Source organism: Erwinia sp. PPS120 (genome assembly GCF_047918655.1).
In the GTDB taxonomy this organism is placed as follows: Bacteria; Pseudomonadota; Gammaproteobacteria; order Enterobacterales; family Enterobacteriaceae; genus Erwinia; species Erwinia tasmaniensis_A.
This window is the reverse complement of the sequence record NZ_JBLREF010000038.1, coordinates 1-45,739: the sequence shown is the minus strand read 5'-3', so window position 1 is coordinate 45,739 and position 45,739 is coordinate 1. Positions and strand designations below refer to the sequence as shown.

General features: G+C 54.2%; 32 protein-coding genes, 1 tRNA gene and 5 pseudogenes. 16 read left to right on the top strand and 22 right to left on the bottom strand.

Annotated elements, in window-relative coordinates; genetic code table 11:
- Positions 1–24: 24 nt before the first annotated feature.
- From ACLRGG_RS18285 to tam, 7 genes are all read right to left on the bottom strand, one after another.
- Positions 25–117: transfer RNA gene (locus ACLRGG_RS18285), tRNA-Ser, on the bottom strand.
- A 336-nt stretch (positions 118–453) separates the two neighbouring features.
- Positions 454–639, bottom strand: a complete 186-nt coding sequence (gene csrA / locus ACLRGG_RS18280) for a carbon storage regulator CsrA (protein WP_026112062.1) — start codon at positions 637–639, stop codon at positions 454–456.
- Positions 640–887: 248 nt separating this feature from the next.
- The gene (gene alaS, locus ACLRGG_RS18275) at positions 888–3,515 is read right to left on the bottom strand and encodes an alanine--tRNA ligase (RefSeq protein ID WP_416251100.1); all 2,628 of its coding nucleotides are present in this window, start codon (positions 3,513–3,515) and stop codon (positions 888–890) included.
- Between the two features lie 142 nt (positions 3,516–3,657).
- The gene (locus ACLRGG_RS18270) at positions 3,658–4,170 is read right to left on the bottom strand and encodes a regulatory protein RecX (RefSeq protein ID WP_416251099.1); all 513 of its coding nucleotides are present in this window, start codon (positions 4,168–4,170) and stop codon (positions 3,658–3,660) included.
- A gap of 226 nt (positions 4,171–4,396) precedes the next feature.
- Positions 4,397–5,455, bottom strand: a complete 1,059-nt coding sequence (recA, locus tag ACLRGG_RS18265) for a recombinase RecA (protein WP_416251098.1) — start codon at positions 5,453–5,455, stop codon at positions 4,397–4,399.
- A gap of 97 nt (positions 5,456–5,552) precedes the next feature.
- The gene (pncC, locus tag ACLRGG_RS18260; protein WP_416251097.1) at positions 5,553–6,047 is read right to left on the bottom strand and encodes a nicotinamide-nucleotide amidase; all 495 of its coding nucleotides are present in this window, start codon (positions 6,045–6,047) and stop codon (positions 5,553–5,555) included.
- Between the two features lie 139 nt (positions 6,048–6,186).
- Positions 6,187–6,960: a trans-aconitate 2-methyltransferase gene (gene tam / locus ACLRGG_RS18255; protein WP_416251096.1), complete on the bottom strand. Its 774-nt coding sequence runs from the start codon at positions 6,958–6,960 to the stop codon at positions 6,187–6,189.
- Positions 6,961–7,240: 280 nt separating this feature from the next.
- Between tam and ACLRGG_RS18250 the strand changes: the two genes are divergently transcribed.
- Genes ACLRGG_RS18250 through ACLRGG_RS18230 form a run of 5 tightly spaced genes read left to right on the top strand, consistent with a single transcriptional unit; the run spans position 7,241 to position 11,548 of the window.
- Complete coding sequence (locus ACLRGG_RS18250) at positions 7,241–8,431, top strand: M20 metallopeptidase family protein (protein WP_416251095.1); 1,191 nt, start codon at positions 7,241–7,243, stop codon at positions 8,429–8,431.
- Positions 8,432–8,456: 25 nt separating this feature from the next.
- Positions 8,457–9,308: a transporter substrate-binding domain-containing protein gene (locus tag ACLRGG_RS18245; protein WP_416251094.1), complete on the top strand. Its 852-nt coding sequence runs from the start codon at positions 8,457–8,459 to the stop codon at positions 9,306–9,308.
- Between the two features lie 50 nt (positions 9,309–9,358).
- Positions 9,359–10,078 (top strand): ABC transporter permease, encoded by a 720-nt coding sequence (locus tag ACLRGG_RS18240; protein ID WP_416251093.1) that lies wholly within the window; start codon positions 9,359–9,361, stop codon positions 10,076–10,078.
- A gap of 10 nt (positions 10,079–10,088) precedes the next feature.
- Positions 10,089–10,775, top strand: a complete 687-nt coding sequence (locus ACLRGG_RS18235; RefSeq protein ID WP_416251092.1) for an ABC transporter permease — start codon at positions 10,089–10,091, stop codon at positions 10,773–10,775.
- Positions 10,772–11,548: an ABC transporter ATP-binding protein gene (locus ACLRGG_RS18230; protein ID WP_416251091.1), complete on the top strand. Its 777-nt coding sequence runs from the start codon at positions 10,772–10,774 to the stop codon at positions 11,546–11,548. The genes ACLRGG_RS18235 and ACLRGG_RS18230 overlap by 4 nt, the downstream gene beginning before the upstream one ends.
- 3 nt (positions 11,549–11,551) lie before the next feature.
- Here the strand turns inward: ACLRGG_RS18230 and mltB are convergent, their stop codons facing one another.
- The 6 genes and pseudogenes from mltB to ACLRGG_RS18200 form a co-directional block, all read right to left on the bottom strand.
- Entirely contained in the window at positions 11,552–12,619 is a 1,068-nt protein-coding gene (gene mltB / locus ACLRGG_RS18225) for a lytic murein transglycosylase B (protein WP_416251090.1), read from the bottom strand.
- 243 nt (positions 12,620–12,862) lie between these two features.
- A complete protein-coding gene (gene narI / locus ACLRGG_RS18220; protein ID WP_416251089.1) occupies positions 12,863–13,540 on the bottom strand; it encodes a respiratory nitrate reductase subunit gamma in 678 nt (225 codons plus the stop codon).
- Positions 13,528–14,265, bottom strand: a complete 738-nt coding sequence (gene narJ, locus ACLRGG_RS18215) for a nitrate reductase molybdenum cofactor assembly chaperone (RefSeq protein ID WP_416251088.1) — start codon at positions 14,263–14,265, stop codon at positions 13,528–13,530. Before narJ ends, narI begins: the two co-directional genes overlap by 13 nt.
- 98 nt (positions 14,266–14,363) lie before the next feature.
- Positions 14,364–15,884 (bottom strand): annotated as a pseudogene (gene narH / locus ACLRGG_RS18210) (nitrate reductase subunit beta); the annotation flags it as partial.
- A complete protein-coding gene (locus tag ACLRGG_RS18205; RefSeq protein ID WP_416251087.1) occupies positions 15,881–19,639 on the bottom strand; it encodes a nitrate reductase subunit alpha in 3,759 nt (1,252 codons plus the stop codon). The gene ACLRGG_RS18205 and the pseudogene narH, both read right to left, overlap by 4 nt.
- 88 nt (positions 19,640–19,727) lie before the next feature.
- The gene (locus ACLRGG_RS18200; RefSeq protein ID WP_416251102.1) at positions 19,728–21,113 is read right to left on the bottom strand and encodes a NarK family nitrate/nitrite MFS transporter; all 1,386 of its coding nucleotides are present in this window, start codon (positions 21,111–21,113) and stop codon (positions 19,728–19,730) included.
- 327 nt (positions 21,114–21,440) lie between these two features.
- Between ACLRGG_RS18200 and narL the strand changes: the two genes are divergently transcribed.
- Genes narL through dcuR form a run of 3 tightly spaced genes read left to right on the top strand, consistent with a single transcriptional unit; the run spans position 21,441 to position 24,408 of the window.
- The gene (narL, locus tag ACLRGG_RS18195) at positions 21,441–22,085 is read left to right on the top strand and encodes a two-component system response regulator NarL (RefSeq protein WP_416251086.1); all 645 of its coding nucleotides are present in this window, start codon (positions 21,441–21,443) and stop codon (positions 22,083–22,085) included.
- Between the two features lie 2 nt (positions 22,086–22,087).
- On the top strand, positions 22,088–23,695 hold the full coding sequence (locus tag ACLRGG_RS18190) for a sensor histidine kinase (RefSeq protein ID WP_416251085.1): 1,608 nt from the start codon (positions 22,088–22,090) through the stop codon (positions 23,693–23,695).
- On the top strand, positions 23,689–24,408 hold the full coding sequence (dcuR, locus tag ACLRGG_RS18185) for a two-component system response regulator DcuR (protein ID WP_416251084.1): 720 nt from the start codon (positions 23,689–23,691) through the stop codon (positions 24,406–24,408). The genes ACLRGG_RS18190 and dcuR overlap by 7 nt, the downstream gene beginning before the upstream one ends.
- A gap of 18 nt (positions 24,409–24,426) precedes the next feature.
- Here the strand turns inward: dcuR and ACLRGG_RS18180 are convergent, their stop codons facing one another.
- The 5 genes and pseudogenes from ACLRGG_RS18180 to ACLRGG_RS18160 form a co-directional block, all read right to left on the bottom strand.
- Positions 24,427–25,392, bottom strand: coding sequence for an FAD:protein FMN transferase (locus tag ACLRGG_RS18180; RefSeq protein ID WP_416251083.1), 966 nt, complete (start codon positions 25,390–25,392; stop codon positions 24,427–24,429).
- Between the two features lie 83 nt (positions 25,393–25,475).
- Positions 25,476–26,549, bottom strand: a pseudogene (locus tag ACLRGG_RS18175) (IS3 family transposase).
- Positions 26,550–26,620: 71 nt separating this feature from the next.
- The gene (locus ACLRGG_RS18170; protein ID WP_416251082.1) at positions 26,621–27,100 is read right to left on the bottom strand and encodes an Hcp family type VI secretion system effector; all 480 of its coding nucleotides are present in this window, start codon (positions 27,098–27,100) and stop codon (positions 26,621–26,623) included.
- A 233-nt stretch (positions 27,101–27,333) separates the two neighbouring features.
- Positions 27,334–28,026 carry a hypothetical protein gene (locus tag ACLRGG_RS18165; protein ID WP_416251081.1) on the bottom strand — a complete coding sequence of 231 codons (693 nt, stop codon included), beginning with the start codon at positions 28,024–28,026 and terminating at the stop codon, positions 27,334–27,336.
- A gap of 36 nt (positions 28,027–28,062) precedes the next feature.
- A complete protein-coding gene (locus tag ACLRGG_RS18160) occupies positions 28,063–28,638 on the bottom strand; it encodes a recombinase family protein (protein WP_416251080.1) in 576 nt (191 codons plus the stop codon).
- A 150-nt stretch (positions 28,639–28,788) separates the two neighbouring features.
- On the opposite strand from ACLRGG_RS18160, the pseudogene ACLRGG_RS18155 reads away from it, so the two are divergent.
- Positions 28,789–31,668, top strand: a pseudogene (locus ACLRGG_RS18155) (Tn3 family transposase).
- A gap of 135 nt (positions 31,669–31,803) precedes the next feature.
- Here ACLRGG_RS18155 and ACLRGG_RS18150 read toward each other — a convergent pair.
- Positions 31,804–34,581: a flavocytochrome c gene (locus ACLRGG_RS18150; RefSeq protein WP_416251079.1), complete on the bottom strand. Its 2,778-nt coding sequence runs from the start codon at positions 34,579–34,581 to the stop codon at positions 31,804–31,806.
- A 597-nt stretch (positions 34,582–35,178) separates the two neighbouring features.
- Between ACLRGG_RS18150 and ACLRGG_RS18145 the strand changes: the two genes are divergently transcribed.
- Together ACLRGG_RS18145 and fumA are read left to right on the top strand one after the other, a co-directional pair.
- Positions 35,179–36,690 carry a DASS family sodium-coupled anion symporter gene (locus ACLRGG_RS18145; RefSeq protein ID WP_416251078.1) on the top strand — a complete coding sequence of 504 codons (1,512 nt, stop codon included), beginning with the start codon at positions 35,179–35,181 and terminating at the stop codon, positions 36,688–36,690.
- A gap of 174 nt (positions 36,691–36,864) precedes the next feature.
- A complete protein-coding gene (fumA, locus tag ACLRGG_RS18140; RefSeq protein WP_416251077.1) occupies positions 36,865–38,511 on the top strand; it encodes a class I fumarate hydratase FumA in 1,647 nt (548 codons plus the stop codon).
- 172 nt (positions 38,512–38,683) lie between these two features.
- Here the strand turns inward: fumA and ACLRGG_RS18135 are convergent, their stop codons facing one another.
- Positions 38,684–40,102 carry a sugar porter family MFS transporter gene (locus tag ACLRGG_RS18135; RefSeq protein WP_416251076.1) on the bottom strand — a complete coding sequence of 473 codons (1,419 nt, stop codon included), beginning with the start codon at positions 40,100–40,102 and terminating at the stop codon, positions 38,684–38,686.
- A gap of 569 nt (positions 40,103–40,671) precedes the next feature.
- Between ACLRGG_RS18135 and ACLRGG_RS18130 the strand changes: the two genes are divergently transcribed.
- Complete coding sequence (locus ACLRGG_RS18130) at positions 40,672–40,827, top strand: hypothetical protein (RefSeq protein ID WP_416251075.1); 156 nt, start codon at positions 40,672–40,674, stop codon at positions 40,825–40,827.
- A 639-nt stretch (positions 40,828–41,466) separates the two neighbouring features.
- A complete protein-coding gene (locus tag ACLRGG_RS18125) occupies positions 41,467–42,084 on the top strand; it encodes a Fic/DOC family protein (protein WP_416251101.1) in 618 nt (205 codons plus the stop codon).
- Here ACLRGG_RS18125 and ACLRGG_RS18120 read toward each other — a convergent pair.
- Together ACLRGG_RS18120 and ACLRGG_RS18115 are read right to left on the bottom strand one after the other, a co-directional pair.
- Positions 42,081–42,251 (bottom strand): hypothetical protein, encoded by a 171-nt coding sequence (locus ACLRGG_RS18120; protein WP_416251074.1) that lies wholly within the window; start codon positions 42,249–42,251, stop codon positions 42,081–42,083. The genes ACLRGG_RS18125 and ACLRGG_RS18120 overlap by 4 nt on opposite strands.
- 285 nt (positions 42,252–42,536) lie before the next feature.
- A pseudogene (locus ACLRGG_RS18115) lies at positions 42,537–42,680 on the bottom strand (transposase); the annotation flags it as partial.
- Between the two features lie 475 nt (positions 42,681–43,155).
- Here ACLRGG_RS18115 and ACLRGG_RS18110 point away from each other — a divergent pair.
- From ACLRGG_RS18110 to ACLRGG_RS18100, 3 genes and pseudogenes are all read left to right on the top strand, one after another.
- The gene (locus tag ACLRGG_RS18110) at positions 43,156–44,835 is read left to right on the top strand and encodes an S-type pyocin domain-containing protein (RefSeq protein WP_416251073.1); all 1,680 of its coding nucleotides are present in this window, start codon (positions 43,156–43,158) and stop codon (positions 44,833–44,835) included.
- Entirely contained in the window at positions 44,835–45,302 is a 468-nt protein-coding gene (locus ACLRGG_RS18105; RefSeq protein ID WP_416251072.1) for a DUF6392 family protein, read from the top strand. Before ACLRGG_RS18110 ends, ACLRGG_RS18105 begins: the two co-directional genes overlap by 1 nt.
- 326 nt (positions 45,303–45,628) lie before the next feature.
- Positions 45,629–45,739: pseudogene (locus ACLRGG_RS18100) on the top strand (IS3 family transposase); the annotation flags it as partial.

Below are 45,739 nucleotides of genomic sequence, written 5' to 3'. Positions count from 1 at the left end.
ATCCAGCTGAGCTACGGATGCAAATGGCGGTGAGGCGGGGATTCGAACCCCGGATGCAGCTTTTGACCGCATACTCCCTTAGCAGGGGAGCGCCTTCAGCCTCTCGGCCACCTCACCATACGCACTCTTGCGAGTTGTGCTTCAGAACGTTGTTTCTGCTCATCGGCACTGCGTGGCGCACATATTACTTTGGCGGACTTATAAGTCAAACAATTTTTCCCCTTACGTGTTTAATTGCACATTTCGCAGGCGATTGGGGTGTTTTGACGACAAAAAGAGTGATTTATCAACAATGAAACCAGGGCTGGTCAACAACGATTAGTGGTGTAGGCCAACAAAAAAAGCAGGCTGCAAAGGCGATAACAATGGGGGTAACAGAGGAATGGCGGAGAATGGGAGGGAAAAACAGCAAACCGGTAGCGCCTCGCTATTGGCAGCGAGACGCTGGATCCGTTAGTAACTCGTTGGCTGAGTTTTTTCGGCCTGAATACGCTGATAAATTTCTTCGCGATGAACCGATACTTCTTTAGGGGCGTTCACACCGATGCGAACCTGGTTCCCTTTGACACCCAGCACCGTTACAGTCACCTCATCACCGATCATGAGGGTTTCACCAACTCGACGAGTTAGAATAAGCATTCTTTGCTCCTTGAAAGATTAAAAGAGTCGGGTCAAGTGTCGCCCGGCATTATCCATCGTATAACGCTAAATGTAGACTATGACAAATACATTACAACTGCACCATCATACCAATACATTATGCTGATACTTAGTTTAGCCGAAATAGGCACCGTCAACCTGACTTTATGTGTTTTGGCCCGCACCCAATCAGAAAAACGCTGAGGGAATCCCCCTGCAGCGCCTTCTGAGATGCATTTTTATTAGACTTACAGTTTTGTTGCAATCCATGACTCGACGCCAGCCAGCGCGGCTGGTAGCGCCTGAGCATCCGTCCCGCCCGCCTGAGCCATGTCCGGACGCCCGCCGCCTTTTCCGCCGACCTGCCGGGCCAGTTCACCCACCAGTTCGCCAGCTTTAACGCGGTCAGTAAGATCTTTGGTCACCCCGGCGATCAGAGAGACTTTACCATCTGCAACCGTCGCCAGCACGATGATGGCAGACTTCAGCTGGTTTTTCAGTTCATCGACCATCGTACGCAACATTTTCGGATCAACGTTTTTCAACTCGCTGACCAGCAGCCGGGTGCCTTTTACTTCAATCGCCTGACTGCTCAGTGAAGCGCTTTCCTGTGCTGCCTGCTGATCCTTCAACTGCTGAAGCTCTCTTTCCAGTCCACGCACGTTTTCGATCATGGCGCGAACTTTTTCATTCAGGTTACTGCTGTTCGCTTTAATAAGCTGAGCGATATCCTGTAGCTGCTCGCTTTGTGCGTACATCTGCGTCAGGGCGCTCTCACCCGTCACGGCTTCGATACGGCGTATGCCCGCTGCCGTGCCGGATTCCGCAAGAATACGGAACAGACCAATGTCGCCCGTACGGCTGGCATGCGTACCGCCACAGAGTTCAGTAGAGAAATCTCCCATGGTGAGAACGCGCACGTGATCATCATATTTTTCGCCGAACAGCGCCATGGCACCGTGCGCCTTCGCGGCTTCCAGCTCCATGATGTTGGTTTCAACCGCCAGATTCCGACGGATTTGCGCATTAACGATCTCTTCGACCTGACGGATCTCCTGCGGCTTCATAGCTTCGGTATGAGAGAAGTCGAAGCGCAGGTACTTATCGTTCACCAGCGAGCCTTTCTGCGCCACGTGGTGGCCTAATACCTCGCGCAGCGCGGCATGCAGCAGATGCGTCGCAGAGTGGTTCAGACGGATGCGGGCGCGACGCGTCGGATTGACGTCTGCTTCCAGCCGCTCGCCGGTGCGCAGATGGCCAGATTCAAGCCTGCCGATATGACCAATCGCCTGGCCGTACTTCTGCGTATCCGTCACGGCAAAGCGCGCCGCACTGCTCTTCAGCTCGCCCGTGTCGCCAACCTGACCGCCCGATTCGCCATAAAAAGGCGTCTCGTCCAGGACAATCACCCCTACCTGACCGGCTAAAATCTCGCTGGCGGGCTTGCCGTCTACGAAGATAGCGGTAACGGTCGCGTTCAGCTCAAGCTGGTCGTAGCCCTTGAAAGAAGAGGCTTCATCAATACGGATCACATTGTTGTAATCGGTGCCGAAACCGCTGGCATCACGCGCGCGCTGGCGCTGCTGCTCCATCGCCTGCTCGAAGCCGGCTTCATCAATTTTCAGGTTACGCTCACGGCACACGTCCGCCGTGAGATCCATCGGAAAGCCAAAGGTGTCGTACAGGCGGAAGACGGTTTCACCATCAAGCGTATCGCCAGTAAGCTTATCCAGCTCTTCATCCAGCAGCGCCAGACCACGCTCGAGGGTTTTTGCAAACTGATCTTCCTCAGTACGCAGAATCTGCTCAACATGCGCCTGCTGCTCGACCAGATCATGAGCCGCCGGGCCCATTACTTCAATCAGCGGTGCCACCAGCTTCCAGAAGAAACTACCCTGTGCGCCCAGCATATTGCCGTGGCGGATGGCACGACGAATAATGCGGCGAAGAACGTAGCCACGGTTTTCGTTTGATGGGACAACGCCATCGGTCACCAGGAACGCGCAGGAGCGAATATGATCGGCAATCACGCGCAGTGATTTATTGCTAAGGTCGGTGGCGCCGGTCACGTCAGCCACGGCCTTAATCAGCTTCTGGAACAGATCAATCTCGTAGTTAGAGTTGACGTGCTGCAATACGGCGGTGATACGTTCCAGCCCCATACCGGTATCGACAGAGGGTTTTGGCAGCGGCAGCATGGTTCCGTCCGACTGACGGTTAAACTGCATAAAGACGATGTTCCAGATCTCAATATAGCGATCGCCATCCTCTTCCGGGCTACCCGGAGGGCCGCCCCAGATATGGTCGCCGTGATCAAAGAAAATTTCGGTACAGGGACCGCACGGGCCGGTATCGCCCATCTGCCAGAAGTTATCCGAGGCGTAGGCGCTGCCTTTGTTGTCGCCAATGCGGATAATACGCTCACGCGGTACGCCCACATCGTTGGCCCAGATGTCAAAAGCCTCGTCATCGGTTTCGTAAATGGTCACCCAGAGCTTATCTTTTGGCAGATTGAACCACTCCGCGCCGGTTAATAACTCCCAGGCATAGCTGATAGCATCATGCTTGAAGTAGTCGCCAAAGCTGAAGTTGCCCAGCATTTCAAAGAAGGTGTGATGACGTGCGGTATAACCGACGTTTTCCAGATCGTTATGCTTGCCGCCTGCGCGAACGCAGCGCTGCGAGGTGGTGGCGCGCGAATAGCTGCGTTTGTCCCCACCAAGGAAGACATCTTTAAACTGGTTCATACCGGCATTGGTAAACAGTAATGTCGGGTCATTCGTCGGCACAAGGGAGCTACTGGCTACAACCTGGTGTCCCTTGCCATGAAAGAAATCGAGAAACGCCTGGCGAATCTCTGCAGTGCTTTTGCTCATAATTATCCTGAAATCACGCTAACAAACGTTTCGTGGATTTTACTCTGCCGACAGGAAAACCCTGATACCGACAATGCACGATCATAAAGTGGTGAATAAGATAAAATTTCTGCGCTGGGAAGTAAAATCCCAATGACGGTCATTAGCCGAAATTTGAGAAAATCGCGCGAATATCGTCAGAAAGGAAGCCTTTTGTCATCAGATAGCGCTGGACCTTCGCTTTTTCCTTCCATTCAGTTGGCAGCGGCAGGCCAAACTTACGTTCGGCCGCCGCAAGGGCCTGGGCTTCCCAGTCAATATCCGCCTCTGCCAGCGCCTGGTCAGTCAGGGATTTTTCAACGCCCTTCTGCCCCAGCTCCATGCGGATACGCTGTGGACCGTAGCCTTTGCGACTGCGGCTGGCAACGAAGCGTTCGGCAAAGTGGGCATCGTCCAGATAGCGGTTTTCAAAACACCAGGCGACCACCTTATCTGTCAGTTCCGGAGAGAGCGTTTCGGGCTCCTGTGACGTTGTTTTAGCAAACAGGGCGGCACGCTCCGCGGAAAGCGTGAGCTTACGGCGAAACTCGGACTCACTATGGTCACGCATTGCCAGAATGCGCATCGCCCGGTCTAAAAGACGAGAAAACTGGGTACGTTCGCTGGCGTCAGACATCATTCTCCATAAAAGGATTGGGTTAATAACAGGTTCAGGTTAAGGGTAGCGAGGAACGGGCAAAGAAACAAAGATGTGCGGGGATTTTTGCAGATACGGTAAAACCAGGTGCGGGCAGGCGTGGCGGACATAAAAAAGAGCGGCTTTGACACCGCTCTTTTTTGCTTACTGGCCCGCATCTGAGCAAAACAGTCGCGCATTTCGCTCAGGCAGACCATCAGCCCATTTAGTTGGCTTCGCTGGCTTCGTCAGTTTCAGCTTCGGTCGGGATGAAATCCGGCTTGCTATCCGGGTTATTCAGCAGCATCGCGCGCAGCCTGGTGTCGATCTCGTTAGCGGTCGCCGGGTTCTCTTTCAGGAAGTTGCCCGCATTGGCTTTACCCTGGCCGATTTTATCGCCGTTGTAGCTATACCATGCACCGGCTTTTTCGATCAGCTTGTGCTTCACGCCCAGATCCACCAGTTCACCGAAGGTATTGATGCCTTCACCATACATAATCTGGAACTCGGCCTGCTTAAAAGGTGCGGCGATTTTATTCTTCACCACCTTCACTCGCGTTTCACTGCCCACCACCTCATCGCCTTCCTTGATGGCACCAATGCGGCGAATATCCAGGCGAACAGAGGCGTAGAACTTCAGTGCGTTACCACCGGTAGTGGTTTCCGGGTTACCAAACATAACGCCGATTTTCATACGGATCTGGTTGATAAAGATCAGCAGCGTACTGGAGTTTTTCAGGTTACCCGCCAGCTTACGCATCGCCTGGCTCATCATACGTGCCGCAAGGCCCATATGAGAATCGCCAATTTCACCTTCGATCTCCGCTTTCGGCGTCAGCGCCGCCACGGAGTCAACGATTATCACATCTACCGCACCTGAGCGCGCCAGGGCGTCACAGATTTCCAGCGCCTGCTCACCGGTATCGGGCTGAGAGCACAGCAGGTTGTCGATGTCCACGCCCAGCTTTTTCGCATAGACCGGATCCAGAGCATGCTCGGCGTCGATAAATGCGCAGGTTTTGCCTTTACGCTGCGCTGAGGCGATGACCTGTAGGGTCAGCGTCGTTTTACCTGAGGATTCCGGGCCATAGATTTCTACGATACGGCCCATCGGCAGACCACCCGCACCCAGTGCGATGTCCAGCGACAGGGAGCCGGTGGAGATGGTTTCCACATCCATAGTGCGGTCTTCACCCAGGCGCATGATCGAGCCTTTGCCAAATTGCTTTTCAATCTGGCCCAGCGCTGCTGCCAGTGCTTTTTGCTTGTTTTCATCAATAGCCATTTCAACTCCTAATCACGCGGGGTAAAGCACACTTATGTGGCTTTGCATCATCTTCAATATGGAAGCAATTATACTGTATAGTCATACAGTATCAAGTTTATTTTTCCAGAAACTGTTTACGTAGTCTGAGCAGCGCCCAGGCCGTGGCCTGGCGGCGAACGGCCTCGCGGTTACCAACAAAAACCTGCCGTTGCGCCTCAGTGGTTTTACCGGCAGCGGCGAAACCGAACCATACGGTGCCAACGGGTTTTTCCTCGGTGCCACCGTCCGGCCCGGCAATGCCGCTGACGGAAATAGCATACTGAGCATGGGCTTTATCACGCGCTCCCTCGGCCATCTCCCTTACCACCTCTTCACTCACGGCACCAAAGCGCGACAGTGAGGCCGCCGTTACCCCTACCAGTTCCTGCTTGGCGTCGTTACTGTAGGTGACGAAACCGCGCTCAAACCACTGGGAACTGCCGGCAATATCGGTCAGGACCTTTGCGATCCAGCCGCCGGTGCAGGACTCAGCCGTGGTGAGCGTCGCCCGCTGGCTAAGCAATCGCTGACCAATATCCGCGCTCAGCTGGTGTAATTCATTATCGTTCATTTTTACTCCCTGTGCGTTCACCCGTGAAGAGAGACACATTATCACTTTTTATCGCCCCGGCGCGCAGCGCATTCCCGGGTTGCGAGATGCTTTCCATTGCTGGCACCATGGTATGCTCAACAATCAGTAAAGCATCCCCCTACCCTTTCTGCGCCACGATAAACAGGCGCGGGAAAGGCATCAGTAGATTTCCATCTTCACGGATCCGATAGGCCCCTTCCAGCTCACGGTGATACTGCGTGAGAAACACCCGCTGATCATCTTCCGTCAGGGGCGCAAGGAAAGGCCGCAGGCCGGTGGCTTTTAGCCAGTCAATTATCGCCGCGTGCGAAGGCATGATGTGATAATAGGTCGTATGCCAGATATCCACATAACAACCGGCGGCGCTAAGCAGATCGTAACAGGCATCGACGGACAGTATTCGCTTGCGCCGGGACGCCTCCTCACCGATTTTCTCCCGCCAGGCGGGCGACTCCGCTACTTTGCGCATCAGGCTGTGGGTCGGCTGGTCGAGATTATCCGGCATCTGTACCGCCAGCACGCCGCGCTCCGCCAGCTGTGAAATCAGATGCGGCAGCAGCCGTTGATGGTCGCTCAGCCACTGTAAGGATGCATTCGCATAGATCACATCCTGAGGTTGACTGGCCCGCCAGTGCTGAATATCAGCCTGAATAAACTGACAGTTCGGCAGTCGTTCACGGGCCTGCTCAAGCATAGCCTGCGAACTGTCCAGCCCGGTGATGCTGGCCGCGGGCCATGCATGATAAAGCAGTTCGGTACTGTTGCCAGGGCCGCAGCCAGGATCGGTCACCTGCTGCACGTGATTGTGGACAATGCGTGCAAGTAGCTCCCTGGCCGGACGGGTTCGCTCAGCTTCGAACTGACGATAGAGATCGGGGTTCCAGTCGTTCATATCATCCTCATCAACCGTATTTCGGTCTGATAACTTTAGAATGCCTGCGGACAACGGCAAAGTATTCATCTGCCTCGGGCTGACGTTTTGGGGGAAATCTCTGCCCAGCGTCATGTCTACCCACAGGTGGGTCTGTTTTACGCCGCATCGCTTGTTTCCTGCCGATCATTTGGACATTATCGAATTCTTATAACAATTAGCCGTTGATAAAAGAGCGGCTGTTTTCTGATTATTGTTGTCCGCAAGCAGCAGGCAAAGCGTATTTAACACAGGGGAAGTAATGAACGCGTCTGAACCAGAGGATATTGACCAGCGAATTACCGCCGTGGTCAACGAGCTGGAGCCACATCTGGTGACCCTCCGCCGGGACATCCACGCCCATCCTGAGCTGGGTTTTGATACCCATCGTACCGCCGGAGTCGTCATTAAGGAGCTGGAAAGGCTGGGCTATAAGCCCATACGCGGTATCGGTAAAACGGGCGTGATGCTCGATATCAAGGGTGAAAAAGCAGGCCCTAACCTGCTGTTGCGCGCCGATATGGACGCGCTGCCGATAGAAGAGAAAACCGGCCTGCCCTTCGCCAGCGTCTGGCCAGGAAAGATGCATGCCTGCGGTCATGATTTGCATACCACCACCCTGCTGGGCGTAGCCGCTGCGGTGAAAGCGCTGCAGCCTGAGCTGAAAGGCTCCCTCCGGCTGATCTTCCAGCCTGCCGAAGAGACGACCGAAAGCGGTGCGGCGGCGATGATTGCCGATGGCGCAGCGGAGGGGCAGGAGCTGGCGATTACCTTTCATAACCGCCCCGAACTGCCGGCGGGAAATATCCTGCTCACGCGGGGAGCCAGTACCGCCTCCTGCGACGAATTTGACGTGCGTGTTATCGGGGTATCCGGCCACGCGGCACGACCGCACACTACCGTTGATCCGATTGTGGCGACGGCATGGCTGATCACCCAGCTACAGACCATTATTTCCCGCGAGATGGATCCGGCCCACTCCGCCGTGCTGACCGTGGGTCATATTGAGGGCGGCGCCATCCATAATATTATCCCGGACGCCTGCCTGTTCAGAGGAACCGTCCGGGCGCGCTCTGCCGCCTCGCGCGATCGCATTGAAGCATCGTTTCGTCGCATTTGCGAAGGTGCCGCGATCGCATTCAATGTGCAGGTGGAAATTGATTATCAGCGCGGCGTCCCGCCGTTGATTAACGACGACCGCCTGGTCGATCGGGCGATAGAGAGTCTTACCCGCCAGTTCAACAAAAAACCTGAGGTTCAGCAGGGCAGCAGCTTTGGCGCCGAGGATTTCTCTTACTTCTCTGAGCTTATACCTGCCTGTCAGATCCATATTGGATCGGCTCAACCCGGTCGCCATGACCATCTGCACAATTCCGATTACCAGCCGGACGAAAGCTGCATCAGCTTAGGGACAATCGCCCTGACCCGTCTGGCACTGGATATTCTCTCTTAATCATTATTTTTAACCGGGGTAGTTAATGAATCTGACACGCAAACGTTTCCTGAGCGGGGTCATCGCCGCACTGGGCCTGCTGATCCTGCCGCCGTTACAGGCGAGAGATCTTTCCTCCGTAACCTTCGCCACCGAAGGCGGCTTCCCGCCCTATAACCAGACCACCCCCAGCGGTGAGATCGTTGGTTTTGAGCCAGATATGATCAAAGAGATCGCCAGGCGCGCGGGCTTCGACTACAAAATTGTGCCGCAGAACTGGAGCGGCATGATTGCCGGCCTGCTGGACAAGAAATATGACGCGATTTTTGATGCCATCTCCATCACCCCGAAGCGTCAGGAAACCATTAGCTTTACCCATCCTTACATCAATGGCGGTTCCGGCTTTGTCACCACCAAAGATGGCAGCGTTACCAGCCTGCCGGGCAGCGGCGTCAAAGTGTCCCTCAGTGACGCCAACGCCACGCAGCCTGCTATCGACAGCCTGGCCAAAGTACTGAAGGGCAAGACCGTCGGCGTTCAGGTTGCCACTATCCAGGCCGACTTCCTGAAGAAATACTTTGGCGATATCGCCACTATCCGCACCTATCCCAACGGCAAGGATACCTTCTTCGATCTGGATGCGGGTCGCGTAGATATGGTGATGGCCGCGGTGCCAAACCTTACCGCCTATGTTAAACGCAGCGGCGGTAACGGGCTGCTGACGGGCTATACCTTCCAGAACGGCATACTGGGTGAAGGATCTGCAATTGGCCTGCGCAAAGAGGATACCGCGCTACAGACGAAGATGAACGCAGCCATTGATTCCATGGTAAAGGACGGCACGATGAAGGCGCTGATTATTAAATGGTTCGGTATCGACCTTGCGCCAAAAGCCTGAGCCAATGGATTGGTATCAACCTGATGCCCCTGTTTTGACCGGAGTCTCTGATGGGGATTGACTGGCAGCTTCTGGGTTTTGGCCCTGAGGGTTGGGGGCCCGTGCTGCTGAAAGCCGCAGGCGTAACGGTATCCGTTTCGCTCTGCGCCTTTCTGCTCGGCTCGGCGATTGGCAGTCTGGTGGCCTGGGCCAAAATTGCCGGCAACCGCTGGCTGCAACGCCTGGCCGGGGGCTATACCGTGGTGCTACGCGGCATACCCGATTTGATTGTTATCTATATCTTCTACTTTGGCGGGCGTCAGGCGCTGGCGTTTTTCGGCCAGGCGCTGGGCATGCAGGGCCCTTTCGATATCAGTGGCTTTATCGCCGGTGCGCTGGCTATCGGACTGATTTCAGGTGCGGGACAGGCAGAGGTTTTCCGCGGCGCATACTCCACCATTCCAGGAGGGACGCTGGAAGCAGCGACGGTGGTGGGTATGGGCAAGGGGGTAATGTTCCGCAGGATTATTGTCCCGCAGGCGTTAAGCAGCGCCATTCCGGGGTTAGGAAATCAGTGGCAGTCGGTAATTAAAGAGTCGGCGCTGGTGTCGGTCACCGGCCTGGTAGAAACCATGAACCAGGTGCAGGTCGCCTCAGGCTCCACCCAGATGCCCTTCTTCTTCTTAGCCGTTGGCGCCGTTATCTATCTGCTGATCACTACCGTTTCTGAGGTGGTCATTCGCCAGGCGGAAAAAAGGTCGCAGCGCGGTCAGAACACTCACCAGCATTAAGGGCGCAGCCATGGATTTTACTTTTATACAAGAGACCTTTGTAAAGCTGTTAGCCGGCCTGCCGCTCACGATCAACCTGACGGTGCTGTCGCTTTTGGGCGGCGGCGTGCTGGCGCTGTTACTTAATCTGCTGCGCACCAGCCGCACAGGGAGCTACGTGGCGAAAAGCTACATTTTTCTGTTTCGCGGCACGCCGCTGCTGATCCAGATTTTTATGATCTACTACGGCCTGGGCAATATCAGCGCAATCCGTCACAGCATGCTCTGGCCTTTTCTGCGCGATCCCTGGTGGTGTGGCCTGCTGGCGCTGATCCTGAACGATGCCGCCTACACCGCTGAGATCCTGCGCGGCGGCATTCGCGCCGTTCCGTCGGGCGCGATTGAGGCCGCTCGCGTTTGCGGCATGTCCTCCGTTACGATCCTCAGACGCATCACACTGCCGATCGCCGTGCGTCAGGCCCTGCCCGCCTACAGCAACGAGGTTATCTCTATGGCGAAATCAACCTCGCTGGTCAGCACCATCAGCCTGATGGACGTGACCGGCATCGCCAATGCGGAAGTCTCTTCGACCTACCGCGCACTGGAGGTTTTTATCAGTGCGGCGGTGATTTACCTGGCAATATCGTTAATCGTTACCCAGGCGATGACGCTTTGTGAGAAATGTCTTTCACCCGATAAGTTCGGAGCACAAGCATGACGCCCCCCACCCTGACGCTGCGTAATATAAAGAAGAGTTTTGGTCAGCATGAGGTGCTGCATGATGTCAGCCTGACCGCCAATGATGGTGATGTGATTTCCCTGATCGGTGCCAGCGGTTCGGGCAAGAGCACGCTACTGCGCTGCATTCCCTTTCTTGAGGTCCCCCAGGGGGGTGAGATCCAGCTGGCGGATGAAAAAATCAGCCTGACGGGAACGGGCGCTGCGCTGACGCGCGCGCAGCAGGCTACGGTGAAGAGAATTCGCCAGCAGCTGGGCTTTGTCTTTCAGAGTTTTAATCTCTGGCCGCATCGCACCGTGTTGCAGAACATCATCGAAGCGCCGGTGCATGTGCAAAAGCGCAACCGCCGGGAGTGTATTGAAGAGGCGGAAGCGCTGCTGGAAAAAGTCGGACTGTATGCTAAAAAAGATGCCTGGCCCGCCCATCTTTCCGGCGGTCAGCAACAGCGTATCGCCATTGCCCGTGCGCTGGCCCAGCACCCTAAGGCCATTCTGTTTGATGAGCCAACCTCGGCGCTGGATCCTGAACGGGTCGGAGACGTGCTGAAGGTGATCCGCAGCCTGGCCGACGAGGGACGCACCATGATTATCGTCACCCATGAGATGGGCTTTGCCAGAGAGGTATCGAACAAGGCGATCTTTCTGCATCAGGGCGTCATTGAAGAAGAAGGCCCGCCGGAACAGGTTTTCAGCGATCCTCTGTCGGATCGCTGTCGCGCCTTTGTCAGCAGCCATTTTCAGCGCAATTATTAACCGTTAGCGGGCATCACGTACCGCCAGCCCCAGCTGCCACACCGCCATGCCGTAGTGGTTGCTGTGGTTATAGCGGGTGATGGCATAAAAGTTAGGCAGCCCAAACCAGTACTGATAGCTGTTACCCATATCAAACCGCAGCAGGCTGACCTGCTGATTGCCGTCCAGTCTGATCTGCGGCTGGAAGCCGCCAGCGGCAAGCGATGCCACCGAGTAGCGGGTTTTGAAGCCGGTTTCCCAGGTGGTGGAAGGGCCGGTTGCCGGTACGGCTACCGTGCCATTTTTCTGCCAGCCGTGCTCGCTGAAATAGTGCGCCACGCTGCCAATCGCATCGACCGGATCCCACAGGTTAATATGCCCATCGCCATTAAAATCTACCGCGTAGCTTTTAAAGGATGAGGGCATAAACTGACCGTATCCCATTGCACCCGCGTAGGAGCCGCGAAGATCCAGCGGATCGTCATGCTCTTCCCTCGCCATCAGCAGAAAGGTCTCCAGCTCGGCGCTAAAAAAGTCGGCACGGCGGGGATAGTTAAAGGCCAGCGTGGAGAGCGCATCAATAATACGGGTTTTGCCCATTACGCGGCCCCAGCGCGTTTCCACGCCGATAATGCCAACGATGATCTCCGGTGGCACGCCATAAACCTTATAAGCGCGCTGTAGCGCGTCCTGATACTGATCCCAGAATGCCACGCCGTTTTGCACGTTTGACGGCGTAATAAATTTGGCACGATAGCGGATCCATGCACCATTCGGCCCGGTTGGTCCCTGAGAGATCGGCGCCTGACGATCCATCAGCCGTACCACCCAGTTAAGGTTCTTCGCCTGCGCCAGCACGTCATGCAGCTGCTGACGCTGAAAGCCATGCTCACGCACCATTTTATCTACAAAGCGTTCGGCGGCGGGGTTATTCGCAAAATCGCCTCTCAGGGGATGGTAATCGTGGCTGGCGTCCAGCCGGAATCCCCCGCCGAAGGGATTCCCCTGCGGCTCGACGGCCTGAGGCGGTTTATGGCTGCTGCAGGCGGAGAGTAAAACCAGTGCAGGCAGCAGTGAAAGCAGATAACGCATGAAATATCCCTGTCCAGAGTCGATGCGAAAAAGAGTTGTGAACAGGGTAGTTCATTGGCCCTGATGATGAAATGGGACGCGAAAATAATAGTCATGTGTTTCACCCTGCGCGACGGCATGGTCATCCTGTTTCCAGGACTGTAAAAAAGCAGGCTGCCCTGGGGCAGCCTGCTTATGGAGATAATGCGAATGCTGCGTCTTAACGACGCCAGCCTCCGGCATTACACGACGGGGCGATGACGCTTAACGACGATGACGGACCAGCTGATAGCGACGGGTGAGATACTCCACCGGCGCGCTCCAGATGTGAACCAGGCGACAGAAGGGAAACAGCAGGAACAGCGTCATTCCCAGCACCATATGCAGCCGAAAGATCGGTGCCACGCCCTGTAAATGCTGCGACGCGCCGCCGTGAAAGCTGACCACCGCCTGCGCCCATGCCGCCAGCTTCATCATTTCGCTACCGTCCATATGCTGGGCAGAGAAGGGAATGGTCAGCAGCCCCAGAGCCGCCTGCACCACCAGCAGCGTCAGGATCAAAATATCGCCAACGCTGCTGGTGGCCCGTATGCGAGGATTAAACAGGCGGCGTTTGAGCAGCAGCGCGCCGCCCGCCAGCGTCAACAAACCGCAGACGCCGCCGGCCACCATCGCCAGTTTCTGCTTAGCGTCTACCGGCAGAAATGCCTGATAGACCCAGTGCGGCGTAAGCAGGCCAACAAAATGCCCCAGCAGGATGCCGATAATCCCAATATGGAACAGGTTTGAGGCCAGCCGCATGCCCTTTTTATCGAGCATCTGGCTGGAGCCTGCCCGCCAGCTGTACTGCCCATAGTCATAGCGCAGCCAGCTGCCCAGCAGAAATACCGTTCCTGCCAGCCAGGGATAAATATCAAAGAAGAAATGCGTTAAGAATTGCACGATGGGCCTCCCGTTGATCGCGCCGTGGCCTGTGCCACCTCCAGATACTTTGGTACAACCGCCCCAGCGAAGCGCTGCTGATGACGGGCCTGCTGGGCCGATGCGCAGCCCTGTTCTCCGAGGAATTTCACCTGCTCCTCCTCCCAGACGGCGTCCAGCGCGGCGGGAGTATCGTCGCGGGCCTCTTTTATCACCTCCGGCAGCAGCGATCGGGCATCGAGATCGCTCCCGGCTAGCGTCAGAAGGGCTTCGAACAGCCGCGCATAGCCGCTTTCGCGCTGCTGCAACCGCGCCGCCAGCAGCGCCAGAATCGGGGCAATATCCTGTAGCCCGCTTCGCGCCCGACGCGCATCACCGTTACTCAGATACTCGAGGTAAAGCGGCAGGAAGTCCGGCAGCTCTTTAGCATCAGGCTCCAGCCCGTCCGCACGGTACTGGGCCAGCAGATCGACCATCGCCTGCCCGCGATCGCGCGATTCACCATGGACATGCTCAAACAGCAGCAGAGACGTCGCACGGCCGCGATCGAACAGTGCGCAGTAGTCAGCCTGCACCTCCAGCAGCGGGCGCGCGCAGAGCTGGTGGATAAACGCCACCAGCCCGGCGGCGTCGGGAAGCGTCAGGTCGCCAGCCGTATCCAGCGCCTCAGCCAGGCTGTGCTGGTGGTCAACTAATGCCTGATCGGGATAATCCAGCAGGCGTGAGATGATGCGTAGCAGTATCACAGGCTATCCTCCCCGGGGGCGTGTCTGGCGGCAGCGTGGATGCCATTCTCACTTACGGCGTTAACAGAATTGGCGCGGGAGGCTGCCCCCTGCGGCGCGCTCCTGCGGGTGACGTCGATGGCGTCGATGCGGCGGGTGTTAAACAGGTTGAATTTCCCTTCGCTGCCGTGGCAGCCGTCGCCAAAGCTGAAGCCGCAGCCTTTGCTTTCTGCGAACGCATCGCGCGCCAGTTCCCGGTGGCTTGAGGGCACCACAAAGCGATCTTCATAATTTGCAATCGCCAGGTAGCGATACATCTCTTCCGCCTGCGCCCGGGTCAGCTCCACCTGCTCCAGCGCGCGGGTATCCAGCGTGCCCTCTACCGTTTCCGCACGTTTATAGTGCCGCATTGCCAGCAGCCGCTTCAGCGCCAGCAGCACCGGCGCGGTATCGCCCGCAGTCAGCAGATTAGCCAGATACTGCACGGGAATGCGCAGGCTTTCGACGTCCGGCAGCATGCCCGTATGCGCCAGCTCACCGGCATCTGCGGCCGACTGAATTGGCGACAGCGGCGGTACGTACCACACCATCGGCAGCGTACGGTATTCAGGGTGCAGCGGCAGCGCCAGCTTCCACTCCATCGCCATTTTATACACTGGCGAACGCTGGGCGGCGTCAATCACGCTCTGCGGGATGCCCTCTTCTAACGCGGCGGCGATAACCTCCGGATCGCTGGGATCGAGGAAGATATCCAGCTGACGCTGGTAGAGATCCTTGTCGTTCTCCACCGACGCCGCCTGTTCTATCCGATCGGCGTCATACAGCAGGACGCCGAGATAGCGAATACGCCCCACGCAGGTTTCGGAGCAGACCGTCGGCTGTCCTGCTTCGATGCGGGGATAGCAGAAAATGCACTTTTCCGACTTGCCGCTCTTCCAGTTAAAATAGATCTTTTTATAAGGACAGCCGGTCAGGCACATACGCCAGCCGCGGCATTTGTCCTGATCGATAAGCACGATGCCATCCTCTGCGCGCTTGTAAATCGCCCCGCTCGGGCAGGTTGCCACGCACGCGGGATTGAGGCAGTGCTCGCACAGGCGCGGCAGATACATCATAAAGGTGTGTTCAAACTGGCCGTAAATCGCTTTCTCCATATTGTCGAAGTTTTTATCAGCCGAGCGTTTGGAAAATTCCCCCCCGAGGATCTCCTCCCAGTTTGGCCCGTTTTCAATTTTTTTCATGCGCTGCCCGGTGATCAGCGAACGCGGGCGCGCAATCGGCTGGTGTTTGCCCGCCGGGGCGTTATGCAGCGTCTGGTAGTCATAGTCAAAGGGTTCGTAGTAATCATCCAGTCCGGGCAGATCGGGGTTAGCAAAGATTTTTGCCAGCACCCCGACACGGCTGCCCATACGCGGCTCAAGCCTGCCGCCGATCTTGCGGATCCAGCCACCCTTCCACTTCTGCTGATCTTCCCAGGCGTGGGGATAACCCAGTCCCGGCTTGCTCTCAACGTTGTTAAACCAGGCGTATTCCATTCCTTCCCGGCTGGTCCAGACGTTTTTGCAGGTGACCGAGCAGGTGTGACAGCCGATACATTTGTCCAGATTCAGCACCATGCCGACCTGTGAGCGAATTTTCATGCTTTTTTCTCCTGCTGGCTGCCCTGACATTGATCGTTGCCCTCACCGTCCAGCCAGTTCACTTTGTTCATTTTTCTGACCACCACAAACTCATCGCGGTTGGATCCCACGGTGCCGTAATAATTGAACCCGTAGGACTGCTGGGCGTAGCCGCCGATCATATGGGTCGGTTTCGGACAGGCGCGGGTCACCGAATTGTGGATGCCGCCGCGCTGGTGGGTTATTTCGGATCCAGGGATATTTACGATGCGTTCCTGCGCGTGGTACATCATGGTCATTCCGGCCGGTATACGCTGGCTGACTACGGCCCGGGCGGTCAGCGCGCCGTTCGCGTTAAAGGCTTCGATCCAGTCGTTATCGACAATGCCCAGCGCCTGCGCATCCTCTTCGCTGATCCAGACAATCGGACCGCCGCGCGACAGGGTCAGCATCAGCAGGTTATCGCTGTAGGTCGAGTGGATCCCCCACTTCTGATGTGGCGTCAGGAAGTTAAGCGCCCGCTCAGGATTGCCGTTTGGCTTCTGATTCAGCAGCGGCGCAGCGGCGCGGGTATCAATAGGTGGGCGATAGACCAGCAGGCTTTCACCGAAGGCGCGCATCCACTCGTGATCCTGATACAGCTGCTGGCGACCGCTCAGGGTGCGCCAAGGGATCAGCTCGTGCACGTTGGTATAACAGGCGCTGTAGGAGACGTGCTCATCCTCCAGCCCTGACCACGTCGGACTGGAGATAATTTTTCGCGGCTGAGCCTGAAGATCGCGGAAGCGGATCTTCTCATCCTCTTTATTTAACGCCAGATGCGTATGATCGCGCCCGGTGATATCGCTGAGCGCCTGCCAGGCTTTCACCGCCACCTGGCCGTTGGTTTCCGGCGCCAGAGAGAGGATCACTTCAGCGGCATCAATCGCCGTGTCGATATTCGGCCTGCCCGCCCCCGGGCCATCGGCTTTGACGTAGTTAAGCTGTTTAAGGAATTCGACCTCCGTCTGTGTGTTCCAGCTGATGCCCTTCCCACCGTTCCCCAGCTTGTCCAGCAGCGGGCCGAGCGCGGTGAAGCGTGCGTACGTCGCCGGATAGTCACGCTCGACCGCAATAATATGTGGGGCGGTTTTTCCGGGGATCAGCTCACATTCGCCCTTTTTCCACTCGTTAACGCCCAGCGGCTGCGCCAGCTCCGCCGCTGAATCGTGCTGGATCGGCAGCGTAACGATATCAATCTCCTGCCCCAGGTGACCGACGCAGATTTCCGAGAAAGTCTTAGCGATGCCCTTATAGATCTCCCAGTCGCTTTTCGATTCCCACGCCGGGTCAACGGCCGCCGAAAGGGGATGAATAAACGGATGCATATCCGAGGTGTTCATATCGTCTTTTTCATACCAGGTCGCGGTGGGCAGCACGATATCGGAATAGAGGCAGGTACTGGACATGCGGAAATCCAGCGTCACCACCAGATCCAGCTTGCCTTCACCGCCGGTATCCTGCCACTCGACCTCTTCCGGCTTCATGCCACCCTGCTTACCCAGATCCTTACCCTGAATGCCATGTTCGGTCCCCAGCAGATATTTCAGCATGTACTCATGCCCCTTACCGGATGAGCCAAGCAGGTTGGAACGCCAGACAAACAGGTTGCGCGGGAAGTTTTGCGGATTATCCGGCTGCTCGGCGGCAAAGCGCAGGCTGCCCTGCTTCAGGCTCTCAACGGTGTAGTCCACCGCCGTCTGTCCTGCCGCTTTCGCCCTGGCTGCAATATGTAGCGGGTTAACGTTAAGCTGCGGTGCGGAAGGCAGCCAGCCCATGCGCTCGGAACGGACGTTGAAGTCAATCAGGCTGCCGCTGTAGCGGGATTTATCTGCCAGCGGCGACAGGAGCTCGTCGGGGGAAAGCGTCTCATAGCGCCACTGGCTGGCGTGGTTATAAAAGAAGGAGGTGCTGTTCATATGGCGCGGTGGGCGCTGCCAGTCCAGCGCAAAGGCCAGCGGCGTCCAGCCGGTTTGCGGCCGCAGCTTTTCCTGGCCGACATAGTGCGACCAGCCGCCGCCGCTCTGACCGACGCAGCCGCAGAAAATCAGCATATTGATCAGCCCACGGTAGTTCATGTCCATGTGATACCAGTGGTTCATTCCGGCACCGACGATGATCATTGAGCGGCCACGGGTTTTTTCGGCATTGTCGGCAAATTCACGGGCGATGCGAATGATATTCTGCCGCGACACGCCGGTCACCTGCTCGGCCCAGGCTGGGGTGTAGGCCTTAAGATCATCGTAGTCGCGGGCGCAGTTAACATCGTCCAGCCCCCGATCCAGACCGTAATTCGCCAGAGTCAGATCGTAAACGCTGGTCACCCGCGCCTCACTGCCGTCCGCCAGCCGTATGCGCCTGACCGGCAGCCTGTGGCGCTGGATAGCTTCCAGCGCCACGCTGTTGAAGTTTTCGCTGACGATGCCGCCGAAATAGGGGAAACCCACCTCAACTACCTCATCATGACTGCCCAGCAGGCTGAGCTGGAGTCCAACCTCCTGCTGAGCGGTCCCTTCACGCGGCTCCAGGTTCCACTTGCCCTTTTCACCCCAGCGGAAACCCATCGAACCCTGAGGCACCACCAGCTCACCATCCTGCTGATTGATAGCAATGGTTTTCCACTCGGGATTATTTTGCTGGCCCAGACCATCTACCAGGTCGCTGGCGCGCAGCTGACGCCCCGCCGCATAGTAGCCGCCCTCGCGTGGCTCCAGCAGAACCAGCATCGGCATATCGGTATAGCGGCGTACGTAGTCGCGGAAATAGCTCACCTCACGGTCAAGATGGAACTCTTTCAGCATGACATGACCCATCGCCAGCGCCATCGCGCTGTCCGTACCCTGCTTCGGATTGAGCCACTGATCGCACAGCTTGGCGACTTCGGCATAGTCCGGCGTTACCGCGACCGTTTTCGTGCCTTTGTAGCGCACTTCCGTAAAGAAGTGCGCATCCGGCGTACGGGTTTGCGGCACGTTAGAGCCCCAGGCGATGATGTAGGAGGCGTTGTACCAGTCGGCCGACTCCGGCACATCGGTCTGTTCGCCCCAGGTCATCGGCGAGGCGGGCGGCAGATCGCAGTACCAGTCGTAGAAGCTTAAGCAGACGCCGCCAATCAGCGAGAGGTAGCGCGAACCGGCCGCATAGGAGACCATCGACATCGCCGGGATGGGTGAAAACCCCATAATGCGATCCGGGCCGAAAGTCTTAGCCGTATAGACGTTCGACGCCGCGATCAGCTCATTCACCTCCTGCCAGCTTGAACGCACAAAGCCGCCGCGTCCGCGCGCGGCTTTATAGCTCCGGGCTTTCTCCGGGTCGCTGACAATGCTGTCCCAGGCCAGCACCGGATCGCTGTGCCGGGCTTTTGCTTCACGCCACAGCGCAATCAGTGCCTTGCGCATCAGCGGATATTTCAGACGATTGGCGCTGTAAAGATACCAGGAGTAGCTGGCGCCGCGCGGGCAACCTCGCGGCTCATGGTTGGGTAAATCTGGTCGGGTGCGTGGGTAGTCAGTCTGCTGCGTTTCCCAGGTCACCAGACCATTTTTGACGAAAATTTTCCAGCTGCACGATCCGGTGCAGTTGACCCCGTGAGTGGAGCGAACCACCTTGTCATGCTGCCAGCGGCTGCGGTAACCCGCTTCCCAGTCGCGATTGGCATCGAGTGTCTGGCCATGGTTACCAGAAAACGGTTCCGCCCGTTTAAAGTAGCGGAATCTGTCCAGAAATTTGCTCATCCGGTATTCTCCTGAAGGCCTGGTGTTATCACAGGCTTCACAAAACGACATTGCGTAAACTGCGCATGCGCGCGGTAAGGTGAATCAGTCAGTCTGCTTTTTTACGGCCATACACCCACCAGGTGATGGCCACGCAGATCAGATAAAACGCCAGAAAAACCTGCATTGCCCCGGCGGGTGTGCCGGACACACTTAGCGACAGGCCAAAGGTCTGGGGAATAAAAAAGCCGCCCAGCGCGCCAATTGCCGAAATAAACCCGAGTGCTGCGGAGGTTTCCGTCACCGCCTCCCGCTGGGCTTTTTCGTCGCTGCCGCCGTCACTTTTGATCCTCTCGTAGGTCTGCCGACGAAAGATCGCCGCAATCATCTGGAACGTGGACCCGCTGCCCAATCCGGCATTGATAAACAACACCATAAAGACGACGTAGAAAGCGATGAAAGAGCCTTGTCCTTCCCCCGGTAGCGTCAGGAACAGCAGCGCGGTAAACAGGGCCATAACGATGAAGTTAAGTAGCGTGACGCGCACGCCGCCAAAGCGGTCAGAGAGCATGCCGCCCACTGAACGCGCCAGCGCGCCGAGGAAGGGGCCGAAAAAGGCGTAGCGCAGGATCACAACCTCGGGAAACTGCGTTTTTGACAGCATCGCAAAACCCGCAGAAAAGCCGATAAAAGAGCCAAAGGTGGCCAGATAGAGCACCGCCATAATCCACAGATGCGGCCGCCGCAGCACCGTTAACTGCTCGCGCAGCGAGGATTTTGCCGCGGCAAGATCGTTCATGCCAAACCAGGCGGCCAGCGTGGCTACGGTCAGCAACGGCACCCAAATCCATGCGGCGTTTTCGAGCCACAGCGGTTCACCGTCAACCTGTACGCCGTCGCTCATGAGACCAAAGATCGCGACGGATATCGCCAGCGGCGCAAAGAACTGCATTACGCTGACGCCCAGGTTACCCAGGCCACCGTTAATGCCCAGCGCGCTCCCCTGCTTTGCCCTGGGAAAGAAAAAGCTAATGTTGCCCATGCTGGACGCAAAGTTCGCCCCGGCAAAACCGCAGAGCAGCGCAATCACCACAAAAGTTGCAAACGAAGTTCGGGGATCCTGTACGGCAAAACCCAGCCACAGGCAGGGAACCAGCAAAATTGCGGTGCTGAAGGCATTCCAACGCCGTCCGCCGACCAGCGGGATGACGAATGAGTAGGGCACGCGAAGCAGCGCGCCGGAGACGGCGGGCAGCGCAGTCAGTAAAAATAGCTGCTCGGTGGTAAAGTGAAATCCAACCCTGTTCAGGTTGACCGCTACGGCGCTGAACAGCATCCAGACGCAGAATGAGAGCATCAGGCAGAAGACGGAGATCCACAGGTTACGGCGGGCAATATGCTTCCCGTACTGCTGCCAGAAGGCAGGATCCTCCGGCTGCCACTGCTGTAGCACCGCACCACGCTGCGGCGGGGAGAGGGAGTGTTCTTGTGACATCATTTTCTCGCTGGCAGATAAAATTGACCCACATCCTGATGATCCCCCCCTCCCGTGAGGTTGATGTAAATCAACGGCCCGGCAGGTAAATTTTTCTCATCAGGGTCTGCTAACCTCTTAAGGGGTATGACTGGCATCGCTTTAACCACAGAATATTTATGGAAATAGTGTTTTTTTTTGCCTGATGCCTTCTGATACCTCTCCACTGTGGAAATTAATGCTTACCTCTTTGGTGGTATAGGGTTAACAATAACGATGGGTAAAATAGCGTCGACGAACGATTTTAGTGGCCGGAATGCCCGACCACGCGCTTATGGGATACATGCTGTGAAAGAAAAAGCCGCCACTCTGCTACTGATTGACGATCATCCCATGCTGCGCAATGGCGTAAAGCAGCTGATTGGGCTGGACGATCGCCTGCTGGTGGTCGCTGAAGCCAGTAACGGGGAACAGGGCGTGGCACTGGCCGGGCTACACGATCCCGATCTGATCCTGCTCGATCTGAATATGCCCGGCATGAACGGGCTGAGTACGCTGGTGCAGCTGCGTACGCTGGAACTCACCGGGCGCATCGTGGTGTTTACCGTATCCGATCACGAAGATGACGTGGTTAATGCCATTCGCGGCGGCGCCGATGGCTACCTGCTGAAGGATATGGAGCCGGAGGAGCTGCTAAAGTCGCTGCATCAGGCCGCTGCCGGACAGATGGTGTTAAGTGAGACGCTCACCAACGTGCTGGTGACCAGCCTGCGGGAAAACCGCCCGGAGGCGCGCGATATCAGCCAGCTTACCCGCCGCGAACGCGATATTCTGCGGCTGATTGCCCAGGGGATGACCAACAAGGCAATCGCCCGACGACTCTGCATTACGGAAAGTACGGTGAAAGTTCACGTTAAACATCTGCTGAAAAAAATGCGCTTAAAATCGCGCGTGGAAGCCGCCGTCTGGGCTTTGCAAAGTGGACATCAATAAGCATGAATGATTCACGAAAACCCGGGCCGCTGCGCAGGCGCCCGATGAAACTCAGCACGACCGTCTCGCTGATGCTCGGCACGGTGATTCTGGTGGTATTACTGAGCGTACACTGGCTGTATGTGGTACAAATCAGCAATGTCACCCGTGAAGGGGTAAAAGATAAGGCGCTGGCCGTTGCCAGGACGCTCGCGGCATCACCCGATATTCAGCGCGGCCTTACTTTGCCCCCCGACAGCAATATTATTCAGCCCATCGCGATGTCCGTGCAAAAAAACAACGGCCTGCTCTTTGTGGTAGTGACCAATATGCAGGGGCGACGATATTCCCATCCTAATCCTCAGGCCATCAATCAGCACTTTATCGGTGAAGATCTCAATGCGGCGCTACAGGGGCATGAGAATATCGCCGTTAACAAAGGCATACTGGATGAGGCGCTACGGGTTTTCACCCCGGTGTATAATGCGCAGCGCCAGCAGATTGGCGTGGTGGCGATTGGTATCTCCCTCAGTAGCGTAACGCAGCAGATTAACCATAGCCGCTGGGATATTCTCTGGACGGTGCTGTTCGGCACGCTGGTCGGCGCAACGGGCGCGGTTTGTCTGGTCACGGTGCTAAAACGCCTGCTGTTTGGGCTTGAGCCTTACGAGATTTCCGCGCTGTTTGAGCAGCGGCAGGCGATGCTGCAATCCATTCGGGAAGGGGTTATCGCGGTCGATGACCAGGCCCAGGTGACGCTGATTAACGAAGAGGCGCGGCAGCTCTGTATGGGCTCAACCGCCGCGGACGCCGGCAATATTATCGCCAATCTTCGCGACGTATTACGCAACAACACTTCCCGGCAGGATGAAGAGATCCACGTTAATGGCCGCATCCTGCTCAGTAATACGGTGCCGGTACGCAGCAACGGTGCGGTACTGGGGGCCATTTGTACCTTCCGTGACAAAACTGAAGTGACTCAGCTGATGCAGCGAATGAGCGGCATGGTGAACTACGTCGATAACCTGCGCGCGCACTCTCATGAGTTTATGAACAAACTGCATGTTATTCTGGGCCTGCTGCATATGAAGAGCTATACCCAGCTTGAGGATTACATTCTTAAAACGGCCAATAACTACCAGACGGAGATTGGTTCACTGCTGCTGCGCATCAAATCGCCAGTGGTCGCCGGTTTCCTGTTAAGCAAAATTAACCATGCATCGGACACCGGCCACCAGCTCACGCTGAATGAAGACAGCTTTTTGCCCGAAAGCAGCAATGAAAAACAGGTTTCCACGCTGATTACCGTGTTGGGCAACCTGATTGAAAATGCCTTTGAGGCGATGAGCGGCCAGCCCGAAGGCGAGGTGAACGTTCTGCTGCACTATCAAAATGGCTGGCTGGCCTGTGAGGTTAGCGATGACGGGCCGGGCATTCCGGCCGCGCATCTGGACGCGATTTTCGAGAAAGGTTTTTCAGCCAAAGGTGAGCGTCGCGGCATGGGCTTATTTCTTACCCGACAGCAGACGCTGAGTATTGGAGGCGAAATTATCGTAGAATCCGAACCCGGTGTTTACACCCAATTTTTAGTCCAACTGCCCTGGGATGGAGGAAACATACGCGCATGCTAAATGTGTTAGTTGTTGATGATGATGCAATGGTCGCAGAACTAAACCGCTGCTACATCGGCCAGATCCCTGGTTTCACCTGCTGCGGCATTGCTTCCACGCTGAAACAGGCGAAGGAGATACTGCTGGACAGTACCCTGCCGGTAGACCTGATCCTGCTGGATATCTATATGCAGCAGGATAACGGTCTGGATCTGCTGCCGGAGCTGCGCCACGCAAAGCGCAGCATTGACGTCATCGTGATCTCTTCCGCCGCCGATGCCGACACCATCCAGCAGTCACTTCACTATGGCGTCGTCGATTACCTGATTAAGCCGTTCCAGTTTTCCCGCTTTGAAGAGTCGCTGACCGGATGGCGGCATAAAAAAACGCTGAAGGATAATCATCAATATTTCGAACAGGCCGACGTCGATGTGCTGCTGCACGGTCATCCTGCGGAGAATGGCGAAACGCACCGCCTTCCCAAAGGGTTAACGCCTCAGACCCTGCGGACCCTGTGTCAGTGGATTGATGCGCACCCAGGTACCGAGTTTTCCACCGATGAGCTGGCCGCCGCGGTCACTATCTCCCGCGTATCCTGCCGGAAATATCTTATCTGGCTGGCCCAGCGGCATATTCTGTCCACTAACCTTCACTACGGTGCCACGGGCAGGCCGGTATACCGCTACCGGCTACAGGTTGAACACCAGGCCCTGCTCAGGCAGTTCTGCCAGTAATATTATCCGCTACTGGCGTCAGGCCAGGTGATAGCTGTCGTCCCGCAGGGTAAAGGAGAACTGCCGCGGCGACGAGAAAACAACCTGCCGATCGCGGGTAACAAACAGGGCCTCGATAGCCGGAATATCGGCAAGGTAAGCGAGGCTTTTCTCTACGCCCATGCCGTACAGGAGCGTGGTAAAAATATCGCCATCGATCGAGTCATCAGAAATGACGGTGACGCTGAGCAGTTCGTTATCCAGCGGGTAACCGGTGTGGGGATCGAGGATATGGTGATAGCGCTGCCCCTGAATTTCAAAGTAACGCTCATAAACGCCAGAGGTGACCACGGATTTACCGGTGACGTTAATCACGCCAATCAGCTCATCCGGCGCGCCAAAGGGTTTTTTCAGACCAATTCCCCAGCTGCCAGGCGAGCTGTCCGGGGTACCGCCCAGCGTCTGAACGTTCCCCCCCAGATTAATCAGCGCGTTTTCCACTCCTTCCTGCCGCAGCAGATCCCTGACCCGGTCAGCGATATACCCTTTTGCGATGGCGCCCAGATCTATCTCCATTCCGCGTTTTTCCAGAAAGACCGAACGTAACTGCGGGTCGAGGATCACCTGCTGCGGCTGAGTCAGCGCGCGCAGAGCGAGGATCTCCTTTGCAGGCGGCACGCTGTCGCCGTTAAAGCCAATTCTCCAGCGCTTCACCAGCGGCCCGATGGCCAGATTAAAACAGCTGCCGGGCATCATGCTGACTTCTTTTGCCCGGGCAATAAGATTAAACACCGGCTGGCTAACCACCACAGGGTGGTCACCCGCCGCATGGTTAATCGCCATCACCTCGGAATGCGGCCGGTTTACCGTCAGCAGCGTTTCCAGCTGTTTGATCAGGCGAAAGACGCGCATGGCCCGGCCTTCGTTATGTTCAAACAGCTTAAGCAGGATCGGTGAACCCATCAACACGGCGGAATAGCCGTAAACCCGACCCTCTGCTGACATGATTTCTTTCCTCGTTAGTGTCAGAGGAGGTATTTGCCTCCTCTGATGCCCTTTGATCTTACCCGCGTAATGTGGACACAACACTAAGCGAGGTTCTGGTTTTCAAACTGGGCCGGGCTGAGACCGCCACAGGAACTGTGATGTCGCCACCGATTGTAATCACACTCAATATAATTAAACTCCGTCGTTCGCATTATTTCCCGGCGGGTAAAGTGTCCCCCATGGAAGCATTCCACCTTTAGCGAGTGGAAGAAGCTTTCCGCACAGGCATTGTCATAGCAGCAACCCTTTGCACTCATGCTGCCATGCATATTGTATCGCTTCAGTAACGCCTGATAATCCGCAGAGCAGTACTGTCCACCATGGGCGGTGTGAACGATGACATTTTCCGGACGTTTTCGCTGCCAGAGTGCCATTTGCAGTGCATCGCACACCATCTGTGCCGTCATCCGTGCGAAGGTACGTTATGTCTCCCGCCCACTTCTGGTTCGGGCCGCTGGCGCTGAAGTCCTGCTTCAGTAAATTCTCCGATACCGGCAGGCTATGCTCACGGTAGCTGACCGGGCTGAACTTCCGGGAGGCTTTCGCCCGCAGTCCCTGACGACGCAGGCTGGCGGCAATGGTTTTGATATTGTATTCCGGCAGTTCTCTGGCCAGAAGAGGCGCGCCATAACGCCTTTTTGCCTCAGTGAATGCCTTACGGACGGCGGCATCGCAGATAAGACGGCATTGCTGGCGCGGGCCGGGCTGATGGCGGCGCAGACGCCAGGCATACCAGCCGCTGCGGGCAACCCGCAGCACCCGGCACATGGCTTTAATGCTGAACTCAGCCTGATACTTTTCGACAAAGAAATACTTCATTTCAGGCGCTTCGCGAAGTATGTCGCGGCCTTTTGGAGAATGGCCAGCTCTTCCGCCTGCTCAGCCAGTTGCCGCTTAAGGCAGGCATTTTCAGCGGCCAGTTCACTTTCACGCTCTGACGCGGTCACTCTCTGCTGTTGCTTGCTGCGCCAGGTATAAAGCTGTGATTCATACAGGCTGAGTTCGCGGGCCGCGGCAGCAACACCCATTTGCTCAGCAAGCTTCAGCGCTTCGTTGCGAAATTCAAGCGAGTGCTGCTTACGGGGCTTTTTGCTGGTCGATGTTGGTTTTGTCATGAGTCACCTCTGGTTGAGAGTTTACTCACTTAGTCGCGTGTCCACTATAGGTGGGTAAGATCACTTAGTTGTCAGGCACAACAGCGATCGTTCCATGAATCACGATAGATAATATTTCCTTCCATGTACTTCCAGGTGATCGCCTCATAACGCAATTCGAGTGTTTCAAGGTGGGTACTACTCATACCGTTAGGTGACAGAAATGGTGCAACTGTCGTGAACTTGACGTTTTCCAGAATGATATTGAAATACTCGGCCTCAATACCGGATTCCAGAATACGGTACATCTTGATTGTCGCCTTCTTCATGGTTCTGCCTTCGCAGACAGCGCGGTACAGGAGTGGTGTTGTCTGATCAAATTCTTTCACTATCGTTATAGGACGGTGAACTCGCGTACCTGTAAGTTTCCCCCAACTCGGATCAACCGGAATAGTGACGCCGTGGGAGAATGATTTCAGTTCAATAGACCCTAAGCGCAGGGGCATCATGCAGCTGCCTACAATTGGAGAACCATTTTCATCTTCAAGCCATAAGTGTGCGGGAGTAGACATATTATTTCCTTATAAAAACTCACGATAACTTTAACGTTTAAAGTTTACAATCTCATATATAGATAAAACAATCATCACAAACACAAAAAATAAGGGGATAAGCCAAATTGGGCTATTAGGGAATAATACCCCCTGAACCAAAGCGAATATTATAGTCAGCACTGTAGGTCCATAATACGAAACCAATGACCTGAATATCCGCCTGAAAAACCTTTTGACAAGATTCATCATGTTTATCGAATCATCCTGGTTATAATGTCTGCAATTTCATCATCCGATACCCATTGTGCTTTAAACGCCTCAGCCCGCTCAAACAATGGCTCTATCAAGAAGTACATCATTTCCAGCTCTTGAGCATATAGCGCTGAGTAGTACTCAGGATGAGTAATATGAAGACGATGTGCACTCTCTGCGGCTTTCTGGACCATACCGTATATACCAATAGCTCCAACTACCCCGCCAGCTCTTCGCCCCGCCAGTGCACTGAGCTCAAGACTTAAATTCATACCTGCCGCGACAAATGATGCTGTTGCTAAAGCAAATCCCGCGTTTGTGAGTGAGCTTGCGGCAATATGGATATTAACAGCCATAAGTATTTGTTTGATACGTTCAAGCTGTTCTGATGTTTTATATTTAAATATTTCTTCGAAATATATCTTGAGCATGTCATACGCAACATTGCCATGTCGCAGAAGATAAATAACGCCATTTTTGAACCGGATATCTTCGGTTTTTTGTTGTTGCCATACATCCTGATATTCATCAGTAAAGCAGGATGTATAATACAGCGCACGCGTTGCACCTGCGCCTATAGTTTCAATCTGATTTAATACGGCTTTTCCAACACCTGTTATTGCATGGTCGAGTTTTAACGCCAGAATTTTATTAGCCTGCAAATAACTGATGATTTCATCGTTTTCGTACATAAACGCTCCTTGTTTATTTCCATTAGATCCTGGTGTTCATTTTTTCCCGCGTGAAAGCGTTCGATAGACCGTGGGGCGGGAGACGGAGAATAATTCAGCCAGATCGCTGATAGAGTACTCGCCACTTTCATGCATCCGGCAGAGTTCTTTCTGCTGTTTTTCTGATAGTTTCGGCTGCTTCCCTCGCAGTTTTCCTTTTGCCCGGGCGATGGCCATCCCTTCGCGGGTACGCAGCCGTATCAGATCGCCTTCAAACTCAGCAAAGGTAGCCAGCACGTTGAAGAACATTTTGCCCATCGGATCTACCGGGTCATAGATGCTCGTACCGAGAGCCAGTTTCACACCACGGGCCTGTAGTGCATCGGCAATTTCCCGTGCATCCGGAACTGAACGGGCCAGCCTGTCCAGTTTAGGTACGACCAGCGTATCTCCCTGACGAACGGCCGCCAGCGCCTGATCCAGTCCGGGCCTCTGGCGGTTTGAACCGGTCAGACCCTTATCGGTATAAATCCGGTCCGGAGTGACGCCCAGGCTGACCAGGGCTTCCTGCTGGGCGGCCAGATCCTGGCGGTCAGTTGAAAACCGGGCATAGCCAATGCGAATTTCAGTCATAGGTATGTACGTTTAAGGGGCCATCAAAGAGATTGATATCGTACCAGTGATATGAGACAACGTCAGCAGTGATTTTCTCTGAAGAGCAAATTTTAATTTTTACTGTCAGCAGAGCGATCCTCTTACGGACATATTCAGTGCGAGGTCAGGATGACATCCCATCGTAAAGATAAAGGCAAAAGACTCTCCGTTTTAACGGATGCAGAAAAATTCGCACTGTAGGGTCTGCCTGATTTTGATGAAGGCCAGCAGATGGAATATCTGTCGCTTACAGCAAAGGAACTGGAACTGGCTACCAGCCGCCCCGGAATAGTGGCGCAGATTTACTGTATCCTGCAGATTGGTTATTTTAAGGCCAAACATGCCTTCTTTCGTTTTTCTCCGCAACAGGGGGAAAGTGATTACGATTTTGTGGTGCAACGCTACTTTCGTGAGGCGTTTCCCGCCAGCCAGTCCATTTCTGATCATGAATATTACGCCCAGCGTAAGCTTATTACCGGTTTTTTTGGGTACCGTCAGTGGTCCGCGTCTGTTGGCCCACAACTTGATGACCGCACTGCGCAGATTGTACGCCGTGATATTACCCCCGGGTTTGTTGCTACCGAACTCATCTGCTGGCTGAATGAAAAGAAAATTGTTCGCCCGGGGTATTCCACGCTCCAGAAAATCATCAGTAAAACACTGTCGACAGAACGGCAGCGACTGGCTGGCATTCTGTCAGCCGCGCTGGATGATGAAACACGAAACGCATTGAATGCACTCCTGAAGAAAGATGACGCCCTGTCCGGCCTGGCCGTGTTGAAACAGGAAGCGAAAGATTTTCGCTGGCGACAAATGACCACCGAACGAGAGAAACGAGGCCAGTTGGCCCCGTTATATCAGGTGGCGCCGCACCTGTTGCCCGGACTCGGCGTTTCGCAACAAAATCTGTTGTACTTTGCCAGTCTTGTCAACTTTTACACCATCCACGATCTGCGTAACCTTAAGAAAGAACAAACCTGGTTATATCTGATGTGCTATATCTGGCTTCGGTACCGGCAGTTGTTCGATAACCTGACCAGCGCCATGATGTGGCACATGAAGCAAACAGAAGATCGCTGCAAGGAAGAAGCAAAAAAAAATTTCGAAGCGGACGTGCTGCAACGGCAACAGGAGAATAATAAAGTCGGCCGTCTGTTATCCTTATTTGTCGATGATGCCATGACGGAGACCATGCCTTTTGGTGATGTCCGCCAGCGGGCCTGGAAAATCATGCCCAGAGAGTCCCTGCAAAATACGGCGCAGCGAATGCGGGTCAAACCCGACAGCCGGAGGCCCGGCGCTGGGAAGATGTAGACACTCAGGCTGCGCATATACGGCGCCATTTACGCCCGCTGTTTTGCACTCTGAATTTTTCCAGTTTAACACCCGACTGCCCCTGGCTTGCTGCACTGGCCTGGGTTAAAGGAACGTTTTCAAAACAATTTGCGGTTGACGCAACGTCCGCTGGCAGAGTGTCCACCGGCCACGCTTCCGGGGCGACTGCAGACCTGGCTATTGCTCGTTGATGTAAAAGATACGCCGACAGGGCTTCATGCCGATCGTTATGAATTCTGGTTGTACCGGCAAATCAGAAAACGGCTGGAGGCCGGCGAACTTTATCTCGATGACAGCCTGCAGCACCGCCATCTTTCATACGAGCTGGTTTCCGTTGAGGAAAAAGCCGATATTCTGGCGCAAATGGATATCCCGTTTTTTTTTAAGCCGCTCGAAAAACAGCTGAAAACACTAACGCGTGAATTGCACCGGCAGTTGATGGCTTTCAATAAAGAGCTTAAGCAGGGTAAGCTTGCTCATCTGGCATTTGATCACGAAACACAGCAGCTCAGCTGGCGTAAACCTGACGCGGGCGGGCAATCAGACGGCGTGAAGGATTTTTATTCACAGTTGCCATTCTGTGAGCTAACGGATATTTTCCGCTTCGTCAATCAACAGTGCCGCTTTCTGTCGGCGCTTAAGCCGTTGCAGCCTCTGTATGTGAAAAAGGGCGCTGACGCAGATAGTCTGATGGCGGTGAGCATGGCGCAGGCCATGAATCACGGGAATGTGACGATGTCCCGGACCAGCGATATTCCCTACCACGCGCTCAATGGTGCTTATGAACAATATCTGCGACTTTCCTCGTTAAAAGCAGCCTGCAACAGCATAAGCGATGGGATTAAGGTGCTTCCCGTTTTCCCCTATTATTCACTGGAGCTGGGCGAATTATACGCCGCCGTTGACAGGCAAAAATTCAGCGTTTAGCGCCCCACGGTAATAACCGGAGACATGCACAGTATTAACCGGGCCAACTTCGCGATCCTTCACTGGTTCGGCCTGCGCTTTGAGCCCCGATTTACCTCCGTGGAAGAGATACTGAAGGAGCTGTTTTGTGCGGATGACCCGGCGCGTTATAAAAAATGCCTGATCCAACCGATGGGACAGATAAATCAGTAGATTATTCTCAATGAGAAACCGCACCTGGACCAAATCGTCGCCACGCTGGGGCTAAAAGAAATCACTCAGGGTGCACTGATCCGTAAGTTGTGCACCTATTCAGCAGAAAATGCGACAAGGCAGGCACTGTTCAAATTTGATAAGTTGATCCGCAGCCTTCGTAACCCTCAGGTGGCAAAAAACAGTCACCGGTCACAAAATCGGATTGAATCCTGGCATCAGCTCCGCTCGGCGATTGCACAGGTCGGCGGGAAAAAAGTGCTGACGGGCCAGAATGACATAGAACTCGAAATCAGCAATCAGCAATCAGCAATCAGCAATCTGTGTGGTCGGTTACTCAGCATCGTGATTATTTATTATAACTCAGCCCTGTTATCGCGATTGTTGCAGAGATATGAAGCAACCGGTAACACCCGGGGTATGGAGTTCCTCAAACGGATGTCGCCCGTAGCCTGGCAGCACATCTTTTTAAACGGGCATTACACTTTTATCACTGAGGGAAAAGAGATTGATCTGGACGCGATGATTGACGGACTGACACTGTCATCGGGCTGAAAGCTTAAGAATGGCAGACGCCACAAAATTTTGGCGGGTTCCCGCTTACAACCCCAAGTTACTGCGCGTTATACCGCTCCACGCTGCATACCCCGCCTGCTTATTTACCCGGCTCCGTCTGTAGCACGCCGCTGTTTAGCGGCGCGCCAGTGCTGCTGCATTACGCCCTGCCAGTATGCCAAAGATAATAATATCGGCTATCGCATTGCCACCTATGCGGTTTGCACCGTGAATGCCCCCAACGACTTCACCGGCTGCCCAGGCCCCTTCAATCACCTCTTTCTGCGTATTCAGCACGGCGGTATCGCGGTTGATGGTCACGCCGCCCATGGTGTGATGCACGCCGGGGGCAATGCGGATAGCGTAGAAAGGTCCCTGATTCAGCGGATGGCGCAGCGCAGTTTTACGACCAAAGTCTTCGTCATTTTGCTGTTCAGCGAACAGGTTGTAGCGCTCAAGCGTGGCCAGCAGAGCGTGGTGATCCATATTCAGCTTAACCGCCAGCGCATGAGGTGATGGAGCGCTAACCACAAATCCTTTGGCGATATACTCATCGGCGGCTTTATTATTCATCCGCACCTGCTCGTCAAAGATAACCCAGGCACTTTTTTCCGGCAGGGCAATGATTTCCGCTGAGACTTTGTCGCGGGTCTCCATCTCATTGAAGAAGCGCTTACCCGCCTGGCTGACCAGAATAGCGCCGCCGCCGCGAATCGCTTCCGACACCAGATATGAGGTGGTTTGCTCAACGGTTGGGTGGATCTGAATTTCGCCCATATCGACGGTATCGGCTCCGATCTGCTGCAGCATGGCGATGCCGCTGCCGGTCGCACCTTTATGGTTAGTAGTCACAAAACCGTCCAGTTCGGGGCGATACTTTACCACCATCTCGCGATTGGCACTGAAGCCGCCGGTGGCAACAATCACGCTTTTCGCGTTCAGAATGCGGCTGTCATTGTATTCGTCCACCACCTTAACGCCGGTTACGACGCCTTTTTCAAACAGAATTTCGGAGACGGACGTTTCCAGCAGCACCTCAATATTGCGCTTATTGATGTTTTTCACCAGGCCGCTAATCAAAAAGCCCCCTACCGCAGAGCGATCGGCAGGGCGGTGGGTACGGTCAATGCTCATCCCGCCGGTGATGGTGATGTCGTTTAAGACGATATCCTTCGCGGCCAGCCACTCAATCGCTTCAGGCGCCAGCTCGACCAGCTCGCGCAACAGCACCGGGTTGTTTTTGAATTTCCCGCCTTTCAGCGTCTCTTCAAAGAACAGCTCTTTACTGTCCTCGATGCCTTTCAACTTCTGGAAACGGGTTTCTGCCGCGTTCATCCCGACCGAGGCTTTAATCGTATTGCCGCCGATCGTCGGCATTTTCTCGATGATCGCCACGCGGGCGCCTTCATCGCAGGCCTGAATAGCCGCCGCCAGGCCCGCGCCGCCGCTACCGATCACCACTACATCATAGTTCTGCGGTGCCTGAGGATTGCCGCCCTCTTCAATGACCTGCTCTTTACTTGAGGTGGCCAGCGCGCGGGAAACGGCTTTTTTCAACGCTTCACTCTGCGTGGTCGCACCGGTAATGGCATCCACATGGGGACTGTTGGCGACCAGGATGCGTGAACGCAGGCTTTCAAAGGTAGTAGTGAAGTCAACGTCCAGGGTTTCGTCCGGCACCAGCATGATATCGGTGATGCGGTCAGTATCCAGCATAACGTCAATTTTCAGCTTCAGGGCTTCGGCTTCCACTTTCTCCTGATAGACACCGGCTTTATATTTGCGCCCGGCGGTGCTCATATCGCGGATCATCGCGTCCACCAGTGAGAAGCGCCACAGCGGTTCAGGGATGTTCAACGCTTCACGCCGGGTGCTGTCAATAAATAGCTCAAGATGGTCGTTGTTAATAATGCGGTCAGCCCAGTCAGGGTAGGCAATGCAGGCCTTACCAATCGCGACCAGATCAAAACCCATCTCCAGGCCGCGCTCAGCGTCGGCCTTATTAACCACGCCACCGACGCCAATCACCGGAATTCTCGCCAGCGTCTCTGAGCGCATGGCGCGATACTTTTCAATCAGCGGCGTCGGATCCTCTCTGTCCACGATGGAGGAGCGCAGCAGCTGCCCGACGGAGAAATGCACATAGTCCAGCCCGCGAGCAGCGAGTTTTTCCAGCAGGTACATCGTGTCATCAAAGCGAATGCCGGGCACCTCAAGCTCTTCGGGAGAAAAGCGATAGCCGATAATAAAAGCGCTGTCAGCAAACCGCTCTGCCATTTTGTGGGTAATGTCGAGGACTTCGAGCGGGAAACGCGCCCGGTTATCCCGGCTTCCGCCCCACTTATCGTCGCGCTGGTTGGAGTTCGGTGAGTAGAACTGCTGAATCAGATAGGTATTGGCACCATGGATCTCCACGCCGTCAAAGCCGGCTTTAATGGCGCGGTTTACCGCATCACCAAATTTAGTGATCATCACCTCAACCTCTTCGCCGCTCAGCGCCTGCGGGGTGGTTGCGCCCTCGCGCGGAGCGGCAATGGCGCTGGGAGCGACCGGCGTTCTGCCGCCGATCAGTTCCGGCTCGACCATCCTGCCACCGTGATAAATCTGTAAAATCGCCTTAGAGCCTTTGGACTTAATCGCATCCGCAATTTTCTTCAGGCCGGAGATCTTGTTGTCGCTGTCGATGGCAATCGCGCCCGGAAAAGCAGGACCTTTCGGGTCAATAAAGCAGCATTCAACAATGACGGTGCCGATGCTGCCGGCACGATCGCGATAGTACTCCACCAGCTCGCTGGTGACCGTACCATCATAAAAACCGGTGCAGGTGGTCATTGGCGCCATCAGCAGACGATTTTTAAGTACGGCACCGTTTGGCAGGGTCAGGGGATTCAGGATCGGGGTGAGTGTACTCATGGTGTTCAACTCCAAAATTTAAAAGCCTTTAATTTTGTCGCGGACGCATTACATTAGTTTTAATTAAGTGGTCCGATGTCATACTTTTAATATACCGATTTCTTTACTTTAAAAAGATCTAATTTTAGTTATAAAACTTTTAAATAAACTAAACGCTTTTATTTACTAATAACGATTATATCTGCCAATCCAATTGTTAATTATTCATTGATAAAAATCAACACTTCGTTTACAATTAAAATAAAGCTCCTTTAAATCATAGGATTACAATGAATGCTTATGAAAGTTATGGAAATTAACCCTATGGATCCAGGGCAAAAATGGGTAATTATGGCAGGCTTAAAACCGCTCAAAGGTTAAGGATTATTGAAAAATAAAGCGATGCGGAAATATTTATTGATCCAGATCAAAATCTATATTCCGAATAATCGCATTATATTCACATTCACTTAAATAAGACGGATAAAAGTGAAGAAAAGGGAAAAAGTCCATTTAGAGGCCACGGCTAAAACGTTAAAAAAAGGTTTTTAAACTAAAAAAAGCAAATATCTGTGCCGGGGCGTAAAACGCATTATTAATAACTTGCAGAAAACTACTATGAAACAAACATCCGCAATGAGTGAATCGGCGAAAGCCGTTCCTGCCTCTCCAGGGCAAAAAAAACGTCTGATCATGCTGTTCCTGCCGGTGCTGGTGGCCGTGCTGCTGCTGCTGGTTCCGGTGCCTGATGGCCTTGAACCCTACGCGTGGCACTTCTTTGCCATCTTTGTCGGCGTGATTGTCGGCCTGATCTTTGAACCCCTGCCGGGTGCCGTGATTGGCCTCACCGGCGTGGTGGTCATCGCCCTCTTCAGTCAGTGGGTGTTGTTCAGCCCGGCGGAAATAGCCAGTCCCAAATTCAAAATGGCGAGTGAGTCGTTTAAATGGGCGGTCAGCGGGTTTGGCAACTCTACGGTGTGGCTTATCTTCGGGGCCTTTATGTTTGCCGCCGGGTATGACAAAACGCAGTTTGGCCGTCGTCTGGCGCTGATTCTGGTAAAATACCTCGGACGTCGCAGCCTGACGCTGGGCTACGCCATTACCTTTGCCGACCTGCTGCTGGCTCCCTTTACCCCGTCTAACACCGCGCGCAGCGGCGGGACTATCTACCCCATTATTGCCAACCTGCCGCCGCTGTATGATTCCAAACCTAACGATCCCAGCGCGCGTAAAATTGGCTCCTATCTGATGTGGGTCGCCATCACTGCCGCCTGTATTACCAGCTCAATGTTCCTGTCGGCTCTGGCCCCTAACCTGCTGGCGCTGGCGCTGGTGAAAAGCGTTATCGGCTTCGATATCTCCTGGGGGATGTGGTTCCTGGCCTTCCTGCCGCTGGGTCTGCTGCTGATCCTCACCATGCCGCTGCTGGCCTACTGGCTCTATCCGCCGGAAGTGAAGTTTAATGATGAAGTTCCACGCTGGGCCAGCCGTGAACTGGAAAAACTGGGCAGGCTGACCCGTAATGAAATTCTGCTGCTGGGGTTCGTGGTCTGTGCCCTGCTGATGTGGATTTTCGCCACCGCCTGGATTGAACCCGCTATGGCCGCCCTGCTGGTGATTGTGCTGATGCTGTGGACCGGCGTACTGAACTGGAACGATATTACCAGCAACAAGGCGGCATGGAACACCTTCGCCTGGTTTGCCACCCTGGTTGCGCTGGCGGATGGTCTGGCCCGCGTCGGCTTTATTGCCTGGCTGGGCAAAGAGGGCGCCACCCTGCTGCACGGCTACGATCCACAGATTTCTGCGGTGGTGCTGCTGGTTGCCTTCTTCCTGCTGCACTACCTGTTTGCCAGTACCACCGCACATACCACCGCGCTGCTGCCAGCCATGCTGACTATTGCCGCCTCCATACCTGGCATCAATATGCCGGTATTCTGCCTGATGATGTGTACGTCTCTCGGTCTGATGGGGATTATCACCCCGTACGGCACCGGCCCAAGTCCGATTTACTACGGCAGTGGTTATCTGCCAACCAAAGACTACTGGCGGTTAGGAACCATTTTTGGTGCTATTTTCCTCTGTGCCCTGATGCTGATTGCCTATCCGTGGATGGTGATGATGTTCTGATCCGCCAGCCTGCGCGAAAGCATGCACTCTGCCTCGCGCTGTCGTACCATCCCCCAGACCTGGCCCGTCAGCCATTACGGCTGACGGGCCAGGATAAAAATAAAATGTCGCCGGTGATGCTCTCCCTGCCAGCAGATTGAGCAAGGAGCAACACGTCATTAAGTGAGAAAAACAATGTCGAATAAAACGTTCACCTATCAGAACCCTTTCCCCCTTGCCCACGAGGATACCGACTACTACCTGCTTACCCGCGACCACGTTTCCGTCACCTCTTTCGAGGGACAGGAAGTCCTCAAAGTTGATCCGCAGGCGCTGACGCTGCTGGCCCAGCAGGCTTTCCACGATGCCTCCTTTATGCTCCGCCCCGCGCACCAGCGCCAGGTGGCAGCGATACTCGACGATCCTGAGGCCAGCGAAAACGACAAGTATGTGGCGCTACAGTTTCTGCGAAACTCGGAAATTGCCGCCAGGGGCATCCTGCCCACCTGTCAGGATACCGGCACCGCAATCATCATGGGTAAAAAAGGCCAGCGCGTCTGGACCGGCGGCGGGGACGAAGCCGCCCTTTCGCGCGGCGTATATAACACCTATATCGAAGACAACCTGCGCTATTCGCAAAACGCCGCGCTGGATATGTATAAAGAGGTCAATACCGGTACTAACCTGCCGGCTCAGATCGACCTCTACAGCGTCGATGGCGATGAATACAAGTTCCTGTGCATCGCGAAAGGCGGTGGCTCGGCGAATAAAACCTATCTCTATCAGGAAACCAAAGCGCTGCTTAGTCCCGGAAAGCTGAAAAGCTACCTGACCGAGAAGATGCGCTCGCTGGGCACCGCAGCCTGCCCGCCCTACCATATTGCCTTTGTTATCGGCGGCACCTCGGCGGAAAGTACGCTGAAAACGGTGAAGCTGGCCTCTGCTCACTACTACGACGGCCTGCCGCTGGAAGGCAATGAGCACGGCCAGGCGTTCCGCGACGTGCAGCTTGAGCAGGAACTGCTGCTGGAAGCACAAAAGCTGGGACTGGGCGCGCAGTTTGGCGGCAAATATTTTGCCCATGACATCCGCGTCATTCGCCTGCCTCGCCACGGCGCCTCCTGCCCGGTTGGCATGGGCGTTTCCTGTTCTGCCGACCGCAATATCAAGGCCAAAATCAACCGAGACGGCATCTGGATTGAAAAGCTGGAAGATAATCCGGGCCGTTTTATCCCTGCCGCGCTGCGTCAGCAAGGTGAAGGCGATGTCGTACAGGTTGATCTCAACCGCCCAATGGCCGCGATCCTCGACCAGCTGTCGCAGTATCCCGTCTCTACCCGCCTTTCGCTGAGCGGCACCATCATTGTGGCGCGTGACATCGCGCATGCGAAGCTGAAGGAGCGCATTGATAGCGGTGAGGGGCTGCCGCAGTACGTTAAGGATCATCCGATCTATTACGCAGGCCCGGCAAAAACGCCAGAAGGCTATGCATCTGGCTCGCTTGGCCCAACCACGGCGGGACGTATGGATTCCTACGTTGACCTGCTACAGGCTAACGGCGGCAGCAAGATTATGCTGGCGAAGGGCAACCGCAGCCAGCAGGTAACGGATGCCTGCCACAAGCACGGCGGCTTCTACCTGGGCAGCATCGGCGGACCGGCCGCCGTACTGGCGCAGCAGAGTATTAAAAGCCTTGAGTGCGTGGAGTATCCCGAACTGGGGATGGAGGCTATCTGGAAGATTGAGGTTGAGAACTTCCCGGCCTTTATTCTGGTGGACGATAAGGGCAATGACTTCTTCGCGCAAATCCAGCACAAGCAGTGCGCGCAGTGCGTGAAGTAATTCGGGCGTCAGCGCTGCTCTGTGCTCAGCGCGTGAAGTAAGCTGGCTGCCACTGCTCTGCGTCCCAGGCGGGCTATGCGACGCAGCGTAAGCATTAAGCATTAAGCATTAAGCCGAGGGCGCGCCAGTGTTGGTGCGCCCTCGGCTTATCTGCAGTACGCTACTGGCCTAGCTACTGCCCTAAATCGCGCAGCTTTTTACCTGCCATCAGATTCTTTTCGATATGCTCAAGCGTTTTGTTTTTCGTCTCCGGCACCAGGAACACGGTGATAACGATAAACGCCAGATTAAAACCGGTATACAGCCAGAAGGTCCCCGCCGCGCCGATACTGCCCAGCAGCGTCAGGAAGGTCGCGCCAATCAGCATATTTGCCACCCAGTTGGTGGTGGTTGAACAGGTTATACCAAAGTCACGGCACTTCAGCGGCTGGATCTCCGAGCAAAGTATCCACACGACCGGCGCGGCACTCATGGCATAGCCACCAATGCAAAGCATAGTCATCCCGACGGATACCCATGAAAGTCCGGTAGAGATCTCCCCTTCCCCCGCTTTAAGCAGACAGTACCCCAGGATCAGCGTGGCAAATGCCATCACCGAAAAGCCTATTTTCAGAATCGGCTTTCTGCCCGCCTTGTCTACGGTGAACACCGCGATAAAGGTGGCAAACATAAAGGTCAGCCCAACGATCACCGTGGCAATCATCTGCTCCTGGGTACTCTGGAAACCCGCCATTTTAAAGATCTGCGGCGCGTAATACATGATGATATTCATGCCGGTAAACTGCTGCATTCCCTGTAACAGCATGCCAAGGAAAACGGCACGTCTTACGTTGCGGTTCTGTCTGAACAGCGAGAACCCGCCCTGCTTCATGCGCAGGCTATCCCTGATCTCATTCAGTTCCTGGCGGGCCTTCTCTGAGGTATCCCTCAGCATGCGCAACACTTCTTCTGCTTCAATGTGCATGCCTTTTGCCGCCAGCCAGCGCGGACTGTTAGGCAGAAATACCACCAGGATGAAAAGGATAACGGCGGGTATCGCCAGTACACCCAACATCGCCCGCCAGTTACCGCTGAAGCTCAGCGCGGTATCGGACAGGAAAGCCAGTACGATGCCCACCGTTATCATCAGCTGATACATGCTGATCATTTTGCCACGGATATGTTCAGTGGCCATTTCAGACAGGTATAGCGGCGCAGTGTAGGAGGCAATCCCGACCGCCACACCCAGCAATACGCGAAAGATCAGCAGAAGTTCTAGATTAACCGCAAAGGCAGAACCCAGCGACCCCACGATAAATAACACCGCAGCGGACATCAAACTGTATTTCCTGCCCAGGCGGTGTGAAACCCAACCATTGCAAAGCGCGCCAACAGCCGCCCCCAACATCATACTGCTTACCACCCACTCCTGCTGGTGGCTGTTCAGCGTAAAGTGCTGCGTAATAAAAGGCAGCGCCCCGGAAATTACGCCAATATCCAGACCAAATAGCAGACCAGCAAACGCGGCCGATATGGAGATAAAAGCATTCATGCGCCGTACTTTACGTTTGCGATCGTCTACAGGAATCACATTTTCGTTTACAAGAGACATCTTCAGGCTCCGCTTATCAGGCATCTGTAGCCGCAAAGCATACAAAACTGCCGACTCTCAGCATTAGGCCGAACGCTCCCAAAGCATGGACAATCTGGCTAAGCAGGGCACAATTGTGATGGGGATCCCGTCTGTGCGGGTTTTAACGGCCAGAGGGATTCATCGTTGCTTGATGTCCGGCAGTTTAACGACGATGACAACGTTGTCAGGGCCGACTGAAAAGCGGTTCGTAATACCGTTTCACTACAATTCCCGACCGGGCTTCGCTATAGAGGAAACAAACACCCCCTTCTACATAAACATTATTTTTCAATGAGATAAATCTTCATAGGTAAAGCAACACCCTCCATATAAAAGCAGATTATTCTTAAAGAGGATTATCAAACAGGTATAATACGCGAAGTTTTTTTACGATCGGTTACCACTTTGGTTCCGAAAAAGCATATGGCTATCTGAATTCTGTGCTGGTGAGCGGTGTAAAATTAATAAAAGTGGCGATTCAACGACGTCTGTTTTCACTGGACCGCCGCAGAATAATGGTCAGCGCGACATCGGGCCGATTTATTAGCATGACGCGCAGTTTGCCTGGAGGATTTACACCGACTGATGTCCGCTGGCAGGATCTGAAAGATGCTCAGATCAAAGCGGTCATTTTTGGCAGCACGCTTTACATTAATGCGCTTTCGCAGCCCGACCTGGCCAGCGGCGGAAAAGTTTACCGTTAACAGTCCGGTGGATTACGTGAAGATAAACCTCAGGAAATTTATAAAATCGCGCAGGCGCATGAGCAAGCCTGGCGTGAGAAAAGGCGTCAGCGTGAGCTGGAAGAGTTAAGGGCCAAATCGGGCGGATTTGGTAATTTTGCTAATAATTCGGAATTTGCAGGCGGCGTTGCGACAGGCGAAGCGGGTAATGAAACCAGCTCGGTTGAACGCTTAAAGAAAGCCCGACAGATGCCTGAAGAAGGACTGATCTCCGATTCCGGGTATGAGACGACCAAGTCACGGATTATAAACGAACTCTGATCGTGAAAGCCGATTGAGGCTACGATCTGCATTTTAATACCACCTGCCTGCAGACAAAATTATGTCTTCCCCTGTATTTGACTGATGTCATTTCGTATCAAAAACAGTTTGATTTTGAACATAAAATACTGGCAGGTATAAAGACTACCCGGCCTGTACCCCAATGATGCATTGGTGTGTTAACGCTGATTAATAACGATTATTTACCACCAGAGATTGAAAACCACATTTTAACCTACATTTCTGTAACTATCTGATTTTAAGAATATTGTTTCCTGCACTCATCCAGCGTTATAATCCCTCTGTTTTTCCATCCCTCTAATAACACAGGGCATCTCCATTAGCCGATACCATGTATCCAGCAGTGAAGGCCAGTATGAGAAAGACTCTGGGGAGCATGTTTTGGCTAATAAGCTGGGGCTCGCTACTTCTGATGAGATGGATGAGGCTGAGCTTGTCCTGTTAGAACAACTATACCAGTCTGTTTTTGAAGAACAGTTCCCGGAAGGACAGCTCAGCGTAGCCATACTAAAAAGCTGGCACCGCCGCTGGTTAGGTAACATCTTCGAGTGGGCTGGACAAGAAAGAGCGGTCAATATCAGCAAAAGCGGCTTTATGTTTGCCCCTTCAACACAATTGCCAAAACTGCTGAACGAATTCGACACCAGGTATCTGGCTCATTTCACGCCATGTAGCGGCATGGACGAAGAACAACTCATCACCGCTATCGCCATCACCCATGTCGAGCTGATACTCATACATCCATTCAGAGAGGGAAACGGGCGCCTGTCGCGACTATTAGCCGACGTGATGGCCGTCCAGGGTGGATACAAACCGCTGGATTATCAAAGCTGGGAGCAAAGCAGACCCCTGTATATCTCGTCTATCCATGCTGGCATGTCAATGGACTACGAGCCGATGAAACACTGGGTCAGTGAGGCATTAAAAAGGAATTAAACCGCAAGACGCAAATGAGCAAATTTTTCGCGCGTGGTTTCAAGTGAGGCTTCGATCTTCGCGGAGGACTGCCCCGTTTCAACAGCCGTAGATGTTGCTACTGAGCGAACGATGTCGGCACGAGATGGCTTAGCGTAGCTTGCCTGAGTTTTTTTGTTGTTTTTCATAATTACTCCTGAAAAGCAGAATCTGGGCTGAAACACATCGTTCAGACAGTATACCAAAATTTCTACGCAAATTCACATCAAGCCTGACCTGCCACCTGGTGATGGTGAATGGAAAATCAGAATCACTGGAGGCAGCTCAGTCTTTGTTGCAAATAGCTGGCATAACCAGTCAGGCAAGTCTGCTTAGATTCGAGACCGTGACTCATGCACTGTGCCGCCAGGCCGAGCAAAACGAAATTGATCTTATGGTCATGGGGTCAGTCCACACTGAAAGGCACAGAACAGGTAATACAGGCTGGCCTGGATGCCATTCAGGCGGGCGACATGGGAAACATTCATGCCCGGCTCCATCGTCTGCTGGATAATGGCGATTTTCTCCTGAGGAGTCTTACGTTTACGGGCTTCTTGCCCTGACAGGATCCTGGTCATCTCAAAATTGGCGTTAGTGTTAGACATATATTCAAACCTATCTCTTATCTGGAGATACAGCTACTGTCTGGTGTTTCAGGGGGCTACTGCAGTGGTTCTCGTTATACCAACGCGTAAAAACACATACCCATTCACGCGCTTCCTCCAGCGTGCTTAACCCCACCGCAGGTCATTGTGGCACGTATTTCACCGTCCGGAACAGCGACTCCACATACGCATTATCATTACTGACCCGCGAGCGGCTAACCGATTGTCGGGCTTGTTCTTGACCCGCTATATCCAAGCCTATCTCTTAAGTTAAGAGACTTCTACTGCCTGGTTTTTCGTGAGGCCCACCCACTTTTTTTTGTTTTATTTGCTTCTTGCCTGAAATACGTTTAGTTGCAAGGCATGGCGATTTTGCATACAAATTAATTTGAGTTAAGTCGCTTTTTGGATATTATGTCTGCGATATCAATATGATTCATGAAGGATTATGACCAGAGCACTGGTAAGACCTGGAGACAAGACCACGAGTGGTGGGGAGGTAATTTCAGCTTCCTCGACGATTATCGAAGAACGGAATATTGCCCTGAATGGCGATATGGCATGGTGTCCAAAGGAAACGTGTAATGGGCCATTTCAGATAAATGGTACTGCATACCACTTCGCGGAAGACAAACCCTGTGTTGCCACTGGCGATCAGGTGCTTTGTAACTGCAAAAATAATCAGGTGCTGGGCAGCACGACACTTTGGGTGGAAGATAGTCCCGGCGATCCTTTTGAGGAGCACCGCAAGCGGGCAGCGGAATGGCCCATTGCCAAAATGGCGGCCACCGCCGCTGTAGCCGCTATCCCTGTGTTCGCAAAATCTGTCCTGCGTGGTACTGGTAATACCGATGCAGGGGAGTCAGAAGAGCCACAAAGCAACATCGGCGAAATGAGCTTCTATCAGTCACAACCCGCACAGCCAGCCCCGGAGCCTGAACAGCACGCTCAGGCTGCGAAGAAGAAAACTTCACCGCCACCAGAACCAGAAGCGCCGAAGAAAAAATCCCTATTTGATAAAGTAACTGGCTTCTTCTTTGGTGAAGCGGAAGCTATGCCACTTCCCCCACCGCCAGTAGTTATGGGCGGTACAGCGGAGGCCGGAATGGCAGCAGCAGCGGGAGGTGCAACGGCTAAATCGAATCAGGATGCAGCAAGAGCCCTTACTCATACGCTGAAACACCTTTCTGGCCCAGAAGTCTGGAGCGGGCGGCTGGCGATGAATCTGCCGTTCGTGGTCATGGGTGCCATCATTCAGTCGAATCTCAAAGGCGAGCAGAGCGACCTGCTCACGCCTCAGAAACTGCTGGAAGTGGCTCACAGTAAGGGCACGGTCCCTACTCGCATCCGCTATAACTGGATCACCGACGACGATAGCGGGAAGCTGAAAGCAGTTGGTTATCACACGAGTTCCGACAGTGGTCGTGATCAGGTACGTGTCAGGATGCTGGAGAAGCAGAGCGATGGCAGCTATGAATTCTGGGGAGATGAACGAAGCGATAAGCCGTTAATCACATGGACGCCAGCAAACACACCGGGGTCACAAGATAGCTGGAATACAGGCAATAACAACCCAAAAGCAGGAACCGTCACGATACCGGGACTTGAGCACCCGGATATTCAGAGCGTAACCATCACCACCACGCCACTGCCAGAGGAAAAGGACTTCCGGGATTACATTCTGGTGTTTCCGGGCAACGTCCATCCGCCGATCTACATCTACCTCAGCAAGCCTCCGGTAAAACTGCTGGAAGTCGATTTATACAGCAATTTCACAGGTAGACCGCGAAATGGTACTCATGCTGATCACATGCCATCGGCAGCAGCAGTACGAGCCTACTTACGACGTGAATTCCCAGACGCAAAACCGGCCGAAATTGACCGTATGGCGAAAGACGTTGCTTCTATCATCATTCCTGCTGATATCCACCAAAAACTCAGTGCCACCTATGGTCGCAGAAATAACCCGACGCAAATACAGCAAGACTCCAGAGATTTGCGAGCAGCAGTAAAACGCGACATTGAGACTATACGCTCAGCGCTGAAGGAGCGTGGCGTAACAGATAGTCAAATCGATGAAGCCAAAGCTAAGATGCATCAATTAAATCAGGAACAGGGATTATACTAATGAACGTTAATGTCGAAGCATTGATTCGCTGCTTAGGTAAGACGTATCAAGAAATTTTTGATGCAGGATTGATACCCTACAAGACCAAACCTACAGGTTACCCGGGAGATCCTGACCTCACGTTAAGCATGATGAATGAAGGGCTTTACTTAGCCTTTAAGCGGGAAGGTACAACGCTTTTTTCAATTGAGCTTTTTTTGCAGAATGAGAAGAAAGCGAACTATAAATTTCCGAATGAGCTGCCATCTCCCCTACGACCTGAAATGGTGCGATCCTGGGTTCATACACAATTTGGCCCTCCTGACAGATTCTTGCCTCCCCGGAAGCGGCTACGCCAAGAGATTGGCTACACTGATTTGTTCACAGTGATGGATTTCCATATCCCTATTAGCATGCAAGTTGATTACGACTTACAAGAGCGGGTCAAAGAGGTTGCATTCATATCAACATCAGAACTCCGCTGGTAACTGCCATAACGGCTCCATTCGGGGCCGTTACCAACATCCCCGCCTCTACCGGTACAATAAACGTGCAGATCACCATAAGAGGCTGAATCATGATCTATTGGCAGGGTAAGAAGTCCACATGGCTACAGTCGACTAAAGGAAGTCGCATTTATTGCAACCCCAGAACTTTGTTGGTGTTCTACCATATACAGCTGTAAGTATCCCACCAAAACGGCCCATTCACTTTTAGAGATCTTCCGACATACTGATTATGTCCCCGGGGAAATCGCTATGCGTAAAATCCGATTCACCGGGCACCCGATCATCGCCGTTCTGAAGTCTGTCGAAGCCGGGCGCTGAAAGACGTCATCGAAAAAAGCTTTAAAACCAGCGATAAAGCGTGAGCTCGCCAGCTATCTGACGACGCAGTATACGGTGAGCATACGCCAGGCATGCAG

Coding starts and splice junctions, on each gene's coding strand:
- csrA (WP_026112062.1), bottom strand. CDS start 639: ATGCTTATTCTAACTCGTCGAGTTGGTGAAACCCTCATGATCGGTGAT.
- alaS (WP_416251100.1), bottom strand. CDS start 3,515: ATGAGCAAAAGCACTGCAGAGATTCGCCAGGCGTTTCTCGATTTCTTT.
- ACLRGG_RS18270 (WP_416251099.1), bottom strand. CDS start 4,170: ATGTCTGACGCCAGCGAACGTACCCAGTTTTCTCGTCTTTTAGACCGG.
- recA (WP_416251098.1), bottom strand. CDS start 5,455: ATGGCTATTGATGAAAACAAGCAAAAAGCACTGGCAGCAGCGCTGGGC.
- pncC (WP_416251097.1), bottom strand. CDS start 6,047: ATGAACGATAATGAATTACACCAGCTGAGCGCGGATATTGGTCAGCGA.
- tam (WP_416251096.1), bottom strand. CDS start 6,960: ATGAACGACTGGAACCCCGATCTCTATCGTCAGTTCGAAGCTGAGCGA.
- ACLRGG_RS18250 (WP_416251095.1), top strand. CDS start 7,241: ATGAACGCGTCTGAACCAGAGGATATTGACCAGCGAATTACCGCCGTG.
- ACLRGG_RS18245 (WP_416251094.1), top strand. CDS start 8,457: ATGAATCTGACACGCAAACGTTTCCTGAGCGGGGTCATCGCCGCACTG.
- ACLRGG_RS18240 (WP_416251093.1), top strand. CDS start 9,359: ATGGGGATTGACTGGCAGCTTCTGGGTTTTGGCCCTGAGGGTTGGGGG.
- ACLRGG_RS18235 (WP_416251092.1), top strand. CDS start 10,089: ATGGATTTTACTTTTATACAAGAGACCTTTGTAAAGCTGTTAGCCGGC.
- ACLRGG_RS18230 (WP_416251091.1), top strand. CDS start 10,772: ATGACGCCCCCCACCCTGACGCTGCGTAATATAAAGAAGAGTTTTGGT.
- mltB (WP_416251090.1), bottom strand. CDS start 12,619: ATGCGTTATCTGCTTTCACTGCTGCCTGCACTGGTTTTACTCTCCGCC.
- ACLRGG_RS18205 (WP_416251087.1), bottom strand. CDS start 19,639: ATGAGCAAATTTCTGGACAGATTCCGCTACTTTAAACGGGCGGAACCG.
- ACLRGG_RS18200 (WP_416251102.1), bottom strand. CDS start 21,113: ATGTCACAAGAACACTCCCTCTCCCCGCCGCAGCGTGGTGCGGTGCTA.
- ACLRGG_RS18190 (WP_416251085.1), top strand. CDS start 22,088: ATGAATGATTCACGAAAACCCGGGCCGCTGCGCAGGCGCCCGATGAAA.
- dcuR (WP_416251084.1), top strand. CDS start 23,689: ATGCTAAATGTGTTAGTTGTTGATGATGATGCAATGGTCGCAGAACTA.
- ACLRGG_RS18180 (WP_416251083.1), bottom strand. CDS start 25,392: ATGTCAGCAGAGGGTCGGGTTTACGGCTATTCCGCCGTGTTGATGGGT.
- ACLRGG_RS18170 (WP_416251082.1), bottom strand. CDS start 27,100: ATGTCTACTCCCGCACACTTATGGCTTGAAGATGAAAATGGTTCTCCA.
- ACLRGG_RS18165 (WP_416251081.1), bottom strand. CDS start 28,026: ATGTACGAAAACGATGAAATCATCAGTTATTTGCAGGCTAATAAAATT.
- ACLRGG_RS18160 (WP_416251080.1), bottom strand. CDS start 28,638: ATGACTGAAATTCGCATTGGCTATGCCCGGTTTTCAACTGACCGCCAG.
- ACLRGG_RS18150 (WP_416251079.1), bottom strand. CDS start 34,581: ATGAGTACACTCACCCCGATCCTGAATCCCCTGACCCTGCCAAACGGT.
- ACLRGG_RS18145 (WP_416251078.1), top strand. CDS start 35,179: ATGAAACAAACATCCGCAATGAGTGAATCGGCGAAAGCCGTTCCTGCC.
- fumA (WP_416251077.1), top strand. CDS start 36,865: ATGTCGAATAAAACGTTCACCTATCAGAACCCTTTCCCCCTTGCCCAC.
- ACLRGG_RS18135 (WP_416251076.1), bottom strand. CDS start 40,102: ATGTCTCTTGTAAACGAAAATGTGATTCCTGTAGACGATCGCAAACGT.
- ACLRGG_RS18130 (WP_416251075.1), top strand. CDS start 40,672: ATGACGCGCAGTTTGCCTGGAGGATTTACACCGACTGATGTCCGCTGG.
- ACLRGG_RS18120 (WP_416251074.1), bottom strand. CDS start 42,251: ATGAAAAACAACAAAAAAACTCAGGCAAGCTACGCTAAGCCATCTCGT.
- ACLRGG_RS18110 (WP_416251073.1), top strand. CDS start 43,156: ATGACCAGAGCACTGGTAAGACCTGGAGACAAGACCACGAGTGGTGGG.
- ACLRGG_RS18105 (WP_416251072.1), top strand. CDS start 44,835: ATGAACGTTAATGTCGAAGCATTGATTCGCTGCTTAGGTAAGACGTAT.